At 43.1% G+C, this 57,671-nt stretch carries 45 protein-coding genes and 2 tRNA genes (2 of these 47 only partly in view); 26 read left to right on the forward strand and 21 right to left on the reverse strand.

Features of this window, described 5'->3' with window-relative positions; all coding sequences use genetic code 11:
- The 5 genes from mqnB to B9N78_RS05745 all read left to right on the forward strand — a co-directional run.
- Positions 1–74, forward strand: the 3' end of a protein-coding gene (gene mqnB / locus B9N78_RS05725; protein WP_085099713.1) for a futalosine hydrolase. Its footprint begins 634 nt before the window's first position; 74 of the gene's 708 nt are visible here — the last part of the coding sequence; its start codon lies off the left edge, out of view; it ends in the stop codon at positions 72–74.
- Between the two features lie 48 nt (positions 75–122).
- Complete coding sequence (locus tag B9N78_RS05730; RefSeq protein ID WP_085099716.1) at positions 123–1,091, forward strand: polyprenyl synthetase family protein; 969 nt, start codon at positions 123–125, stop codon at positions 1,089–1,091.
- A gap of 29 nt (positions 1,092–1,120) precedes the next feature.
- Positions 1,121–3,613, forward strand: coding sequence for a diguanylate cyclase (locus B9N78_RS05735; protein WP_085099719.1), 2,493 nt, complete (start codon positions 1,121–1,123; stop codon positions 3,611–3,613).
- A 47-nt stretch (positions 3,614–3,660) separates the two neighbouring features.
- On the forward strand, positions 3,661–6,639 hold the full coding sequence (locus B9N78_RS05740) for an AIR synthase-related protein (RefSeq protein ID WP_085099722.1): 2,979 nt from the start codon (positions 3,661–3,663) through the stop codon (positions 6,637–6,639).
- A gap of 194 nt (positions 6,640–6,833) precedes the next feature.
- Positions 6,834–9,266, forward strand: a complete 2,433-nt coding sequence (locus tag B9N78_RS05745) for a glycosyltransferase (protein WP_085099725.1) — start codon at positions 6,834–6,836, stop codon at positions 9,264–9,266.
- 83 nt (positions 9,267–9,349) lie between these two features.
- On the opposite strand, the gene groL is transcribed toward B9N78_RS05745, so the two are convergent.
- Both groL and B9N78_RS05755 read right to left on the reverse strand, forming a co-directional pair.
- Positions 9,350–10,936, reverse strand: a complete 1,587-nt coding sequence (groL, locus tag B9N78_RS05750) for a chaperonin GroEL (protein WP_085099728.1) — start codon at positions 10,934–10,936, stop codon at positions 9,350–9,352.
- Between the two features lie 60 nt (positions 10,937–10,996).
- The gene (locus tag B9N78_RS05755) at positions 10,997–11,269 is read right to left on the reverse strand and encodes a co-chaperone GroES (RefSeq protein ID WP_085099731.1); all 273 of its coding nucleotides are present in this window, start codon (positions 11,267–11,269) and stop codon (positions 10,997–10,999) included.
- 509 nt (positions 11,270–11,778) lie between these two features.
- On the opposite strand from B9N78_RS05755, the gene B9N78_RS05760 reads away from it, so the two are divergent.
- Positions 11,779–12,051, forward strand: coding sequence for an HU family DNA-binding protein (locus tag B9N78_RS05760; RefSeq protein WP_085099735.1), 273 nt, complete (start codon positions 11,779–11,781; stop codon positions 12,049–12,051).
- Positions 12,052–12,258: 207 nt separating this feature from the next.
- Complete coding sequence (locus B9N78_RS05765) at positions 12,259–13,629, forward strand: MATE family efflux transporter (RefSeq protein ID WP_085099738.1); 1,371 nt, start codon at positions 12,259–12,261, stop codon at positions 13,627–13,629.
- Positions 13,630–13,720: 91 nt separating this feature from the next.
- On the opposite strand, the gene cbiM is transcribed toward B9N78_RS05765, so the two are convergent.
- A complete protein-coding gene (gene cbiM, locus B9N78_RS05770) occupies positions 13,721–14,332 on the reverse strand; it encodes a cobalt transporter CbiM (RefSeq protein ID WP_085099741.1) in 612 nt (203 codons plus the stop codon).
- Between the two features lie 243 nt (positions 14,333–14,575).
- Here cbiM and B9N78_RS05775 point away from each other — a divergent pair, with 243 nt between their 5' ends.
- From B9N78_RS05775 to B9N78_RS05800, 7 genes are all read left to right on the forward strand, one after another.
- Positions 14,576–14,944 (forward strand): hypothetical protein, encoded by a 369-nt coding sequence (locus B9N78_RS05775; protein WP_085099744.1) that lies wholly within the window; start codon positions 14,576–14,578, stop codon positions 14,942–14,944.
- Between the two features lie 129 nt (positions 14,945–15,073).
- Positions 15,074–15,247 carry a hypothetical protein gene (locus B9N78_RS18130; protein WP_170921380.1) on the forward strand — a complete coding sequence of 58 codons (174 nt, stop codon included), beginning with the start codon at positions 15,074–15,076 and terminating at the stop codon, positions 15,245–15,247.
- 168 nt (positions 15,248–15,415) lie between these two features.
- Positions 15,416–15,601, forward strand: a complete 186-nt coding sequence (locus tag B9N78_RS05780) for a hypothetical protein (RefSeq protein ID WP_085099747.1) — start codon at positions 15,416–15,418, stop codon at positions 15,599–15,601.
- Between the two features lie 676 nt (positions 15,602–16,277).
- Positions 16,278–18,110, forward strand: coding sequence for a biotin/lipoyl-containing protein (locus tag B9N78_RS05785; protein WP_085099750.1), 1,833 nt, complete (start codon positions 16,278–16,280; stop codon positions 18,108–18,110).
- A gap of 30 nt (positions 18,111–18,140) precedes the next feature.
- Positions 18,141–18,407 carry an OadG family protein gene (locus tag B9N78_RS05790; protein WP_085099753.1) on the forward strand — a complete coding sequence of 89 codons (267 nt, stop codon included), beginning with the start codon at positions 18,141–18,143 and terminating at the stop codon, positions 18,405–18,407.
- A 9-nt stretch (positions 18,408–18,416) separates the two neighbouring features.
- Positions 18,417–19,544 carry a sodium ion-translocating decarboxylase subunit beta gene (locus B9N78_RS05795; protein ID WP_085099756.1) on the forward strand — a complete coding sequence of 376 codons (1,128 nt, stop codon included), beginning with the start codon at positions 18,417–18,419 and terminating at the stop codon, positions 19,542–19,544.
- 359 nt (positions 19,545–19,903) lie between these two features.
- Complete coding sequence (locus tag B9N78_RS05800; protein ID WP_085099758.1) at positions 19,904–21,640, forward strand: phosphoenolpyruvate carboxykinase (ATP); 1,737 nt, start codon at positions 19,904–19,906, stop codon at positions 21,638–21,640.
- A gap of 110 nt (positions 21,641–21,750) precedes the next feature.
- On the opposite strand, the gene B9N78_RS05805 is transcribed toward B9N78_RS05800, so the two are convergent.
- The 3 genes from B9N78_RS05805 to B9N78_RS05815 all read right to left on the reverse strand — a co-directional run bounded on the left by B9N78_RS05805 (position 21,751) and on the right by B9N78_RS05815 (position 25,389).
- Positions 21,751–23,697 (reverse strand): methyl-accepting chemotaxis protein, encoded by a 1,947-nt coding sequence (locus B9N78_RS05805; RefSeq protein WP_085099761.1) that lies wholly within the window; start codon positions 23,695–23,697, stop codon positions 21,751–21,753.
- Positions 23,698–23,924: 227 nt separating this feature from the next.
- Positions 23,925–24,920, reverse strand: a complete 996-nt coding sequence (locus B9N78_RS05810; RefSeq protein ID WP_245805479.1) for a glycosyltransferase family protein — start codon at positions 24,918–24,920, stop codon at positions 23,925–23,927.
- A 115-nt stretch (positions 24,921–25,035) separates the two neighbouring features.
- Positions 25,036–25,389, reverse strand: coding sequence for a PilZ domain-containing protein (locus tag B9N78_RS05815; protein ID WP_085099764.1), 354 nt, complete (start codon positions 25,387–25,389; stop codon positions 25,036–25,038).
- 207 nt (positions 25,390–25,596) lie between these two features.
- On the opposite strand from B9N78_RS05815, the gene B9N78_RS05820 reads away from it, so the two are divergent.
- Together B9N78_RS05820 and B9N78_RS05825 are read left to right on the forward strand one after the other, a co-directional pair.
- Positions 25,597–26,169 (forward strand): DUF4136 domain-containing protein, encoded by a 573-nt coding sequence (locus tag B9N78_RS05820; protein WP_085099767.1) that lies wholly within the window; start codon positions 25,597–25,599, stop codon positions 26,167–26,169.
- 358 nt (positions 26,170–26,527) lie between these two features.
- The gene (locus tag B9N78_RS05825; protein WP_085099770.1) at positions 26,528–27,406 is read left to right on the forward strand and encodes a methylenetetrahydrofolate reductase; all 879 of its coding nucleotides are present in this window, start codon (positions 26,528–26,530) and stop codon (positions 27,404–27,406) included.
- A gap of 54 nt (positions 27,407–27,460) precedes the next feature.
- Here the strand turns inward: B9N78_RS05825 and B9N78_RS05830 are convergent, their stop codons facing one another.
- Together B9N78_RS05830 and B9N78_RS05835 are read right to left on the reverse strand one after the other, a co-directional pair.
- The gene (locus B9N78_RS05830; RefSeq protein WP_085099773.1) at positions 27,461–28,129 is read right to left on the reverse strand and encodes a hypothetical protein; all 669 of its coding nucleotides are present in this window, start codon (positions 28,127–28,129) and stop codon (positions 27,461–27,463) included.
- A gap of 126 nt (positions 28,130–28,255) precedes the next feature.
- Positions 28,256–28,341, reverse strand: a tRNA-Leu gene (locus B9N78_RS05835).
- 203 nt (positions 28,342–28,544) lie between these two features.
- Here B9N78_RS05835 and B9N78_RS05840 point away from each other — a divergent pair.
- Both B9N78_RS05840 and B9N78_RS05845 read left to right on the forward strand, forming a co-directional pair.
- On the forward strand, positions 28,545–29,585 hold the full coding sequence (locus tag B9N78_RS05840; RefSeq protein ID WP_085099776.1) for a hypothetical protein: 1,041 nt from the start codon (positions 28,545–28,547) through the stop codon (positions 29,583–29,585).
- A 2-nt stretch (positions 29,586–29,587) separates the two neighbouring features.
- Positions 29,588–32,056 (forward strand): multiheme c-type cytochrome, encoded by a 2,469-nt coding sequence (locus tag B9N78_RS05845; protein WP_085099778.1) that lies wholly within the window; start codon positions 29,588–29,590, stop codon positions 32,054–32,056.
- Positions 32,057–32,143: 87 nt separating this feature from the next.
- Here B9N78_RS05845 and B9N78_RS05850 read toward each other — a convergent pair whose 3' ends face one another.
- The 3 genes from B9N78_RS05850 to B9N78_RS05860 form a co-directional block, all read right to left on the reverse strand.
- Positions 32,144–33,712, reverse strand: a complete 1,569-nt coding sequence (locus B9N78_RS05850) for a DEAD/DEAH box helicase (RefSeq protein ID WP_085099781.1) — start codon at positions 33,710–33,712, stop codon at positions 32,144–32,146.
- Positions 33,713–34,933: 1,221 nt separating this feature from the next.
- A complete protein-coding gene (locus tag B9N78_RS05855; RefSeq protein ID WP_085099784.1) occupies positions 34,934–35,728 on the reverse strand; it encodes a sulfotransferase family 2 domain-containing protein in 795 nt (264 codons plus the stop codon).
- A gap of 522 nt (positions 35,729–36,250) precedes the next feature.
- Positions 36,251–36,451 carry a hypothetical protein gene (locus tag B9N78_RS05860; protein ID WP_085099787.1) on the reverse strand — a complete coding sequence of 67 codons (201 nt, stop codon included), beginning with the start codon at positions 36,449–36,451 and terminating at the stop codon, positions 36,251–36,253.
- Positions 36,452–36,618: 167 nt separating this feature from the next.
- On the opposite strand from B9N78_RS05860, the gene B9N78_RS05865 reads away from it, so the two are divergent.
- The gene (locus B9N78_RS05865) at positions 36,619–38,034 is read left to right on the forward strand and encodes an MltF family protein (protein WP_085099790.1); all 1,416 of its coding nucleotides are present in this window, start codon (positions 36,619–36,621) and stop codon (positions 38,032–38,034) included.
- Between the two features lie 220 nt (positions 38,035–38,254).
- Here the strand turns inward: B9N78_RS05865 and B9N78_RS05870 are convergent, their stop codons facing one another.
- The 4 genes from B9N78_RS05870 to B9N78_RS05885 all read right to left on the reverse strand — a co-directional run bounded on the left by B9N78_RS05870 (position 38,255) and on the right by B9N78_RS05885 (position 42,462).
- The gene (locus B9N78_RS05870; protein WP_085099793.1) at positions 38,255–38,695 is read right to left on the reverse strand and encodes a hypothetical protein; all 441 of its coding nucleotides are present in this window, start codon (positions 38,693–38,695) and stop codon (positions 38,255–38,257) included.
- A gap of 141 nt (positions 38,696–38,836) precedes the next feature.
- Positions 38,837–40,708, reverse strand: coding sequence for an ATP-binding cassette domain-containing protein (locus tag B9N78_RS05875; RefSeq protein WP_085099796.1), 1,872 nt, complete (start codon positions 40,706–40,708; stop codon positions 38,837–38,839).
- The gene (locus B9N78_RS05880; RefSeq protein WP_085099799.1) at positions 40,671–41,462 is read right to left on the reverse strand and encodes an ABC transporter permease; all 792 of its coding nucleotides are present in this window, start codon (positions 41,460–41,462) and stop codon (positions 40,671–40,673) included. Before B9N78_RS05880 ends, B9N78_RS05875 begins: the two co-directional genes overlap by 38 nt.
- A gap of 13 nt (positions 41,463–41,475) precedes the next feature.
- Positions 41,476–42,462 carry an ABC transporter substrate-binding protein gene (locus B9N78_RS05885; RefSeq protein ID WP_085099802.1) on the reverse strand — a complete coding sequence of 329 codons (987 nt, stop codon included), beginning with the start codon at positions 42,460–42,462 and terminating at the stop codon, positions 41,476–41,478.
- 194 nt (positions 42,463–42,656) lie between these two features.
- Here B9N78_RS05885 and B9N78_RS05890 point away from each other — a divergent pair, with 194 nt between their 5' ends.
- Positions 42,657–43,997 carry an APC family permease gene (locus tag B9N78_RS05890; RefSeq protein ID WP_085099806.1) on the forward strand — a complete coding sequence of 447 codons (1,341 nt, stop codon included), beginning with the start codon at positions 42,657–42,659 and terminating at the stop codon, positions 43,995–43,997.
- Positions 43,998–44,010: 13 nt separating this feature from the next.
- Here the strand turns inward: B9N78_RS05890 and B9N78_RS05895 are convergent, their stop codons facing one another.
- The 4 genes from B9N78_RS05895 to B9N78_RS05915 form a co-directional block, all read right to left on the reverse strand.
- The gene (locus B9N78_RS05895) at positions 44,011–45,546 is read right to left on the reverse strand and encodes a carbon-nitrogen hydrolase family protein (RefSeq protein WP_085099809.1); all 1,536 of its coding nucleotides are present in this window, start codon (positions 45,544–45,546) and stop codon (positions 44,011–44,013) included.
- 184 nt (positions 45,547–45,730) lie between these two features.
- A tRNA-Leu gene (locus B9N78_RS05900) sits at positions 45,731–45,816 on the reverse strand.
- Positions 45,817–45,936: 120 nt separating this feature from the next.
- Positions 45,937–47,226, reverse strand: a complete 1,290-nt coding sequence (locus tag B9N78_RS05905; RefSeq protein WP_085099812.1) for a citrate synthase — start codon at positions 47,224–47,226, stop codon at positions 45,937–45,939.
- Between the two features lie 393 nt (positions 47,227–47,619).
- Positions 47,620–49,005, reverse strand: a complete 1,386-nt coding sequence (locus B9N78_RS05915; RefSeq protein WP_245805480.1) for a sigma-54 interaction domain-containing protein — start codon at positions 49,003–49,005, stop codon at positions 47,620–47,622.
- A 336-nt stretch (positions 49,006–49,341) separates the two neighbouring features.
- Between B9N78_RS05915 and B9N78_RS05920 the strand changes: the two genes are divergently transcribed.
- The 6 genes from B9N78_RS05920 (at position 49,342) to B9N78_RS05940 (ending at position 54,661) form a co-directional block, all read left to right on the forward strand.
- Complete coding sequence (locus B9N78_RS05920) at positions 49,342–50,340, forward strand: 4Fe-4S dicluster domain-containing protein (protein ID WP_085099818.1); 999 nt, start codon at positions 49,342–49,344, stop codon at positions 50,338–50,340.
- Between the two features lie 16 nt (positions 50,341–50,356).
- Positions 50,357–50,827: an iron-sulfur cluster-binding protein gene (locus B9N78_RS05925; RefSeq protein ID WP_085099821.1), complete on the forward strand. Its 471-nt coding sequence runs from the start codon at positions 50,357–50,359 to the stop codon at positions 50,825–50,827.
- A gap of 144 nt (positions 50,828–50,971) precedes the next feature.
- Positions 50,972–52,156 carry a CgeB family protein gene (locus B9N78_RS05930; protein WP_085099824.1) on the forward strand — a complete coding sequence of 395 codons (1,185 nt, stop codon included), beginning with the start codon at positions 50,972–50,974 and terminating at the stop codon, positions 52,154–52,156.
- Between the two features lie 65 nt (positions 52,157–52,221).
- Entirely contained in the window at positions 52,222–52,344 is a 123-nt protein-coding gene (locus B9N78_RS18430; RefSeq protein WP_281248167.1) for a hypothetical protein, read from the forward strand.
- A 29-nt stretch (positions 52,345–52,373) separates the two neighbouring features.
- Positions 52,374–54,002 (forward strand): tetrathionate reductase family octaheme c-type cytochrome, encoded by a 1,629-nt coding sequence (locus tag B9N78_RS05935; protein WP_085099827.1) that lies wholly within the window; start codon positions 52,374–52,376, stop codon positions 54,000–54,002.
- Positions 54,003–54,004: 2 nt separating this feature from the next.
- Positions 54,005–54,661, forward strand: coding sequence for a cytochrome b/b6 domain-containing protein (locus B9N78_RS05940; RefSeq protein WP_085099830.1), 657 nt, complete (start codon positions 54,005–54,007; stop codon positions 54,659–54,661).
- Positions 54,662–54,726: 65 nt separating this feature from the next.
- Here B9N78_RS05940 and B9N78_RS05945 read toward each other — a convergent pair whose 3' ends face one another.
- Together B9N78_RS05945 and B9N78_RS05950 are read right to left on the reverse strand one after the other, a co-directional pair.
- Positions 54,727–56,658, reverse strand: a complete 1,932-nt coding sequence (locus B9N78_RS05945; RefSeq protein ID WP_085099833.1) for a molybdopterin biosynthesis protein — start codon at positions 56,656–56,658, stop codon at positions 54,727–54,729.
- A gap of 25 nt (positions 56,659–56,683) precedes the next feature.
- On the reverse strand, positions 56,684–57,671 hold the 3' portion of the coding sequence (locus B9N78_RS05950) for a molybdopterin molybdotransferase MoeA (RefSeq protein WP_085099836.1). The gene runs 254 nt beyond the window's last position; 988 of the gene's 1,242 nt are visible here — the last part of the coding sequence; its start codon lies beyond the right edge, outside the window — the gene reads right to left on this strand; the stop codon is at positions 56,684–56,686.

Here is a 57,671-nt window from a genome sequence, read left to right on the forward strand (position 1 = left end):
AAGATTGGGATTTGAAGGGAGCATTGGCGGAACTTGGCCGAATCTGTTCTCCTCTGGTTAAGAAAACATCCTGATTTTTTGATCTGTTCTTCCCACTCACAACTGGGATAATTCATACGCGGATGACTGAGTTATTAGCCTATTTTAAGCAAGAGTTGCCTAAGATAAACGGTTTTTTGGATGAAGAAACCGATAAGCTTGAGGGATTGGTAAAAGGGGTTGCGAAGCATGTACTGCTTGCTCCCGGTAAACGGATACGTCCGATTCTCACCATACTTTCTGCACGTAGTCTGGGATATTCAAAAGAAGATATTTATCCTTTAGCCAGCGCGCTTGAGCTGCTGCATGCTGCAACTTTGCTTCACGACGACATACTTGATGATGCTGATTTAAGAAGAGGAGTTACTGCTTCACATCTTGTTTTCGGTACTACAGAAACAATCCTTGCCGGGGATGTACTTCTTGCTCTCGCCAATTTAATAGGGGCTGATTACGGTAAATCACGTATAAGTTCTATTCTGGCCTCAGCGATTATGTCTACTGCTGACGGAGAAATTCGCGAAATAGCACATATTTCAGAACCGAAAGTCGACCGCGCTGTATATATGGATATTATTATAGGAAAGACAGCAAGGCTTATTGAAGCTTCATGTCGGATTGGTGCCTCCGTTGCCTCTGACAGCGCGGAACTTGAAGATGCGCTGGGAAATTTCGGCCTCAACATGGGTATAGCCTTTCAGCTGGTTGACGATGCCCTTGATTATGAATCTCCAGTAGGAGATACCGGTAAGCCTGAAGGCGGCGATTTGAAAGAGGGAAAGATCACTTTACCTTTAATTTTTTATCTTGAGATGTTAGATGGTAAAGAGGCTGAATTGCTGCTCTCTGAAATTAAAAATAGAACCCTTACAGATGCAAAACGTGATGAGGTTCTTGAAAGTATTCGGGCGCAAGGTTTAGGCACAAAGACCAGGGAATCAGCAGCCGCTTACATTGAAAAGGCTAAAGATTGTCTGACTCCACTGTCTGACAGTGTTGAACGGCGCATTCTTAAACAGGCAGCAGATTTTGTACTGACCCGTAGCAAGTAGGTGTAGCTTAAATACAGGAGTTGCTGCTTATGAGTCTGGATGAGATTCTTGAATCACCACGATTGATGATGAAGTTGAGTTTTCCTCCGGTTATGCTTCAACTTATGGAGGAAGCCAGCAAGGCTGAACCTGATTTTTCTGTGCTCGGGAAAATCATCAGTATGGATCCTGCGCTTTCGGCTACTATTTTGAATCTTGTCAATTCTCCTTTCTATGGTTTGTCGCAGGAAATTTATGACCTTAAGCGTGCTGCGGTAGTTCTTGGAACCAAAGAACTGCTGAATCTTGCGGTTACTGTTTCTTTTCAGCAACATATTAAGACAAAACTTGAAAAGCAGAATTACAAGATCTACAGCGATTGGATGCTGACAGTGTGGGGAGCTGTTTCTGCTCAGCTTATTGCTTCAAGAATTTGTCCTGAATATGCCGATAAAATTTACCTTTGCAGCCTGCTTAAAGATATTTCGCTACTCTTTCTTAAGTTCGCAGCTCCTGATGAAATTCCGGAGATGCCGCGAAATGATGCAGTTATAATGTCATATCCAGGACAGGCGGAGGCGGAAAATAAAATTTGGGGCATGACCCACGGGGCACTTACTCAGCTTTTGTTTTCGCGCTGGAAACTTAAGGCGCTTGAATGTCCGTCTATTTTGCATCACCATTCGCTGGAAGAGCTGGATTCTTTTGACTTGCCTACTCAGGCATTAATTTTAGGCACTAAGTGGGCGGAAATGGAGCTTGGAAATAATTCTGCTCCGTTTAATGTCCTGCAGTTTGAGCTTAAACTGCAAAATTCGTTGGATTTGGATGAAGAATCAATTGAAGAATTCAGAAATATTTGCCGGACTAAATTTCAATCCATGCTCAGCACTTTGGGTATTGAGCAGAGTGACAGCAGGGATCATTTCTATAATCATTCAATAAAAACACTCCAATCCAGCTACCTTATGAGTTTAGAGCTGCTTACAGCAGAAGGCGGGGTGGATTCAATCCCACGGATAATAGCTCGCCATGTAAAGCTTAACTGGGATGTAAGTAAGTGGGAGATTGCTCTTAAGTCACCTGATTTTGATAAGTATTACCTGTACAAAGCGGATGAATCCGGGCTGGAAAGAATTGCCGCTCAGGTTGATAAAGAACTACTCAAATGGTCTGTTCGCATGGAAGGGATAGAAATTTCAAGTCATGATGTTTCTCTTGGTGAGTTCAGGTATGTTGGGTCGGGCCTTTCCAGAAGAGAGACAGAGGATTTAAAGTTATATTTCAGGTTTATCGGCCAGGCTTATGAGCATTACAGCCTCAGGTTACATTTGCTGGAAGGGCGCGCCTTAACTCTTGAAACTCTTCCTCTCGGTATTGCCCGTTTAGATATTCAAGGACAAGTCCTTGATATGAACGATGAAATGAGGAAAATATTGGGAGGAGCTGCGGTCTCCGGGACGAAGAATTTCAGAGAATTATTTGATATGCTGGTTGGCCCAGGCTTTGGCAAGGAATGGAGTAAATTTATTTCAGATGATTCCATAATTTCTTTTAATAAAATACTTTGCGCCAGACTCAGAACTGGTGGAGTTCCGCGCGATGCTTGTCTTTATATATCAGCATATAAGCAGAAAAGAGGTGAAGACTGGCTGATTTCCGCGATAATGGAAGATATTCGCGGAATATCTGAAACTCAAGTTCAAGCTCTGAAGCAAAAGGATTTTCTGGAAGGGATCATTGATTCCATGAGTGATGTTGTTTTTACCGTCGATGCCAGAGGCAACATCCACTACGTTTCATCACGTTATTCAAAAATTTTTTTAGGCCGTAATATCTTTGATATAGCTACTCCATCCGGTACTTTTACAGGGCTCTGGGGGCCGGAATTATTTGAACATCCTAAGTCGGTTGTGGAAGTTTTGATGAAAAGGACGGATTCGGCAGGTTTGCCGTTTGAACTTGTTATCAGTAAGCTTGAAGGCGCGGGTGAAAAATATCTTATTGTTGCCCGTGATATGACTGCGATCAGAAGACTTGAGGCTAAACTCAAAAAGCAGGCTATTTTTGATGGACTGACAGAGTTGTACAATCATACTCAGTTCAATACGATGCTTGCACGTGAAATAACACGCAGTAAGAGAACCGGAAGGCCCATCGGCATATTGTTTTTTGATCTGGACGGGTTCAAAAAAGTTAATGATACGGAAGGGCATCAGGCCGGAGATCAGGTATTAAAAAGTGTTGCTAAAATTTTAAAGGAAGAACTTCGTGCCGGAATGGATTTTCCATGCCGCTACGGCGGGGATGAATTCGGTATAATTATTACAGAAGTCAGACCTGAATCCCTTGAAATGATAGGGAATAGAATTCGGGTAAAAATAGAAACTAAATTTTCCGGGAGAGTTACCATCAGCGGCGGTATGACCGTTTATGAAGATGGCGATTCTCATGTCAGCATGCTGAAACGGGCTGACACAGCTGCATATGAAGCCAAGGATTTAGGCGGAAATTTGTTGAAGTGGTCGAAAAAAGAATCTTGAGCATTCAGCTTCAGACTTCATTATTTATATTAAACAAGGAGATAACCATGCTCTGGCGGGTTGAGGTTGGTCTTAAAAAGAATGTCCGGGATGTTCACGGGAATAAAGTTTCCCGTAAAATCCGGGAAGAGCTTGGCATAGAAGCCGGTGAAGTCCGGACCATTAAAGTATATACTGTTGAAGGTCTTGAAAAAGCCGATATTGAGAAGGTTTTGGAACTTGGAGTGTTGCACGATCCAGTGCTGCATACTCCGTCCCTTACACCGCTTGCAGCAGACTTTGCCTGGAATCTTGAAGTTGGATTCCGTCCCGGCGTAACTGATAACGAAGGACGGACTGCAAAAGAATCTTTGGTTTTGGTTCTAAAACCTGAAGATTCCGCAAAGGTGAAAGTTTACACCTCTACACAGTACATCTTCACAGAGAAGCTTCCGAAAGAGCAGATTGCATCAATAGCAAAAGATCTTTTAGCTAATGAACTCATTCAGCGTTATGAAATTCGTTCGGCTGAAGAATGGGAGAAATCTCCTGGTTTCGAAGCTAAAGCGGCACAGGTTACCGGTAAAGCCAGTGAAGAGGTTGCTGTAATTGATCTGCTTGCAATGAGTGATGATGAAATGATGGCGTTCAGCCGTGCAAATACGCTTGCTATGAGTATTGAAGAATTTCATTGCATCCGCGATTATTACTCTGATCCTGAAGTCATTGCAGAACGTGAAAAAATGGGAATCGGCGCGAATCCCACAGATGCAGAGCTTGAAGCCCTTGCACAGACATGGTCAGAGCACTGCAAACACAAAATTTTCAGTTCTAAAATTGAATATGAAAACAAAGAGACCGGAGTTTCTTCCACCGTAGACAGTCTCTATAAAACCTGCATTCAGAATACCACCAAGGAAATCCGTAAAGAAAAAGGCGACGACGATTTTTGTCTGTCTGTTTTCAAGGATAATGCCGGGGTTATCAAATTTAATGATAAGCTGAATGTTTGCGTTAAGATGGAAACTCATAACAGTCCTTCCGCTCTTGACCCTTACGGCGGAGCTCTTACCGGAATCGTCGGTGTTAACCGCGATCCTATGGGAACCGGACTGGGTGCAAACCTGCTTTGTAATACCGATGTTTTCTGTTTTGCTTCCCCTTTTCATGAAGGAGAGCTTCCTCCGCGTCTACTTCATCCTCGCAGAGTCCTTGAAGGCGTTCGCGAAGGTGTTGAGCACGGTGGTAATAAATCCGGTGTGCCTACTGTTAACGGCTCTATTGTTTTCGATGAAAGATATCTTGGTAAACCTCTTGTTTATTGCGGTACTGTCGGAACGATGCCTGTTAAAGTAGCCGGACGCTTGAGTCATGAAAAGAAAGCTCAGGTCGGCGATATTATCGTTATGACCGGTGGTCGTATCGGTAAAGACGGAATTCACGGCGCAACTTTCTCTTCCGAAGAATTGCACGAAGGTTCGCCTGCAACTGCCGTTCAGATCGGTGACCCTATCACTCAGCGTAAGATGTATGATTGTCTCATGCGCGCCCGTGATACCGGACTATACAACGCTATTACTGATAACGGAGCAGGCGGTCTGTCATCTTCCGTCGGTGAAATGGCCGAAGATACAGGCGGTTGCGATCTCGATCTCGCTAAGGCTCCGCTTAAATATGACGGTCTTAAACCTTGGGAAATTCTTGTTTCCGAAGCTCAGGAACGTATGACTTTGGCTGTTCCTCCTGAAAAGCTGGATGAGTTCATGGCTCTTGCAAAGGAAATGGATGTTGAAGCAACTGCGCTCGGAACATACACCGACAGCGGTATCTACAATATCAGATACGGCGATAAACATGTTGCCGCTTTGCGTATGGACTTCCTGCATGACGGTGTTCCTCAGATGAAGCTTAAAGCTGTCTGGGACCGCCCGGTTGTTGAATTCAAAGGTGAGCCTGAAGTCGCAGACCACACTGCCTTGCTTAAAGATATGCTCGGCAGACTCAATATATGCAGTAAAGAATATGTTATCCGCCAATATGATCATGAGGTTCAGGGACGCAGTGTCGTCAAACCTCTGGTTGGTGAGAAACAGGACGGTCCGGCTGATGCCGGTGTACTGAGACCTGATCTTGATTCTGACAAGGGACTTGTCGTCTCTCACGGAATCTGCCCTAAATTCAGCGACCTCGATACATATTGGATGATGGCTAACGCCATTGATGAAGCTATCAGAAATGCTGTAGCTGTCGGCGGAGATATTCATCACATGGCCGGAGTTGACAACTTCTGCTGGTGTGACCCCGTTCAGTCTGAAACAACACCTGACGGACATTACAAACTTGCTCAGCTGGTCAGAGCCAATCAGGCTCTTTCCCACTTCAGCCGTGCATTCGGAGTACCTTGTATCTCCGGTAAAGATTCAATGAAAAATGACTATAAAGGCGGAGGCGTGAAAATCTCTATTCCTCCGACGGTCCTTTTTTCAGCAATCGGAATTGTACCTGATGTGAATAAGTGCGTTACCTCAGATTTCAAGAATCCCGGTGACTTTGTATATGTTCTCGGTATGACCAGAAACGAACTCGGCGGCTCCGAAGTTTCATCACAGCTTGGATTTATTCATCCGTCTGTTCCGCATGTTGAAGCTCTTACCGCTCTTAAACGTTATGAAACAGTTCAGGAAGCTATGAATCAGGGACTTATTTCAGCCTGTCATGACCTCTCTGACGGCGGGCTCGGAGTTGCGCTGGCAGAGATGTCAATCGGCGGCAGAATCGGCTTAGAAGCTGACCTCTGTTCTGTTCCGCGCGAATACGGCATGAGCACTCTGGCTATTCTTTACAGTGAATCAGCAAGTAGATTTGTTGTAACTGTATCGCCTGATAAAGCTCAGAAGTTTGAAGCTTTGTTCGAAGGACAGATCTTTGCACGTATCGGTATGACAACCGGCCTCAATACCTTCGGCCTTGCAGAGGGAACAACCGGAATTGTCAGAAGCAAAATTGAACTTCTTGCTGATGCTTTTAAAGGCACACTCGACTGGTAGATTCTGCTTAATATTGCTTTTAAAAGTGCCGCATCGGTTAATTCCGGTGCGGCACTTTTTTGTTTTTCTGAAAAAACTTCAAATTGTAACTCAATTGTAGATCACTTAAATCGTCACCTCCATATATGAATACCCAGCAATAAACGAAAATAGCTAATTGATACAATTAAGCTGGGTATCAGGAGGATGCTGCTATGAGCGGTTCAAATGTCAGGATAGACCTGCATGTTCATTCTAAATATTCAACAAGACCGTCGCAATGGCTTTTGCAAAAGCTCGGGTGTCCTGAAAGTTTTACTGAGCCTCTTAAAATTTATGAAAGAGCCTTAGACCGATCCATGAATATGGTAACTATTACGGATCATAATACCATAAACGGGAGTCTTGAAATTGCTCATTTGGATAATGCTTTTATCAGTGAAGAAATTACGACATATTTTCCTGAAGATAGATGTAAGCTTCATGTTTTGGCTTACGACATTACAGAAACACATCATCTTGAATTTCAAAAAATTAGAGAAAATGTTTTTGATCTAGTCAAATATTTACGTGAGCAGAATATTGTTCATGTTCTTGCGCACCCTCTGTTTGCGGTAAACGAACGGCTAACTGTTGAGAACTTTGAAAAAGCTCTGTTGATGTTCAATGTGCTGGAGCTGAACGGAACCCGCGATGAATTACAAAACACTGCTCTGAAAACCATTACAGAAAATTTGACCCCGCAGAAGATTCTACAGCTTTCGGATAAATATTCAATTGAGCCTTATGGTGACAGGCCGTGGGTGAAACATTTAACCGGAGGATCTGATGATCATTCCGGACTGAATATTGCCAGAGTCTATACTGAAATTCTGGAAGCAGATAATCTGCAGGAGATGCTCAACGCTGTGTCTGAGGGACGCACTATTATTCAGGGTAATCCTGCAACTCCGCACACTATGGCCCATAATCTTTATGGAATAGCATACCAGTTTTATAAAAGTCAGTTTAATATTGATGACTTTAAACGGTCGGCAGATTGTTTTCAGTTTATAGATAATGCACTTGATCCGGGTGAAAAAGAAGACCCGACTCTTTTAAATAAACTTCAGAGTTTTATATATAGACGTAAGTCTCGCAAATACTTCGAAACATCTGATTCTGTGCAGGCCGCCTTGCTCAGGGAAGCAAATAAGATTGTAGCGAATGACCGCAGGGCACAAAAAGTTTGCAGCGGCTTGAAAACTAAACCTGAAGAGCTGGAAGAAGAATGGTTTCGTTTTGTAGGTAATGCAACGGATAAAGTTCTTTCCGGTCTTGGTGATAAGATAGTAAAAAGTGCACTCGGCGCAAACATATTTGATATTTTCCATACTGTAGGTGCTGCCGGATCACTTTATGCTCTGCTGTCACCGTACTTTCTGTCATATGGATTGTTTGCAAGAGAACAGGATTTTGCAAGGAAATGTCTGGTTGCATTTAAACAAAAAGATCCACTTGGGAGTGAAACAAAAATCGCCCACTTTACAGACACTTTCAGTGAAGTGAACGGGGTTGCCCTCACCTTGCAAAATCAGCTTGATGTCGCTCGCAAGCACCATAAAAAATTGACGGTTATATCATGTGGCTGTGCAGGTATAACAGATCAGGTCGCCAGTTTTGCCCCTGCCGGTCAATTTGACTTTCCAGAATATCCGGAACTGTCTTTCACTTATCCACCGTTTTTAAGAATGTTATCACATTGTCTGGAAAAGAATTATAACCTGCTCCATTTGGCCACACCCGGGCCTGTCGGGCTGGCGGGGCTGGCCATTGCCAAGCTCTTGAAACTTCCGGTTCATGGTACTTATCACACTTCTTTTCCGCAATATGTAAGGGCCTTCACAGATGACACCGGACTTGAAGATATGGCCTGGAAGTTTATGATCTGGTTTTATAATCAGCTTGATACTGTTTTTGTCCCTTCCGAAGCAACCGGAGATGAGTTGATCGAAAAGGGCGTCAGTGCGGATAAAATTAAGATATATCCGCGCGGAGTTGATATAGGGCGTTTTACTCCTGAGAAAAGAAACGGCTTTTTCAGTGGTAAGTTTAAAGTGAAGGAAGCTGTGAAACTTCTCTATGTGGGCAGAGTTTCGCTGGAAAAAAATCTTGATGTACTGACTGAAGCTTTTAAAACCATTTCTCCGATCCGTCCGGAACTTCATCTTGTTATAGTCGGTGACGGTCCATACCTTGCTGAAATGCGAAATGAGTTATCCGGTTGTCCTGTAACTTTTACAGGATATTTAGACGGGGATGACCTTGCACAGGCTTATGCCAGTTCTGATGTATTCGTATTTCCCTCTGCAACAGATACTTTCGGTAATGTTGTTCTGGAGGCTCAGGCTTCGGGGCTTCCTGTCATCGTGACTAATTTCGGTGGCCCCTGTGAAAATTTAATTGTGGATAAAACAGGACTTATCGTTGATGCCGGTAATCCTGACGCGCTTGCCAGAGCTATTTTGAGGCTGGCGGATCATCCTGAACTTTTACAGTACATGAAGCGCAGCGCGCGAACATATACCGAGAACAGATCGTTCGACAGTGAGTTCTTAAAAACGTGGACAATGTACGAGGAGCACTCAAAGGTTGAAGCTGTCCATTAGTTTTCAATTATATTTTAGGCAAAAAAAGCCCCGGAAGCAGATGCTTCCGGGGCTTTAATATTTATAACCGAAGTTAAAGACTCTTATTCTTCGTCTTCAACAGCGTCGGAGATGGAGCATTCAGTTGTCAGCAGAAGGCTGGAAACAGATGCTGCATTCTGGAGAGCAATACGGGTAACCTTTTTAGGATCGATTACACCGGCTTTGATGAGGTCTTCGTATACGCCGGTTGCTGCGTTGAAACCAAAGCCGTCTTTGCCTTCAGCAACTTTTTCAACAACGATAGAACCTTCATAGCCTGCGTTTTCAGCGATCATGCGAAGAGGCTGCTGAACTGCGCGACGGATTATACCGATACCTGCGTGTTCATCATCGTTACCGGATTTAAGGTCGTCGAGAACTTTAGCGCAACGAACAAGAGCGGTTCCGCCACCTGCTACGATGCCTTCTTCGACAGCTGCGCGGGTTGCGTTAAGAGCATCTTCAACGCGAGCTTTCTTTTCTTTCATTTCGATTTCAGTTGCTGCGCCGACTTTAATTACTGCAACACCGCCGACAAGTTTGGCGAGACGTTCCTGTAATTTTTCGCGATCGTAGTCAGAAGTAGAATCATTAGCCTGAGCTTCAATTCTGCGCACACGTGTTTTAATATCTTCAACAGAACCTGCACCGTCAACGATGGTGGTGGTTTCTTTGTCGATTTTAACGCGTTTAGCTGTTCCGAGTCCGTCGATAGTCATAGCGTCAAGGGACAAGCCTACGTCTGCAGAAACAACCTGAGCTCCGGTCAGAACTGCGATGTCCTGAAGCATTTCTTTGCGGCGATCACCAAAGCCTGGAGCTTTGATAGCACAAACCTGAAGGTTGGCGCGGAGTCTGTTAACTACGAGAGTTGCAAGAGCTTCACCGTCGATATCTTCTGCAATGATAAGCAGAGGACGGGACATTTTGAGAACCTGCTCAAGAATGGGCAGAAGATCTTTCATGCTTGATACTTTCTTTTCGCAAAGAAGGATCATAGGATCTTCAAATTCGCAGATCATTTTGTCTGTGTCGGTTGCGAAGTAAGGGGAAAGATATCCGCGGTCGAACTGCATGCCTTCTACAACTTCCAGTTCGGTCTTCATGGATTTAGCTTCTTCAACAGTGATAACGCCTTCTTTACCGACTCTGTCCATTGCTTCAGCAAGGATTTCACCGATAGAGGAATCGCTGTTAGCGGAAATTGTTCCGACCTGAGCGATTTCAGATTTATCACGAGTCGGTTTTGCAAGCTTGTTGAGTTCTTCAACAATAGCTGAAACCGCACTGTCAATTCCGCGTTTGATGGACATTGGGTTACGTCCGGCAGCAACGAGTTTTACACCTTCAGCAAAAATAGACTGAGCAAGAACTGTTGCTGTAGTTGTTCCGTCACCGGCGATGTCGTTGGTTTTAGAAGCAACTTCTTTAACCATCTGTGCGCCCATGTTCTGGAACTTATCTTCCAAGTCGATTGCTTTAGCAACTGTAACACCGTCTTTAGTGATGATCGGTGCGCCCCAAGACTGCTCAATTACAACATTACGACCACAAGGTCCGAGAGTTACTTTTACAGCGTCAGCGAGAGTATCTACGCCGATTTTGAGGTGTTCACGTGCTTTTACATTAAATTCAATAGCTTTAGCCATTTAAAGATCCTCCTGAGAGAAATTCGTTTTGATTATATATAGAGAGGCGTTAACTGAAAATTATTCAACAACTGCGAGAATTTCTTCTTCGCGCATAATGATGAAATCTTCACCATCAATAGAAAGTTCGTTGCCTGCATATTTAGCGAAGAGCACAACGTCACCTTCTTTAACGGACATAGGAGCTTTGTCTTTACCGGGACCGGCTGCAGCAACAACACCCTTCATAGGTTTTTCTTTGGCGGAATCGGGAATGATAATGCCACCGGCTGTTTTCTGTTCACTTTCCAGACGTTTAATGAGTACGCGATCCTGCAATGGTTTGAGAGTCATGTTTCCTCCTGAACTAAATAAAGTATTGGTTAATAATCAGTTAATAATCCGCGTGGTTGTGGCGGATCTTTCTTTAAATTTAAGTCTGACAGCCCATTAATGACGGCAGGTCAGACCACTTCGTGCTGGTGAAGTTGAACTAAATTAAGACAGCAGAAGAATAAGTCAACACCGTATAATGAAAAAAAACAGTATTATGGAATTTGATTTTGTTTTCCAGCCAAAGAAGTGATGAAATATGATCTATGAAGTGAAAAAGTATCGAAATTATACTGTTCCACTTGACAATAGGTGTCCATCCCCTGTAGTTCGCCACGTCCAGCCCAAGAGGTTTAAGAATGTTTTGTTTTTTATATAAAGCGTTGTCCTTATCATTCTGATAAAGGTAATACCTAATTAGCTGTAAATTGAAATGACCCTATGGCTTTTTGTCATTTAATGATGTAATGGCCCTTTTGGGGTACGGATAAATCGCCTTAGCGCGGTTCAAAAAAATGAAGGAGTTTACTATGAGTAAGACTGTTCTTGTTAAGAAGTTCCGGGATAAATTAGACATGAGTGCAAAAGACGCTTCTGCTGCAATCGACGGCGTTCTCGGCGCTATTGAAGAAGGCCTTAAAGAAGAAGGTAATGTAACTCTCACAGGATTCGGTACATTTAAGACCGTTGAGCGTTCAGCCCGTACAGGCCGCAATCCTCAGACTGGACAGGCCATTGAAATCCCCGCTTCACGCGGAGTAAAATTTGCTCCCGGAAAATTTCTTAAGGATGCAGTTAAATAAGATAGTTATATATTTACTGTTTAAGCCGCTTCCGGAAATTTCGGAAGCGGCTTTTTTTTTGAAACGGCGATTTATTTTCTTTTTCAAAATTTGATTATCTGTATTTGAGTTTTTATTAATATCTGGGGTGTTAAATTCTGGTTGCGGGAATTTTCGACAAGATCTAAGCGTATTCTTATTTAATTGTTATTTACGGAGTAATATAAAATGCTTTCTCGGTGGAATCAGCCTTTCGGCTACAAAGATGTTTTGAAAATCAGCTTGCCGCTTGCCGTAAGTATGGCCTCAACCACACTTATGCAGATAACTGACAGGATCTTCCTAGGCCGGTATTCTGTAGAAGCAATTGCCGCCGCGCTTCCAGCCGGGATTCTCGCATTTTTATTCATATCTTTTTTTATGGGTGTTGCCAGTTATATTAACGTTTTTATCGCCCAATATACCGGGGCCGCGCGACCTGATAAAGTAGCAACCAGCCTCTGGCAGGGGATATATTTTTCTTTAATCGCATGGTCAGTTCTAGTTGTCCTTGGACATTTTCTAACACCGTTACTTGTTCTCGGCGGTCATCCGCCAGACGTACTTGTGCTGGAAACGCAGTATTTTAGAATTTTGATGTTCGGAGCCGGCTTGCCGGTGCTTGATACCGCACTCTCCAGTTTTTACTCCGGTCGCGGTTTAACCAGAACTGTTATGCTCGTAAATATGTTTGGCGCACTGGTTAATATACCGCTGGATTATGCTCTGATCAATGGATTCTGGATATTCCCTGAAATGGGCATAAGGGGGGCCGCAATAGCAACCGTTGTATCATGGTGCGTAGTGATAGGACTTTATTGCCCACTGATTTTTAATAGTAAGAATGAAAAAAAATACGGGATTATAAGTAATTTTAAATTTGCTCCCGATCTTTTTCGCCGATTTATCAGGTTTGGAATATCAAACGGAATGCAATTTTTTCTGGATATATTTGCTGTAACCTTTTTTGTGTATATGGTCGGCAGACTTGGAACTATTATCCTCGCGGCCAGTAATATTGCATTATCAATTGATGGTATTTCATTTTTTCCTGCATATGGAATTTCCGTTGGAGTCAGCACTCTTGTCGGGCAGGCATTAGGACAGAATCGCCCGGATTATGCGAAAAGAGCTACAACTTGCGCTTTTCATATTACATGCGTCTGGATGGGGTTTATGGGACTTATTTATTTTTTGATGCCCGATACTCTTATCAGTTTGTTCCGTCCGCATGAAATAAGTGATGCCCAGTTTGCTGAAGTTCTGGTGCACGGTAGAGTTTTTCTGCTGTTTATGGTGGCATACATCTTATTTGACGGGCTTGTACTTGTTTACTCAGGGGCGCTCAAAGGAGCAGGAGACGTTGTCTTTGTCATGAAGGCTGTAGGTTTCTTCTGTGTAATGCTGATGGTTATACCTTGCTACCTCGGCGTTGAGGTCTTTAATGCCGGACCTAATTTTCTATGGACAATTTTTACTGCCTATGTGGTTGTGCTCAGCTTGGTATTTTATACCCGCTTCAAAGGCGGAAAGTGGCAACGCATGAGGGTTATAGAATAGTATAATTAAGTTTCAGGTGAAAATGCAAAAAAGGGCATAAGAGGAATTCCTCTTATGCCCTTTTTTTATGAAGGTATTGCGAGTGTATCTGCTAAGCCTGTTCCTGAGTGATCATCAGCATTTCAGGCCGTACTTTATATATGAAGCTGTAAGTAAACAGGCAGATAAATCCTTCGATAATCATAATCGGAATATGTGCATAGATTATAATCTGAGCCGCTCCGATGAAACTGTCATCAGTGAAGGATAATGCAAATGAAGTTAAGACAGCTGAAAGACCTATTGAAAGTGCTCCGCACATGAAAGAGCCGATGCCCATGCTTCTGCCGCCTCTAGTTAGCATTGAGCGGAACAGGTAGTGGCAGAGAACCGCAGGCAAGGCCATTGTCGCGGTATTTACTCCGATTACTGTAAGTCCGCCGTACTGAAAAAGGATCGCTTGCAATAGCAGTCCTATAAATATCGCAGGAAAAGCGGCCCACCCCAGAACCAGTCCGATGAGACCGTTTAAAATGAGATGTGCGCTTGAAGGTCCGATAGGAATATGAACGAGTGATGCAACAAAGAAAACAGAAGAAAGGAGAGCAACTGTAACTAATTTCTCTGAATCCATTTTTTTGAGCCCGATAACTAATCCCACGGCGGTCACCGCAGCACCTGTAGCAAGCACAGGAATCGAGAGGACTCCCTCTGAAATATGCATGATTCAAATCCTTATTTACTTCGTGTTTAATTAAACAGAAGCAGTGGTCCTGAAAATTAAATAACAACTCAGTATGTGTATACGTTTTTTAAAATTATGACACACGGTTTTTAGTGTCAAGTTGTTTTAAAATATAGAAGTTAATTATAGTCTAATTTTATTTAAATAACACCATAGAATCATTGAACGACTGTTCACTATTGACTAATTGCGGCATAGAAAAAAAATTCTAGAGGTGGAATTATGGGGCGGTTTAAATCAATCATACTTATTAGTTTGTGCTTACTTTCATGCTGGACAAGTAAGTTGTCAGCAAATGCAGATGATATACTTATTGCTGATTGTTCAACTAAGGTTTTGACAAATCAAAAAGATAATTCTCAAGTCGCATTCAAAGGTTCTGTGGATACAGATTTGGTTCCGGTTACTACGGATGGTAAAGAATTGTATGGTTCTTTAGGAGACACTACACTAGAAGTACTGAAATTTTATTACCCCCGGTCTTCAGGTCCGGGAGGGTGTGTTATGAACCCTACTGCAGGTTTCGGTATAGATTGGGCTCTGCTTGCCATTATAATTTTAATGGGATTTCTGCGGTCTCGCATGCGATGAGTTCTCATTCATATTCGAGTTTACGTTAAGCAGCCTGAGTTCTCAGGCTGCTTTCTTTTATGAAAAAACTTTATGCAAATTAATATCCAGTGGTTCGTAAGTTGCAATAAGATGCAGAGGAGGAAAAAAATGCGCAAAGTTAGATTGTCAGAAAAAACCATTCCTATTTTGTTTGATATTGTAGTCTATGGCGGCTTTGTGGCGTTTTTGCTCGCCAGTTACGTAACATTTCAAACTTTTTTAGAACGATTCTCAGGTCCTGCCCAGAAAATTATCGGTGTTTTGCACAAGTTTTTAGCTTGAGTAGCATTATTGATTATGAAAAAAAATCTCCTTTGTCTAAATGGCAAAGGAGATTTTTTTGTGAGTGGCCAGCTTACAATTTATACATTACACAAAGGTTGACTTAGACAGAATAAATACTAATTATAAAACAAATGAAATTGACTTTCTATATCGCTAGGAGCGCTTATGCAGGATGTAATAGTTTTTATTTTGATCGGTATTGCAGCGATTTATCTTGGTTATAAATGGTTGCGTAAAGGCACTTCAGGATGTGGTTGCGGTTGTAGCTGTGGCAGCACAAAGAAAAGTACAAGGGAAGATTGTGGGATTTCATGTGACTCTTCTCGCGCAGACTTCAAAAAAAATAAATAAATACCTTATGAAAGAGTGCTGTTTCGTGTATGGGATATTCTAAATAAAAGCTGTCCACTGTCGGATGGCTTTTTCTGTTAAAAATGCATTTTGCATTTTTATGATATTATAGAGAAATATAATATCTTTTCCCCTTCAAAACTGTCTGAATATTAATCAAAGCGTAATTGTTCATTATTTTGAATACAAATTTGTTAAAGTAAAATTTTATGGGCTCAATTTTCTTCTTTATTGATTGGTAATCCTGTGCTTAACCTTAAGCAGTCAATATGAAGTCCGTTTATGGTTGCGGAATGCGAAATTGTCTATTTTTTGTTGTTATAATCATGCTAATTTTTTTAAATTATAATTTTGATAATAAAAAAGGCATGTTGCAAGTCTAGACTTTTTTTAGATTATGTTTTTATGTTAACAAAAAAAAGACATATTTTCATTTTCCTTATCAAAACCGGCACTAAATTTTTTTTATGCTGCTGTTTCTTGCTGAATTTGTAACTGAATTATGCTACACCGTGTTCACTTTCAGCTTGTCATAATGTCATGTGATATTCCTACATGGCGAAAATGTTCTCGTAACTATTTGGTTTCTTTAAAAGAGATATGTTTAACAAGAATGTTTAAACGTAGGCTGTCGAGTCTGCGGTGAATAATTCATTCACGTACAACGGGAGGGGAAGTGGCCAAGAAGAAAATTAGGTTCATGTGTACTGCATTCCGTGACGGTTTTCAGTCCGTTTACGGTGCCAGAGTGAAGACCGATGATTTCCTGCCCGCAGTTGAAGCTGCAAGGGAAGCAGGGATAAACTGGTTTGAAGCTGGCGGTGGAGCACGGTTCCAGGCTCTTTATTTTTATTCAAATGAAGATGCTTTTGATATGATGGATCGATTCAGGGCAACTGCCGGACCTGACGCAGACTTACAAACTCTGGCTCGCGGAGTTAATGTTGTAGGTCTCGAGTCTCAATCCAGTGACGTTATCAAAGCGCATGCGGATCTTTTTGCTAAACATGGTATTACTACCATCCGAAATTTTGACGCTCTTAATGACGTTAACAATCTGATTTACAGCGGTCAGTGTATTGCAAATGCCGGCTTGAAACATCAGGTTGTTGTTTCAATGATGGAACTTCCTCCGGGATGTTCCGGCGCGCATGATGCCGCATTCTATGAAAAAACTCTCCGGCAGATTCTGGACGCAGATATTCCTTATGATTCCGTCTGTTTTAAAGATGCTTCCGGAACTTCTACCCCCTCAAAAGTTTTTGAGACAGTCAAGCTTGCACGCAAAATGCTGCCTGCTGATGTGATGCTCAATTTCCATACGCATGAAACAGCCGGAATAGGTGGACTTTGTTATAAAGCTGCCATTGATGCCGGAGCTGACGCAATTGATTTATCTATGGCTCCTGCCTCCGGCGGAACCTGCCAGACCGATATTATCACTATGTGGCACATTCTGCGCGGTACAGATTATACTCTTGATATCGATATAGATAAAATTATTGTTGCTGAAGATGTTTTCCGTGACTGCATGAAGGATTACTTCCTGCCGCCTGAAGCAACACAGGTTGATGCTATGATTCCTTTCAGCCCTATGCCTGGCGGCGCGCTGACTGCGAATACTCAGATGCTCCGTGATAATGGTCTCATGGACCGCTATCCAGAAATAATCCGCGCCATGAGCGAAGTCGTGCGCAAAGGCGGTTTCGGTACTTCCGTTACACCTGTTTCCCAGTTTTATTTCCAGCAGGCATTCAATAATGTTATGTTCGGTCCTTGGGAAAAATTTGCGGATGGCTACGGTAAAATGGTTCTGGGATACTTTGGTAAAACTCCAGTTGCTCCGGATGCTGAAATTGTTAAGCGTGCTTCCGAACAACTCGGACTTGAACCTACAACTAAAAGTCCTATTGAACTTAATGATGCAGACCCTTCAAAGGGACTCGCTCCTGCTCGTAAGCGTCTTGAAGAAGAAGGTCTTCCTGTTACTGACGAAAATGTTTTCATTGTTGCGACTTGTAAGGAAAAAGGAATCACTTACCTTAAAGGTGATGCCCGTATAGGAATCCGTTACAAGAAAGACGTTGAAGCTGAACAGGTCGCCAAGCTGACAGGAGCTGCTTCCAATTCCAGTTCTTCCGGCTCTGGTACCGTCAATGTATCTGTAAACGGTTTATCGTATGCAGTTACTGTCAACGGCGATACCGCTACGCTTAATGGGAAAACTTTCAACATCGGTTCCGGAGATGCTGTTCCTGCCGCTGCAACTGCAGGCGCACCTGCCGGCGGAGCCAATGAACCTATTGTGGCTCCTATGCCCGGACTTATTGTCCGTTTGGTTGTCAGCCCGGGAACTGTCGTTCAGGAAGGTCAGACTCTGTTGACTATGGAAGCTATGAAGATGGAAATTGAAGTTAAGGCTCATAAGCCCGGAACACTGACCTCTTTTTCGGTTACACCCGGAGATCAGGTTCAGCAGGGGCACGCTTTAGCTCAGATGATCATCTAAGCCGACGCTTAAACGCAAAAGGAGATCCTAATGCAGGAAGTGATATTCAGTTGGCAGCACGTAGTCAATGGTAACGGTGTTGCTCTTTCCGTAACCGGTATGAGTATCGTGTTTGTGGCTTTGATGCTGGTGAGTCTTTACATAGCTATGCTTCCGAAGCTGGCTAGTTTATTTGATAAGATTATCCCGCCTGCAGTTCATCACTGCGGGGAGCAGGCTCCGCCGGCTTCGTCGGGACCGGTTGAGGCTGAAATAGTCGCAGCTGCAGTGGCATATCTGCAAAAAAATAAGAGCTAGACGGACGACATGGATATACTTCTTGATTTTCTAAGTACAACGGGCTTTTTTCAAATGACGATGGGCAATTTCATAATGATTGTCATCGGTATTTTTTTTATCGCCCTTGCAATTATAAAGGACTATGAGCCGCTTTTGCTTCTTCCCATCGGGTTCGGCGCAATTATAGGTAACATCCCTTCAATCGCGGGGATGCCTCTTAGCGTTTATGATGAAGGAAGCGTGCTCTCTTATTTATACTTCGGGGTCAGCAAAGGTATTTTCCCTCCGCTGATATTTCTTGGAATCGGAGCAATGACCGACTTTTCGTGCATGCTCTCCAACCCTAAGTTAATCCTTCTGGGTGCTGCGGCGCAGATGGGGATATTTGCAACCCTCATCGGGGCCTTGTATCTGGGATTCAGCCCGGCAGAAGCCGGCGCAATCGGGATTATCGGCGGGGCTGACGGTCCTACTGCCATATTCCTTGCTTCAAAGCTTGCACCGCACCTGCTGGGAGCTATCGCCATAGCCGCATACTCGTATATGGCTCTTGTTCCTGTTATTCAGCCTCCGATTATGAATCTGCTGACAACCAAGAAAGAACGTTTGATCCGTATGGCTCCGCCAAGACAGGTTACTGTTCGCGAGAAAATTCTTTTTCCCGTCGGAGCACTGATCATCACAACGTTAATCGCACCGGGTGCACTTGTTCTGGTGGGGATGCTTTTCTTAGGCAACCTTCTTAAGGAATCCGGTGTAACTGAGCGTTTGGCGGAAACTGCGCGTACTTCGCTTATTGATTCCGTTACTATATTGCTCGGAGTCTCAGTCGGAGCGTCAACTCAGGCTCAAACCTTTTTGACCCCCGGCAGTTTGCTGATCTTCGGTCTTGGCGCGGCGTCTTTTTGCGTCGCAACAGCAAGCGGAGTGCTCTTTGCAAAGCTTATGAACCTTTTCCTTAAAGAAAAGATCAATCCTCTTATCGGGGCTGCCGGTGTTTCAGCTGTGCCGGACTCTGCCAGAGTTGTGCAGATGGTTGCACGCAAAGAGGATCCTCATAACTTCCTGCTTATGCACGCGATGGCTCCGAATATCGCCGGTGTACTCGGTTCTGCTGTCGCAGCCGGTGTCCTCTGGTCTGTATTGGGGTTATAAATGAATACGATGGTAGTACTCAGAATTCGAGCGCGAATGAAAAAGCTCAGGCGAGCTATAATCATCAAAAAGCTTGGTCAGATGACTACCATGTCTATAGAAAAAACTAGCTTTGTTCGTTAACGAAAAAAAAGCGCATTCTCGAAATGAGAATGCGCCTTTTTTTTTCATAATAAATCAGATTTAAACATTTAATTTCAGGATTTGGGTGGCAGATTTTCAGTATTGATATTAAGTTTATTCAGCCTTTAGCCAGATCATGACGTAGGGCTGTCAAGTGGAGTGGATTTTTGTAAATAATAGTATTAGGCGGTTCATAACATTTAGTCATTCTTATATTTTTTTTGAAGGAGTAACTTGTGGCAAGTCAATCAACATATGAGTTTTATAAAGAAGACCTTTCTAAAATACCCCCTTTGCGGGCAATAGCAGAAACTCTTGTTAATGATAAAAGAGTAAGAAAAGTAAATGCTGCGGAAGCATACCTGCTAGCTAAAACGCAGTGGGATGTAATGGATACTGATCAGGAGATTTATCCTGAGGCTGCCAAACGCTTAGGTTTGCCTAAGGGCGCAACTGTTTTGAACAATTGCCAAGGCAAGATAGTCGGTCGCACAGGACAGGCTCGCAGGTTTTACAGTAAGCTTAATGGGCCTGATCAGCGTAAAGTGCTAGGCGACCTCAGGGAAGCTATCTCTGACATGCAGAAGCGTCCCTTGATCAAGGCTGAAGCCATAATAGGTCTAGATAAAGACCTCATGATCAGAGCGACCATTGTAGGCGGAGAGGACGATGCAGCTAATATTTTCAATTGGCTGGTAAACTTTACCCCTTACGAGGAGCTTGCCGCAGAATACGAAAAAAGTGCTAAGCTTCCTATTCAGGATATTATTATCATCGGGGATAATGTGTGGCGCAATGACGATCCTTTTTATCACAATCAGGGTTTTCCGCAGCTCGCACTTGTCGATGAAGAGTGTAACGTTATCTATAATTTCGGCATGCGTTATTTCGGTGAACGTAAGAAAGGAACTTTAACCCTTGCATGGACTTCCGGTATCCGTGTCGGTATGGCGGCTTGTCATGGCGGAATCAAGGAACTTGATTTTTCCAAGTGCGCGGATGAGAATGCAAAGAAGATAGGACAACGCTCTATTGCTTTCTTCGGACTTTCCGGTACAGGAAAATCTTCTCATACCAATTCGCATGATAACGGCGGAACACTTCCTGAAGGATTTGCAAAAAAAGTTCTTCACGATGATGCCTTTCAGATTGACATTAAGAATCGTGTCTGCCGTGCATGGGAACCGACACTGTTTGATAAGACAGATTCAAGACCACTCGGTCATCCTGATTGGAAATACATGGTTTCAGTTATGAACCATGCAACGATAAATGTTGACGGGAAAATTCTGCCTCTCGGACAGGATCTGCGTAATCCAAACGGAAGAGCCTTAATTGACCGAGATGTTTTGGGAAATTACGTCAACCGTTGTAAGTTTCCTGAAGTTTTATGCTGGCTCATGAAAGATACCTGTCTGCCGCCGATTATACGCTTTACTGATACATATCTGGCTGTAGCAATGGGCGCAGCCTTGATGACAAAGCGCAATCTTGCTGAAAATGTTTCAGAAGAAGAGCTTAAGAAGCTGGTTTTCGTCCCTTATGCCAACCCGTTCCGAGTTTATGAGCTCTGGAAAGATGTTGAAGCATTTGCAAATGTTTTTGAAAATGGCGCAACAGGATACAGTTTTAACTCAGTCGGTTTCTGGAAATCTTCTGATGTGAATCTGCATGCTATTCCGCTAAAGACATCACTGACTTTACAGTCTTTGATCCTGCTTGATAAGCTGGAATGGGAAGACTGGTCCCTTCTTCCGGGTGCGCAGTTGCCTAAACGTAATTGTATTGAAAAAATACTTCCCGGATTTTACGATACATACAATCCGCAGAACACAGATAATCAGAGTGAGTATATTCAGACTCTTAAAGATAGATTTGCCCAGCGCAGACATTTTCTTGAGGAGACCGAGGACCTTAATTGCAAGCCTGAAATATTGGCAAAGCTTACTAAGGTTCTTAGAATCAAAGAATAAGATTCAGTTTAAAAGATTAAGCAGAATAATTACAGAAAAAAGTCCCGATAAAGAATTTCTTTATCGGGACTTTTTTTTGTCTGGTTTAGCCGTAAATTTCTGTTATCGGTTTAAAACCGCTGAAAGTCTGAATCAGAATCCAGTTCAGTTTCCATGTCTAAAGAAAGACCTGATGGTGCTGATTTAATCGGTCTAATAATTTTTCTCGCGGGGGTTGATGGCTTTCTTCCAGAAGCTCCCGGCTTCGGGCGGGTATAAGCAGATCTTTGGTCATTCCCTGAAAGGTGAAAGAAGCTGATTGCATTTGTTAAATTTTCAGCTTGAATTTGAAGTTCTTCAGATGAAGCACTGACTTCCTCAGAAGTTGAAGCGCTATTTTGAACAGCTATATCGAACTGTTGAAGAGCGCTGTTGATTTGTTCCGCACCGGAATTCTGCTCCGCGCTGGAAGCAGTAATTTCTTGTACCAGCTCAGCTGTTTTTTGAATGTCCGGCACGATAGCTTTAAGCATGTTACCTGCTGTTTCTGCAATCTCGACACTTGTGCTGGAGAGTTCACTGATTTCTGCCGCTGCAACTCCGCTTCTCTCTGCCAGTTTGCGAACTTCCGCAGCAACAACAGCAAACCCTTTACCATGCTCTCCGGCACGTGCAGCTTCGATTGCTGCATTAAGTGCTAATAGGTTTGTTTGGCGTGCAATTTCTTCAACTACGGAAATTCTGGCTGCAATTTTATGCATGGCTTCAACGGTCTGAATAACAGCTGTTCCGCTTCTTTCCGCTTCAAGTGCGGCTTTACGGGACATGTTGTCAGTCTCTTGTGCATTTTCTGCATTATGAGCAATTCCGGCCACCATTTCTTCCATTGATGCAGAAATTTCTTCCATTGAAGAGGCTTGTTCTGCAGCACCCTGAGACATGATTTGTGATGTAGAGCTTAATTCATTACTACCGGATTCGACGAATGATGAGGCTTGCTGCACTTCACGTACAACGTCTGAAATACGGCTTACCATTTCGTTAGTAGCTGAAGAAAGTTCAGCTATTTCATCTTGTCCTTTCACTTCAGCGTGCACAGAAAGATCACCTCTGGCAATTTTTCTAAAAAGCTCCAGAATTGTAGTAATAGGGGATATAATAATTTTCCCAGTCAATAAAATAATGATTACGGATAGTACTACTACTGAACCAAGGCCCAGCCACAAAAGTGTCCATGCCATGCGTGTGCTTTCTTTGAAAATATCATTATGAGTGACTGTTGATACGACATACCAGCCGGTTTTAGGATCTGTCTGCCAACTCATGCGTTTCTTTATTCCCTCGTAGACGTAATCAATTGATCCTACTGGGGTCGCCATAATCTTTCTACCCCAGTCGAAATCTTTAAGATTGGCTTTTAATAGCATATCCTTATTAGGGTGGCTGATTAAAAGACCTTCAGTGTCAGCCATGAATAAATATCCCTCTTCACCTATTCTGGAATTTTTAAGGTACTTATTGTTATAATCAGAAATCTTAGGAGTTATGCCGAGAATACCGATCAGTTTTCCAGATTGCATGATGGGAAAAGTCTGCAGATAAATTGCATTTCCATTTTCATCTTCATAGGCTTTGCCCATATATTTTTGATTTTGTGCTGCTTTTTCTATATTAACGCGTCCACCGGAAGTTGACGATATATTAGAACCTACGGCTGTACCTTGTTTTCCGCCTGCTTTAATTGTTCCGTCAGGAGTCATGAGGAAGACATTTTCGTAAGTTGGTGAGTCTTTTAAATATTTGCTGAGAGTAAGCTCTACTTCATCATAGTTGTCCGTAGTTAAAGCTTCATTAATTTCCGGAAAAGCCGGTAAAATTTCCCCATCTCTCATTACCGCAGTATACCAGAAGTCTAAAGAGGAGACAGCCTTTTCACGCGTGTTGATCATTGCAGCTGTAAGTTCTTTTTCAAGACTTCCTGCCCCTGAAGAGTAAGCAACCCATGAGAGTATTCCGATTGTAAGTGCTACCAGCGGGATAATTGAGAAAATAAACTTTACCTTTAAATTAAATCGCATACTCTAGCTTCCTTATGGATGATGGGGTTGAAAAAAGTATAAAAGTCAGCAGCACGAAATCCTTAAGGTGCGCGCACTAGGTATTAGCCTAAATTACATATATTGAGTTAATATATAATGTTTGCACCTGAGAAACAAATTAATTTTAAGTTATTTGCTGTATTATTGTGTTATAACGACTTTAAGTATTCATTAATATTAAGTAAGTTTAAAATTACCGTATAAATTCAGTTTTTGGAAGACTCAAGATATTTTTGCTTAAGAGTCGGATCTTGGACAGCTTCGGCCCAAAGCAGGTAGATGCTTCTCATAAAATTTTTGCGAATTAAGGGTGCTGCTTCTATTCGAGCCGATACTGATTTCTCTACATCCATGCTTAATATTGTATTTTTAAGAGTTTGAGCTCTGTGAATTATCCGGTGCGATGATTCAATAAGTTTATTTCCTTGTGCCGCAATTTTGTCGCGCAACTCTTTGCTGGCAAGCAGCATCTCAAGTTTTCCTGCAAGGTCTGCAACATTGTTAGCTTCGTATGTAGTAAGATGCACGCCGTCTGTAAAAATATCAGATAATCCATGCTTGATATACGGAGTCAGTAGACATGAACCGCATGCCAATGCTTCAAATACTCGGAAATTTAAATCTCCGCGCTCCGCAATATTAAGGACTACTCTGGCTTTAGGAAATAGTTTTCGATATTCACCTTGAGTAACGTGAAGACCGGGAACATGTTTCGCCACTTCATCAAGAAAAATCATCCGCTCAGGAGTCAGGTCCGGGTCTACTTTACCGACAAAAAGAAGATCCCATTCTTTTTCCATGGCAAGAGGTACATCGTTATCCATAACAACCGGTGGAAACCATAAAAGTCTGGAGTTAGGAAGGCGGGGAGTAAATCTATCTAGATGATCTTTTAAGCTGACAAGACAGATGTCAAAACCTTGCGCATAAAGTGGATACCAGCTGTGAATGTGTGTATCTATGCAGTAGAAAACTGTCAGACATGGAAACGTTTCCACTCCTGCCAATGGCGGGGCTATGCTTCGATCAGCGTAAACCACCATATCAGGAATGCATTCTGATTTTTCGACAATATCAGCCCATGTAAAAACTTGTTGTCCGCGAATTGGAATATGGATTGTTTCATATCCAAGCTGATCCATTCCTGTGCGGAAAAAGGTATTGCCGATCCATGCGATTTTTTTGATGTTTGTTTTCTTCACAGATATGAAGATACCAAATTATTTGAATGTGATAAAGTATGTATTTAAACATTTGATAGCTGAACTGAAATCGCATATATATTGTGCACTGGTTTTGTGCTGACTGTTGTTTAAGCTAATTGCTGAGCATTTGGCGGATTGTAGCATTGTCAAAATCAAGTTCCGGAGTAAAGCGCAGTCCTACAAAAGAGTTTTCTTTCCAAACGGCAATCGCCTTTTGGCTGCTCAGAAATCCTATGAGGTCGTTAAATATGCATCCACGGATAAAGACTTCAGAATTAAGTTTCAGGTTGCTGAAGTCTCCTTCTGAGTTGAGTTTTACTTTCATCCCGTGAGAAGAAATATTTAAAATGGTGATGTCCAGATCTGAGTCACATGACGATACGGAAATATCGCATTGCTTAAAAAAATCGTCAATTTTTTCAAGACCTATTCTAATTGAATCTCGTCTTTCATAAGTTTTGTTCATTTTTTATCTTCCTCGATCAAAATTTGATATAATTTCTACTTGAAGTGTATTATTTTAAAATTTAGCAGGGTCGAGCTATTTCAATCCTTGGCTAAAGACGATAAAGCAGTTAAGTAATTGCAATGTAGCTAAAATCGTATGCGTTTATAAAGTAGCTAAGCCTCGATTGCAAGGTTACCTAAATTTTATTTCTTCCAGGAGTTCGGGGTGCAGAAGTTATTAACGGTTTTTATTTTGATCGGTTTGATGCTTTCAGGTTGTGTCTATGTCGACATGAATGTCGTTAATAAGACTGAACCTGGCTTAGATATGAGTTCAGTTCATACTTTTGCCTATAAAAAATCTAATGATTCAAGAAGTGATCTTGAGACTGTTTTGCTTCAAACTGCACGGGCAGAGCTTGAAGCAAAAGGGTTTGTTTACGATGCAGTGTCGCCGGATTTTCTTATGATCGTTAACTTCGGTTCCAAAACAGTGGTTGAACGAGGTGTTTCATATAAACGTGATTCGTATAATTACAATTACCTGAGCAAGTCATACAGTGACGTAGGTGTTGTTAAAACGGGTGATGCTGATAAAAATGATAACACCGTGAGAATTTATATGGTTACACCGGAAAATGAAGGTATGAGAACCTTTCTGTGGCGGGGAAGTGCTACCAGCCAGAATCAGGAAGGGGTGGCTGTCTTCGGTAAATGTCTTGTAAAAGGGGTACTGCTTAAATTCCCAGCCCCGAATGTTTCCTTTCGCGAAAAGCTTCGTTTCGGAACATGTGAATAAAATTTATTTTCTTTTATAGTCGGTTCTAATCCCTTCAAAAGTATCGCTTTTGAAGGGATTTTTTTTAGGTGGTTTAATTCGCCTTTACAAACAAAATTAAAATCAGGCTTGACTTAAATTAAAAGTCTGGGCATTTTTAATTCTCTATATGTCAATATGTTTATATAGTGAATTATTGATATTTATTCCGCAGAAAACGGAAGGCGGTGAAAACTGCAGGTGGAAGAGGTTGAGCAACATCTTAAAAATATGGCTAAGGCAGATAAATTTACGTCTAAAAATCCTATAAAGTTAAACCTCCGCCAATTAGGATATTAACTGTCAGGTTCGGGGAGGAATTATATAAGGGGATAATATAATGAATGTGGCAAGCAGTATAAAAGAAGTCGGACAATTTTTTTCTTTTGAGTTTTTTCCGCCTAAAGAAAAACAGGCATGGGATAACTTTATGGAGAAGGCGGAGAGACTGGCTGATTTAAGACCTTTATTCGCCTCTGTCACTTATGGAGCAGGCGGCTCAAGTCATGAAAATTCTCTTGATGTCTGCGAAACGCTTAAAAAGGAAATGGGGATTGATATTCTTGCTCATCTGACATGTGTGGGAGCAAGTGAGCACTCTATTGATGATTTTGTAAGCAGATTAAAGGACGCAGGCGTTTCAGATATTTTAGCACTTGGCGGAGACGGGCGGTGCGAAGAAGGGAATAATGAGAGTAGATTTTTACGTGCCGCAGATCTTGTTGACTATGTTGAGAGTAAATTTTCAGATGTGGGAATAGCCGTTGCCGGATATCCGTCCGGTCATCCTGATTCTCCTACTATCGCGCAGGACATTAATTATCATTGTGACAAGTTGTCTAAAGGTGCTGAGTTTACAATTACGCAGCTTTTTTTTGATAACAGGCAGTATTTTGATTACGTGGACAGGGTTGGAGATATGGGATTTGATCAGCCGGTAATTCCCGGAGTTCTACCGATTCAATCATTAGGCTCACTGCGAAGGATTATGTCACTGTGCGGCGCATCAATTCCCGGTGATTTATATTGCGGAGTGGAAAAAGCATTTAAAAACGGCGGTGACGAGGCCGTAATGGAGTTTGGTTTTAATTTTGCGCAAAATCAAATTGCGGGGCTTCTTAAAGGCGGAGTTCCGGGAGTTCATATATACACTCTTAACCGCGCCGCAATGTGTGAAAGGTTAATCGGAAGTTTGAAATCTGACGGTTATTTTGCTTAAGTTTTTCTTAACGTCCCCGCTCACTATGATTAAGAAAACGGGGACGTTTTTATTTTAGATAAAACCTTTAAAAGCTTCGGCTAACTTCGCAGCAGTCTTGATTTGTTCAGGACCGTTTTCCAGAATGAACGGTAAAATGTCATCAGAGTAGTCGCTGAGATTTGAAAGCAGTGAGCCTCCTAAGCTTTTAGAAGAAGGAGCTGCAACAAACTTTTTTATTTCCGAATAAAGAGTTTTGGCTTCTGCAACAGATTTATTGCCTGTCGTATAAGAGTTTGTTGCATCGGTATAGATCGATTTTGCTTTATCAAGACTTGTAGAATCAGTAAGAATTTGGCTGAGTTTATTTGTCAGGTTCATGCCGTTCATTTCAGATTTCATGCTCTGGGAAAAAGACGTCATTTGCATCAGTTTATCAAGGCCGGTTGCAGAATTATATGATCCGAGCTGTTTAACATAACCTGCATTCTTGGTCGGATTGATAAGGTCCATGGTGGCAGTCTGGGCACTGATGAGACTTTTAGTCGAGTCTGAAAAACTTGAATAAACATTCTTAGCGCGGTTTAGCAGAGTAGCTCCTTCAGTGGCGGATTTAGCTGATTCTGCCGTGGATGAAAGATCGCTAATACTGAAAGCGTCAGCTGCCGACTGGTGAGCCAGTAAGAATGATAAAGCTATAAATGACAAAAATAAAGTTTTTGTGAATAAGGTATGAATTTTCATAAAGGTTTCTCCGTTTGTTAAAGTATATTTAATATATACTTAAAAGAGATTTTTTTTGCTATTAGAAAGAGAATTAAATGCCAACAAAAAAGCCGCAACATTTGTTGCGGCTTTCTTATTCTCGATTGGTGCCGAAGAGAAGATTCGAACTTCCACGGAGTAACTCCACTAGACCCTGAACCTAGCGTGTCTACCAATTCCACCACTTCGGCACTCGGAAGCATTGTCTATATTGATTTAAAGGGTCTTTGGCAAGCTTTTTTTATGGATATATGGCGGTAGTAAACAAATATATCAATTGAAGTAAAATGTTTGGCCCATATGATATTACGAATTCAATTAATTTTCTAATTGTTTGTACTGACTAGACTTGGTATACCTTCATAAATCAGTAAAATATTCAGGGGGAATATCTATGATCCCATCTTCACTTATTCCGGCTATACACAATATTGCAGTTGCTCCGATCTGGCTGGAAACTTTTTTGATAATTACCTTTGCGATACATCTTGTGCTTATGAACATAGCTGTCGGCGGGACTGTTATTGTCGCGTGGCACAGTTTCAGCGGGGGGAGTAAAGTTTCACGAGAGCTCTCCGGTAAGCTGCCGACAATACTTGCGTTAGTCATTAATGCCGGAGTTCCTCCACTTCTATTTGTAAAAGCAATTTATGCTCAGTTTAATTATACCTCATCGGTGCTTATGGCTGTTTACTGGCTTGCGGCTATAGTTGCTTTGCTTGTGGGGTACTACGGGCTGTACTGGCATTATTACCGCTATGAAAGTTTGAAAGACGTTGGCCGGAAAGGTCTTATCTTAACGGTGCTGTGCACACTCTTATATGTAGGGTTCATGCTTTCTAATAATATGACTTTGATGCTCAGACCTGATCACTGGGCAGAGTATTTTGATAATCCGCATGGATTTATACTCAATTTAAATGACGCAGCACTCTTGCCGCGCTACTTGCATTTTATGGTTGCATCGCTTGCTGTGGGCGGACTTTTTGTGGCTGTTCTGGGTAAAATGAAATCTGATCAGGATTATATTGAAACCGGTTTTAAGTGGTTTGTGCGGGCAACTGTTTTGAATACTGCTGTCGGGCTGGCGTTTATGATGTCGCTTCCCAGAGATTTAATGCTGATGTTTATGGGAAAGGATATGCTTGCAACCTCATTGTTTGGAGTAGGAATAGTGGGCGCAGCAGCTCTGATTTATGCCGGAATGAAGCGGAAAGTGGTGACGGCATCAATTATTACCGTTGTTATGGTCTATGTGATGGTAATTATGCGGCACATGCTAAGACAGGCATACCTTGAACCATACTTCAAACCTGAGGATTTGATAGTCACAAACCAGTATTCTTCCTTATATTTATTTCTCATTTCACTCGTTATAGGAATTATTGCGATAACCTACATGCTTAAGCTTATGTGTAAGTCGGGGAGGAGTTAATCATGGAATATCCAATTTGGCACCTCACTACTTTCGGTGGCGGTTTCTGGATTGCTTTTATCGCTACCATCCATGTTTTTGTGGCTCAGTTTGCTGTAGGCGGCGGACTGTTTCTGGTTATAAGCGAACAGATGGCTTATCGCACCGGGTCTGAGGAACTGCTCGGTTACGTTAAGAAGCATTCAAAATTTTTCCTGCTCCTGACGATGGTTTTCGGAGGAGTCAGCGGTGTTGCCCTCTGGTTTAGTATGGCATTGCTCAGCCCGCAGGGAGCACTTGTCCTTGTAACCGAATTTGTATTTGCATGGGCAACAGAGTGGGTCTGGTTTGTCGGTGAAATTGTAGCCTTGCTGATTTATTTTTATTCATGGCACAAAATGACACGCTCTGATCACGTTAAAATAGGCTGGTTCTATTTTATTTTCGCGTGGCTGTCACTTTTCACCATCAACGGTGTGGTCGGCTTTATGCTTACACCCGGAGAATGGGTACAAACACATAATTTCTGGGATGGTATTTTTAATCCTACATTCTGGCCGCAATTGGCGTTCCGCTCGTTTATATCCGTTATGCTGGCAGGTATTTTCGGTTTTGTAACTGCTTCCTGGCTCAAAGATCCGGCAGTGCGGTGCAAGATGATTCGCCTTTGCAGCATCTGGACTCTGCTCGGACTTATTCTCGTTTTGCCGTGCGGGTATTGGTATCTGATGGCTTTGCCGCCTGAGCAGGCTTCTATGATCATAGAAAAATCCCACCGCGTTGCATATTTTATGAAGATGTTCGAAATCACCGCCCCGATTGTTTTGATCGGAGGCTTGATTATGGCTATTTGTATGCCGCGGAAGGTAAAGTTCCCGTCAGCGTTAATTTTACTTTTAATTGCACTTGTCTTTTACGGCTCATTTGAGTTTATCCGTGAAGCAGGCAGAAAACCTTATGTTTTGTGGGGTGTTGTTTATTCCAACTCGGTCATGGTTGATAAAGCCGCCGCAATGGAAGGCAAATCACTTTTACAGAATGCCAAATGGGTTCCGGATGATTTGCGAAAGATCACAAGTGAAAATAAACTGAAGGCCGGAGAATGGTTGTATCAGATGGAATGTATTTCATGCCATGCCATTAACGGGCCTATGAATGATATTGTGCCGAGAACCGCTAAGTACAACGCTGCAGGTCTGGATGCATTTCTATCAGGAATGGGTAAACTCAGTAAGTATATGTCGCCTTTCTTAGGTGATGAGACTGAGCGCATGGCTCTTGCTGAATATATAGACAGCCTCAGCCCTCAGGCTAAGGTTGTACTTCCAGAAATTAAAGAATCTGACGCTAAACCTGCTCCTTTTGCGACTGATCAAAAATACACTTTACTGGCGTGGCCTGTTGAAGGATTACGTTTAGTTGTTGAGAATAAAGGACGGGTGATCCTTTCCGACGGCGGCAGTAAAGTGCGCGCTCAGTTGATTTTGCGTGGCGACTCTCCTGAAATTGTGACTGATGATGTAAAGATAGTTTGTGAACTAAAAACGATCAATCAGCCTTATGAAATGAAAGTTAAGGATGGATTTTTTGAGTCTCCGCCTATAAATGCGTTGCCGTATTCAAATGACGGATATCAGCCGTTGCCGCTGGTGGAAGTAGACGCTGTGAACAGTGCAGGCGAGATTTTCGCGACAACTACAATTGTTCTCCCTGTTTCAACCAGAGCTACCTGCAACAATTGTCATGGCGGAGATTGGGCCGTTAAGGATCAGGGCGGACTTGCCACGCAGACCGCGGATGATTTCTTGAAGATTCATGACCGCGACAACCATACTGATTTTATGGCGCGGGTTAAGTCTGTAAACGGAGATACAATCGATTGCGTAAGTTGTCATGACGGCGACACTCAGCTTGATTTATCTGCCGCGTTACATGGTTTTCACGCAGTATATCTGTCCGGTAAAGGAAACGACGCTTGTTCCATGTGTCACCCTCCTGAAAGTTTACGCGGTCACCATCTAAATGTCGGTATGGAATGCGTGAATTGTCATGGAGTGATGGAGAACCATGCACTGGCTCTGCTTAAAGGTGAAGGCGCTCAGCCTGCCGCAAAAGGGCTGATAGCTTTGCTGACTCCGGTTGATATGGATAAGGAAGAGATTAATCCCCGTAAACCGTGGGTGCAGGAACCGGATTGTCTGACCTGCCATGCTGATTTCGCAGCGCCGGATACGGATTCTGCTTTCAACGTCTGGAATGAAAAGAAGTCAGATCTGTTCCGCAATCGCAAAGATGAAATGAGCGCAGTTATGTGCGCCGCTTGTCATAACGCACCTCATGCAATCTTCCCTGCCGAGGATGAACGGGATAATTTGCGCGCACTTCAATATATGGGCGAAGCCAAGCCTATAGGTTCCGGCGGAACTTGCACCGTTTGCCACGAAAGTGATATGGAATACGCAGCGCACCATCCAGGTATGGGGCTGGAGTAGACAGTAGATAACGGATTTAAAAATCAGGCAAAAAAAAGCCCGTCCAAGTAACCTTGGACGGGCTTTTTAAATATCTTAATCTATCAACTAAGCGCGTTTAAGAAGCGGCTTGCCGTTGTTGGAAGATTTGTTAACTGTACGCATTACTTTGTCAGAGTCATCACCGGGAACGGAGAAGGTTGACTGCTGACCGCTGATCTTAACATTCTGAATGCGGACAGGGCTGATTTTGGATCTTACACAGATCATATCAACGAGCTTGCGAGGTGTCATGCCGTGTGCGCGACCTACGCAAGCAGTGAATCTGACTCTGCCGCGAGTTGTGTCGGAGCTGCGTGCGCCTTCATCGATCTTGCGGTAGCTCTTTTTGTCAAGAACGCTGCCCTGTGAATGCTGGAGAAGAGCTGCAATAATTTCAACAGGGTCACTGTTTTCGAGCAGTTCATTTGCAAGAGGAAGGTATGACAAATGCTTGCCGTTGGTAACGATTTCGTTGAGCTCAGCACCCATGTGCTCTTTTTTGGCATCAATGACTTCGTCAATGGTCGGCAGAGGCTTTTTGTTGATTTTCGCGCCGGTGATTTTGGCGATATATCTGAGTTTACCGAATTCATGAGGGTTGATCAAAGTAACAGCGATACCGCTTTTACCTGCACGCCCGGTACGACCGATACGATGAACATAACTCTGCGGGTCCTGAGGAAGAGCAAAGTTGACAACATGAGTAAGGTCAGGAACGTCAATGCCTCGTGCTGCAACGTCGGTGGCAACAAGAATTTTGCATTTACGGTTTCTGAACTTGCGGAGAATTTCTTCACGGCGGGACTGTGAAAGATCACCATGAATCGGCTCTGCAGGGTATTTTCTTTCGGTAAGAGCAGCCGCTACGCGGTCAGCATCTGCACGGGTTCTACAGAAAATAAGTCCGAAAAAGTCGTTCTGTGAATCGATAACACGGCAAAGAGCTTCCAGACGGTCGCGTTCAGGCATTTCATGATAAATCTGTTCGGTGAGAGGAATCTCATTTTTTTCAGGTTTAACAGAAACTACATCATAATCGCCCATGAATTTACGGGCAATACGCATAACAGCCTGAGGCATGGTTGCGGAGAAAAGCAGTGTGCGATGATTGTCTCCGGCACTTTCCATGATTTCGCTTACGTCTTCAAGGAAGCCCATGTTACACATTTCATCTGCTTCATCCAGAACAAAGAATGAAATTTGGTCAAGTTTCAAAGTTTTACGTTTGAGGTGGTCAAGAACACGTCCGGGAGTACCGACAACGATGTCTGCACCGGCTTTGAGTGCCTTAAGCTGAGGAAGCATAGCCTGTCCGCCGTAGACGGTAGCAATGCGGATTTTTCTGTTGCCGCGGAAGGAGCTGAGTTCGTCAGCAACCTGCATAGCAAGTTCGCGTGTAGGAGCTAGGATGATAGCCTGAACATGGCCTGCGCCTTCGCGGACATTTTCAAGGATTGGAAGACCGAACGCAGCGGTTTTACCTGTTCCGGTCTGAGCCTGACCAACGATATCTTTTTCACCGGAGAGGAGCATCGGAATTGTCTGTGCTTGAATAGGTGTAGGTTCGGTGAAACCTTTTTTTGCAAGTGCTTCGATAATAGATTCTGAAAGGCCGAGATTTCTAAATTTTTCCATATTGTTTACTTTCTTTTATGTGTTGAATAGGTTGAATTATATAAGTTGAATAATGAAAACAGGGCAATAAACATCACAAAGGGGCCATTTACGAATGGTCCCGTGTTTAATTCCCGTTATTCAGCTAATCCGGATTTATTATAAACCATCAGTCGGTTATCTAAAACTTTTGCGCTTAGCAAAAATAATAAAGGCGCGATCAACTCTTCGTGATCGAAGGTTCCGGGTCGGCGGAAATTGCGGGGTGCAAACAAAAGAAAAGCCCACCCCAAAAAAAGGGGAAGTCTTTCTACCGTAATTAATGTCCGGTATCTGAGGGGACCGTCCGGTTATCGCGATCTACAAACAGCAAGCGTTAGCAAGCCAGTCAAAGGCAGATCGTACTTATCCTTAGAACAGCCAAGCGGGGTGCTTAGCGTAACTGGTCCCTGTAATTTAAAAGGAGTTCTAAGGTCTATCGTCTATTAGGTAGGACGGAGTACGAAACAGGTACACTGCCCTTGCAATGATTCGATTCTGTAAAAAACAGAATCAACACAACCGGATTTGGACGGACGATGACCTTCTAAGCACTAAAAGTGAAGCGGGTCAAGTGTTTTCTTTGATGGGAGAATTGTAATAATCATTCAATAATAAAGCAGAATTAGTTTTTAATTTTTTAATTTAAATTAAGGGGCTATATAAGATAACTAATCTATAATATTCTTAGTGAACTGTTTCAATATATTAAGTCGTTTTGGCAGATAGTAGTTGCAAAACAGCACTCACATTTCTTAAAAAATAGAGGAAAATCTTTGGCTGGGATATCATCAAATTTTCTATGTAACGTTTGGCTTGTTTCCAAAAGATCTTAATTCCATTACCCATTAATATGTATATACTTTCCCGTCCTGTTTAAGAAGTTCAAAAACGGGAATTTTATCTGCTACATTACGAGCTCTCTTGTCATTTAGACTGCCACTAAAATGACTTTCATCTATTTCTAATTAACCAGAAAGTAATTCTTTATTCTTTGACTTTCGGTGATGATTTCTTCGAGTCGATGAAATAGTAAACGGCTATTTTTAATATTTGTACCAACATGATCAGTTGCATAATGGGTTGTGGCGCCAATTACAAAAAGCTATAGTAACTATAGTTGCTTTTCTTTTGTTGTCACAGCCTCTTTAGGACTTTTACTGGAGCTAAGTCAGGATCTTTAAGCCCAAATCTATTCTTACTTTAGCTGGCTGTATTTTTTGATTTTTCAAATTCTTCGAGATTCTTTGAAATAAAGTTTTTGTAGAAGTCTTTTGTAATGTTTCTTGCATAACTGTATAATTCAACGTCGTATTTGTTATATGAGATAATTTGATTGAACAATTCATCTCCAAGTTCTTTTCTGTAGTTTCTATATGATTTAGGTTTTGAAATTACATTTAGTTTTTCATAAAAAATATCATCAAAGTTGCATAGCTTAGACAATATGAATGTCGACTCATTGTATTTTTCTAGAAAACCAATGAAATCAAAATAGTAATGCATGTTAGTGATTGCATTGGTATAGTTGTTCTGGTTTATAAAATTTATATCTTTTCCTAGATTGTTCGTGAACGATCTAACATAAACATTAGTAGCTTGTTTGAAATAAGCTAATGTTGCTGTTTTTTTATATTTTGATTGTATTGGAACATCAAAAAAGAATTCTTCTAAAGTTAGCGGAGATGTGAAATGGTTTGATTTTTTGAGATAATAAAACCATGATACGGCTCTAGATACAGGCTCGCGTAAGAAGGTAAATCTAAAAAAAGAGTTGGGAATTATGGGCAGTATGTTTGATCTATAGTGCCCCATAAAGCAATTCTTTTGGGGGAACAGGTCTAAATTGTTTTCATATAAAAGGTCTGATCCTGCGTTAGGGCCTCTACTGTTAGCACAGCTATCATATATTTGGTTTTCGCCATAATTTTTTAGGAGTAAGTTCCTGAGAGAAGTTCCAGCAGTTTTGGTAATATGGAAAAAAAATATTTTCTTCATTTTTGATGTCCTATTTATACTATTCAAGTGAAAATATTGGGGGCAGTACCAGATAATTGCCCATATGTTTCTTAACCTACTTATTAATAGTTAAAATGCCATTCATTGCCATTTAAAAATAGATGAAAATGTTTTTGGATACCATTAAATTTTCTTATTTGACGTTTGGACTGTTTTCCAAATGTTTTTAATTCTATTAATATACTTGTAACTGTCAGAAACAATTTTGAGTAGTTGATTCTGAAGAGCTTGAACTCAGAAATATCTAAAATATTATATCTGCGTAAATAGTTAGAGTAGACAATGGTGTTTGGCTTAAGCTTTTCTTAAATAATTCGCTACAAAGTTTTGTACATGGCGTAATAATTCATCTGTATGTATACTTTTTAGGCTAGTTTAAGAATTCAAAAGCAAGTTTCATTCCTATCTCAAACATTACGTTAGAATTTTTACTGCTTACATCATACAACAATTTCATTGTTATATATGTTGGTTACGATTCTTTGATGGATGATTCCGATTTCATCTTTCATCAGCGTCGCTTACGAGTCTACTCTCAAATCCAGACATGGTAATAGAACTTTTAAGAATGGTTTGCTCATTTTTCCAGTGGTGCTGAGGGCAGTCTGGCATCCCAGAGATGGGCATTATCAGTCCGCATATTGGTTTATTGCTAGACTTGTCATCCGAGGGGGCTTTGTCATTTTTTTTGTTTTGAGTCATATTTAATATCCAGACTTATTTATAAATTTAAAATATTCTCAATTATATAATATATAGTCAAGGGGTAGTATGTTATTATCTAATTATCAGTTCAGACAAATCCTACCCTCTAAAAAATATTGATCTACTCCATTTCTATAGATAATAAACTCTATTAGGAGTGAATTATGAAAAATCTTCTTTCTTGCCTTTTCATCAGCTTATGTCTCATTTTCCTGACTTCAGCCTGCAATTCCACTCCCGAAAGTTCTACCAGAACTTCTAAAAAGTGGAAACTGGACCTGCCTGATATTTTAAAAGACAAACTCCCGATACGTGTTCTGGTCTGTTATAACCGCACAAATTTTTTCACAGTTAAAGGGGCAACAAAGGGTCTTGAACATGATCTTATGCTGGCTTACAAGAAATACTTGTCTAAAGAATCAAAAGACGAACAAGTGCGTATGGTCTTTATTGCCTTGCCGTTTGAGGAACTTATCCCTGCACTTCTTGAAGGCAGAGGGGATATTATAGCCGCAGGGCTGACGGTTACGTCTAATCGTGAAAAGAAAGTCGCTTTTGCCTCTTCATATATGGAAGGGATATCTGACATAGTTGTCGGATCGCGAAAAGCTGATCCTATTTCAAAGTTGACTGATCTTGCAGGTAAAACTGTTTATGTGATGGCGGGGAGCAGCTACAAAGCTCGTCTTGAAGCTTTAAATTCCGGTTTTAAAAAGAAAGGGCTTAAGACCGTAAATATAGTTCAAGCAGATAAACATCTTGTCACAGAAGATCTGCTGGAAATGGCCGAACGCAGTATGATTGAATATACTGTCGCTGAAAGCCATATTGCTGAACTTTGGAAAACCGCTTTGCCGGATATTAGACTTTATAAAGACGCCCCTTTGCACATCGGCGGCGAGGTCGCATGGGCTGTTCGGCCTTCCAGCAAAGAATTGCAGAAAAGTTTGAGCGAATTTGCAGCAACAGTCCGGCAGGGAACGCTTATGGGGAACATGGTTTTTAAGCGTTACTTTGTAAATACAAGCTGGGTTCTTAGTCCATCTATGGTTATAGGGTGGAAGGAAATGCAGCCTCTGACTGAAGTTTTTAAGAAGTACGGGGAGAAATATAATTTTGATTGGCTGAAGCTTTTGGCGGTTGCGTATCAGGAATCAGGTCTTGATATGAATAAATCAAGCCATAGAGGAGCTGTCGGCATTATGCAGATTAAGCCTTCGACCGCGGCGGATAAAAACGTTGATGTTAAAAATATTAATACGCTTGATGGCAATGTACATGCGGGGGCTAAGTATCTTAGATTTTTGCGTGACAGATATTTTAAAGACGTAGCAAAAGATGCGCAGGCTGATTTTGCTCTTGCCGCTTATAATGCCGGGCCTAACCGTATCATTAAACTTAGAAAGCAAGCTGAAGATATGGGGCTTGATCCTGATCAATGGTTCGGAAACGTGGAATACGCCGCTTACAAGGAAATAGGGGCTGAAACTCCTACATATGTCGCCAATATTCAAATGAACTATGCTTTTTATAAATCAGCGGCCAATGTTCTTGTTAAGCGGATTGAAGTGAAAAAGTGAGAAGTCAGCTACCAATACATAATTAATGGAAGGTGCGGCCTTAAGTCATATATTTTTTGCTGTGTGTGCTCATCAAATTCAAGTTCAAGCAAATATTCTTTGCCTTTGGTAATTGCAAAATTATGTAGTTTTGAAGCACAAATTGCTGCTGGCGATAAATTTTCTGAGTCTGGCGTTATCAGCCGTACACTGGTTAGCTCATTAATACCTGCAGGATGTTCTAACGGCTTTCGGCCGGGGGTTCATCAGGGTGTTTAGAAAACGATAAATAAAACCACATCGGTTCAGCGAGATTTATAGGGGCTACGTCAATATTTAGCGACGTAGGTAAATAGCGCGGTTTATAATCCCGGCAAGGGAATGGAGCTGCGGACTCGTCTTGACTCGTTGGTCTGAAGCAAATTCCGAATGGAGCGATATCAAGGGAATTTGAAGTAAGCCGTTCAAAAAGATGTAATTGGTTTGTGGTTTCATTCTGACACTCATCAATCTTTTCGACAAACAGCAGCTCAAGACAAAAATTCTTAAAAAAGAACCTTCGGTTTGCTGTTCCTTGCCCTGCATGTTGATTAGAAGATCCTTTATTTAAACCTATCTTTTTAAGAAGTTCAGCCTCAGGCGCATTGTGCTTGGCTTTTATGAATATATGGTCAGTTTCCATTATATATTATCATAACAATATTAATATATTAGGACATAATTGATGCCATATTGTAGCTAACTCAAGATGCACTTGAAGCATTGAATGAGCTTTCAAAAGCAGCACTTCCTCCGCTTCCCGATCCGGCACGCAATAAAGAAGTTATACTCTGATCAGTGATTCAACTTGTTTAGGACCTAATTCCATACGGTAAAACAGACGGTAGAACTCTCTGGTTTCGCGTACAATGTCCCAGTTGAACCACTCTGGGTAGAGCAGATTTGTAAGCCAGATTAATCCCATAAGTCTATTGATGGATGGAGGGCGATCGAACCAGTTGTACATGGCCCCCGGTGGTTCGTAGATATTATCGCTTCGGGTAGCTTTAAGCTGGGACCAGAATGGATCGGTTTTAACCCGGTTGTATAGCCGCTGTTGTGATTTACCTTCATCTGAAAGCATGATGATAAAGTCCGGATTCCAGCGTGCCAAGTCCACAGCGCATACTGGAGTGCGTCCGCATCCGCGCTGTTCGTGAACTTCGGCAATATTTATTCCTCCGGCGTATTCTATAATTTCGCCATGCCGTGATTTTCGCGGCTCTGTGAGCAGTCCAGTCGGGGACTGGGCATAATAGACGGTGCGGCGAGCTCTTAGTGGAATTTGTGCAATGGTTTTCTGAATTTTGAAAAATTTATCCTCGAAATACTCGGCTAGTATGTTGCCTCTGTCATTTGCGCCAACTATTGATCCGACCCTCCTCAGAACTTCTGCGGTGCATTCGAGTCCTCCGTCGTAGATCAGCACCGGAATCCCTAATTCCTGCTGAAGCTGTTCTGCCTCGTTTACTTCAATTTCGTCTATGGCGAAAAGTGATAAGGAGAGTATCAAATCTACCTTATTTTGCTGTACGGCTTCCTTGTTGAAGGTGTTTTTGCCTCCCCCGAAGTTTCCACCAATGACACCTAGAACAGGTAATGAAAGGTAATCTTGATCTGCCAGCATGCGTTCGGGCGGCATAGGCGGCATGCCTAGTCCTGCTATTTTTTCAGGAGCCAAGGCGAAGAGCAGTGATGTGACCATGGGATTATATCCAAAAACTTTGTTGATCTGAATTTTGACTGAGACATTACGTCCGGCCATGTCTTTGGCTAATCTTGTTTCAGGCATGTTTACGGGTTTGAATTCCACCATGTTAACCTCTTTTATTTTATGCTGTAAGTTCATTTTTGTATCCGGTGTGTCGTAGTTTTTTTTATTGTTTCCAAATGCCGATCCGACTGTATTGTCAGACAGTAGTTCGGTCACAGTCTTATGAATGAAGTCTGTTGTCCTGTTTGAAGAAGAATGTGAAATTTGTTTTTCGTATACAATACGGCCCGGCGACGGGGCGAGAATCACGATGCGGTGACTTATCCGCACGGCTTCAAACAGATCGTGGGTCACGAATACCGCTGAAAGCCCGCGCTCAATAATAAGTTCAAGGACAAGGTCTTGGAGTTCGCGCCGCAGACCGATATCAAGTGCGCTGAACGGTTCATCCAGTAGCAATAAATCCGGTTCAACAGCCAGAGCCCTTGCAAGGGAAACACGTTGCTGCATACCGCCGCTTAATTCATGCGGATATTTAGTCATATCACATGGGCGCAGCCCTATACGTTCAGCCAGCTCTCCCGCTTTTGCCAACCTGCTTGCGCTGCTTTTACCCATGGCTTTAAGGCCGAAAGCAATATTATCCAGAGAGTTACGCCAAGGCAGAAGGCGAGGGTCTTGAAATACGCAGGCCGTGTGTGAAAATGAGTTTATGACTTGCCCGTCTGTAGGAACCAGCAAACCAGCGGCCATGTTCAGAAGTGATGTTTTACCGCAGCCGGAACGCCCTGTCAGTGCCAGAATTTCTCCTGGATTTACTTGCAGGTTTATTCCGGCAAGCACCGGATTTGCTCCGTAGTCGTGAGAGATGTTTTTCCAAGTCAGCATGGCATGTGTATAGTCTTCATGATGTTTGCGAAATTTTTCTGCGCCAAGGTTCAAGACGGTGCTTTAAAGGTTCAAGGAGTAAAAATTCAACAGCTAGAAGAAGGGCAACAACAGCGGTGACCCAGGCTAATGCCTCTGCTGTATCCATATTAACTCTTGCAATCGCCATGTTGGCTCCTATGCCGTCTGTTGAGCCCAGCAGTTCTGCCATGACCGTAACTTTCCATGCCAAGCCCAGTGCGGTTATCCAGCCGGGGAAAAGATAAGACAGAATATGCGGCAGATATACATCCCACAGCAACATGGCACGAGGTGTTTTGAAGGAACGGGCCATGTTCTCCAGCTCTTCATCTCTGGTGCGGGCTCCTTCAACAGCCACTGCGAAAGTGATGGGAAGGGTGGTAACTATCACGGTGAAAACGGGAGTAAATCCGGTTGTGCCGAACCAGAGTAAGGCTAGAACTATCCATGCAATCGGTGGTATGCCCAGCAGAATGGCGGCTATCGGTTTGAGTGTTTGTGCAAGTTTCGGTCGAAGACCAGCGAAAATACCTACGCTGCTGCCGATGATGCTTGCAATGAGAAATCCTCCCAAAGCTCGTTCAGTGGTAATCCACATGGCTTTGAGAGCTTTTCCCTCAAGAATGAGCTGCCATAGGGCCTTACATGTTTCCAATGGAGAGGGGAGGATAAATGAACCGTAACTCGCGCTCCCCATCCACCACAGGATAATGAAAAGAGCCACTCCCAGCGACGGGTACCATATGCTGTTTAGCTTTTGCCAAGCCGTTTTTGCCGGGTGTAACATTTTAACCTGCTCTCTAACCTAGGTAGAAAGCTTTATCCGGCAGCTTACCGCCGATCAGTTTTGGCGACATTCCCATGAGAGTAGTGTAATAGAATTCAAGGTCCTTTTGGGCGGCCTTAGCCGGAAGCTGGCTTATGGGGAATGTTTCAAGGGATTTTTGCAACACCTGAGCTTTGAGCCCGAAGAAGCCTGCAAACTCCTGCGCGGCTTCTGCCGGATGTTGATTTATCCATTCTACGCTCTGCCTGATGCCTATTTGTAATTCTTTTATGATTTTCGGATGTTCCTGCGCCAAAGCCCCCTGACATATTGTTCCGCCGAGAGGCAGCGGCAACTTGCTGCCTGTAACTTGTTCCCAGACGTCCTGAAGGACGATACGCGTAAGTTCTATGCCCTTAGATTTTGCCTTCATTATTGCTGCGGTAGCTGCCGGCTCCGGCAGTAAAACGGTGTCTGCCCGCGCGGACAGCAGCATTTGCAACGCTTCGAAGGGCGAATCAACATAGGATGGACTCATATCTGTATCAGGATTTATTCCCTGTTTTGTGGCAAGGTAGCGCACAATCATATCCGGCGTATCACCCCGGAAAAACAAAACAATTTTTTTACCTTTAATATCCGTGAATTTTTTTATCGCCGGGTTACTGGTGAGAATGCTTAAGATGCCGCCATTGTTTACATCCAGCAGACGTACAGGTAATCCTTTATTGTAGAGGATGGCTGCTGCGTTGGAAGGAGCCGCCGAAACTTGAACTTCATCGGAAATCATCCATGCCCGCATGATGTCGGGGTTGCGCCACTGTTTCATTTCCATGCTCGGTAAGGACTTAGATAGATCTGTTCTTTTTGCCAGACGGGCCAGAGGAAGACTCAGCGGTGCCGGCGGCCCTGCAAGCACTAATTTTGACAGGCTTTCAGCATTAGCACTGGTGGCAAGCAGGAAAGGAAGCAAGGTCAAGGACTTCGCGCTCATTGAGAGAAAATTTCTACGTGTGATCATTTGGTATACTTCCTTGCGATGGAGTGTCAGGTGTAGGGCCGTTGTGAAATATAGTTTGATAATAAATTAAATTATGTAGTTGCGGGAATTGGATATTGCAACGGCGTCACGCAAACAGGAATATTCGTGACATATAAGCAGGTAATTGCTTTTGTGCTCGGTCGTGAGTACAAAAAACTATGGGGGATTAAAGTGTGAGTGATGATAAAAAAGGATCAATAGGGCTTTACGGAGCTATAGCCATAGGAATCGGCGGTATGGTCGGCGGGGGGATTTTTGCCGTGCTCGGTCTTGCTGTGTCAATGGCCCACGGTGCAACTCCTATTGCCTTTGCCATTGCCGGAGCTATTGCGATGTTGACGGCATTTTCTTATGCGAAGCTGTCGGTAGCTTTTCCCAGCCAAGGCGGAACGGTTGTCTTTCTTGACCGCGCATTCGGGCATGACAGCATTGTGGGCGGGCTCAACTTTGTATTATGGCTCAGTTATCTTGTTACGCTGTCACTCTACGCCACTGCTTTTGAATCATATGCCAAGACATTTTTCCCTGTCGGTTTACAAACAGCATGGCTGCATCACGGGCTTATCAGCATTGCGATTATTATTCCCGTTGTTATCAATCTTCTTGGCGCAGAACTTATCAGTAAATCAGAAACATTTATCGTTGTGCTTAAGCTTATCCTGCTCGGCATAGTGGTTTCATCCGGTGCAATGTTTATTGAACCGGCTCGTTTAGCCGTATCAAGCTGGGCTCCTATGTCAGCGGTCATTCCTGCCGGAATGGTTATATTCGTAGCATATGAAGGCTTTGAATTGATATCCAATGCGGCTGAAGATGTCCGCAATCCCTCTGTTACATTGCCGCGAGCATATTACAGCTCGGTAGGTATCGTTGTCGTTTTGTATATTTTAGTGGCAATTTTAACTGTCGGAGTGGTTCCGGAGAATCTTATTGCAACATCGAAAGATTATGTGCTTGCCGAAGCGGCCCGTCCTGCCCTAGGTCAATTCGGTTTTTACCTTGTCGGCGTGGCTGCAATGCTTGCTACCATTTCAGCCATTAACGCGACTATTTACGGGAATGCCAGATTGGGATTCATTCTTGCCAAGGACAAAGAATTGCCTGAGTTCATGGAGCGGAAAGTATGGGATCAACCGTTCGGGGTGCTGGTAGTCGGCGCAATTACGTTGTGCATGGCTAACCTGCTTGATATCGAATCCATATCTGTGATTGCCAGTGCCGGTTTTCTGCTGATTTTTGCAGCAGTGAATCTGGCAGGAGCAAAGCTGGCCCCGACTATTCATGCACGAAGATACCCTATGCTGATCGGATCAATAGTCTGCTTCGCTGTGTTGTGTATTTTGCTATGGCAGTCCGCAACGGATAATCCGAAGGCCTGCGCAGCTTTTTTTGCTGTGCTTGTCTGCGCCTTTTTATTCGAGTTTTTTCTGGCGAAGTTTTATAAACCTTCGAAGCGCGCTTGGCATAGTTTCAGAAAGAGTGCTCCTAAGAGTGCGTCATCATCAGACTCGTAAGTGCTAAAGTCTTTTACTTTCCACCCTTCCAGCGCAGTTCATATAGATCTGTTCTACGGCTGGAGATGTTGCGCACGCTGCCTTGAGAACGGAGTTCTTTGAGCAGGTCCAGATCCACATCGGTTATGAGTGTGGTTTCAATGCCCGGTGTTACTTCCGAAGCAATGGCATCATGCGGGAAGGCAAAATCTGACGGGGTAAAGATGGCGGACTGGGAATACTGAATGCCCATGGTTTCAACTTTAGGGATGTTGCCCACGCTTCCTGATATCGCTACGAAGCATTCGTTTTCAATTGCTCTGGCCTGAGCGCAGCGGCGTACTCGGAGGTAACCGTTTTTGGTGTCCGTCCAGAAAGGGACGAGCAATATTTTCATTCCCTCCATAGTTTGCAGCCGCGCTAATTCAGGAAATTCTATATCGTAACAGATGAGGATTCCCACTTTACCTACATCGGTATCGAATACTTTAAGGTCATGCCCACCGCTAAACCCCCAATGAGTATCTTCCTCAGGAGTAATGTGCAGTTTGGTTTGGCTGTCCCAAGTACCATCGCGCCTGCATAGAAAACTGACGTTGTGCAGAGTTCCGTCTTCCTGAAGTTGCGGAACGCTTCCGGTGACAATATTAATGTTATAGCTGAGTGCCATTTCCAGCATAGCCTGACGCATGTCTTCGGTGTGCTCGGATAGCAGGCGCATTGCATCGGCGGGGCGTTTGTCTGCATACATGCTGATGAGTGGAGCATTTAGCAGCTCTGGGAACAGGATAATGTCCGCTTTGTATGCGCTGACGGTATCCACGAAAAATTCCACCTGCTGCATGAACTCGTCAAAGGAATTGAAACGGCGCATTTCCCATTGGACTACGCCCAGTCGCGCAATGGATTTTGTCCGGCCTACTAAGCGTGTTTTTTTCTGGTAGTAAATATTAATCCACTCCAGAAGAACGGCGTTTCCTTTTGAAGGGTTGTCATCCGGCCAATAGTCGTCAAGCAGGTTGCGGACATGAAAGTCGTTGGAAAGTTGAAAGGTGAGTACTGAATCGTATATTTCGCGATTTTTGACCTTGAGGATATATTCTTGGGGACTCATATCCTTTGACACGGTGTGATAACCGGGAATGCGTCCACCGAGAAGGATTCCTTTAAGGTTGAGGTTTTCCGAAATTTCTTTACGGGCATCATATAATCTCCGTCCAAGTCTCATTCCATGGAATACCGGGTCCACGAAGACTTCAATGCCGTATAAATAGTCTCCTTCAGGGTCATGAGATTTGAATGTTCCGTTGCTTATGATCTGATCATAGGTGTGATGATCACCGAATAGGCTGAAATCGATTATTATGGACAGGGCGATTGCAATCGGAACACCGTTATCTTCAATGCAGACCTGCCCTTCAGGGAAGATGGTGGTCAGCAGAGCTATTTGTTCCTTGGTCCATGGAGAGTCTAATCCCTTGTATACACGCTTGTATATAGTACGCAGTGTCTCATAGTCATCCATGCGAAGGTGTCTGGTTTGCAGTTTGTGTTCTATTTCTTCGGTCATGTTTAAAATATCCTTATACACTTGTTTTTAATGCTGGAAGTGCTTCGCAGCAGGTGACTAAAGGGTTATTTCTGTAGTTTTATATCCCGTCAGGCAAAAGGCAAGGGGAATTTTTTTATAATTGAGTTCAAGATAAGAAAAAAGGGTTGCAACTATTAAGCTGCAACCCTTTTTTCTTGAAAGATGGTGCCGAAGAGAAGATTCGAACTTCCACGGAGTAACTCCACTAGACCCTGAACCTAGCGTGTCTACCAATTCCACCACTTCGGCATGGAGAGAGGATATAGATTGAACTCTCTGTGAAAGCAAGTGTTTTCTGGTCGGTTTCACTTAATGAAATAACCAAGGCTGCATTCTGTAACAGGTGCAGCCTTGGTTTATCTTATTAAATTATTTTCTGAAATTGATAGGAATGTAGTTTCTTTGGGTCTGTCCGGTGTAAATCTGTCTCGGACGGTTGATTCTGGTGGTCGGATTTTCGAAATCTTCATACCAGTGAGCAATCCATCCGGGCAGTCTTCCGATGGCGAACATTACTGTGAACATTACAACCGGAATACCGAGAGCGCGTAAGATGATTCCCGAGTAGAAGTCCACATTGGGGTAAAGACTGCGTTCGGTAAAGTAATCATCGTTGATTGCCTTTTCTTCAAGTTCCAGAGCAATATCCAAAAGCTGATCGTCAAATCCGTTTGCAAGCAGATTATGAGCGGCTTTTTTAAGGATGCGTGCACGCGGGTCAAAACTTTTATAGATGCGATGACCGAATCCCATGAGTCTGACTTCTTTCCGTTTAACCCTTTCTATGTAGTCATCAATAGTGATGTTTCCTGCTTTAATATCTTCAAGCATTTCGATAACAGCCGCGTTTGCTCCTCCGTGCAGCTTGCCCCACAGAGCGCAGATTCCGGCTGATACAGACGCAAAAATGTTTGCCTGAGTAGATCCGACCATGCGTACTGTTGAAGTAGAACAGTTCTGTTCATGATCGGCATGGAGCATAAATACTAATGAAAGAGCCTTAACTGCTTCAATCGGCGGATCATAATGTTTGTTCGGAATGGAGAACATCATGTGCAGAAAGTTATGGCAGTAGCTGAGGTCCGGGTTGGGGTACATAAAAGGTCTGCCGATGGATTTTCTGTATGAAAATGCGGCGATAGTTCTGACCTTGGAGATCATTTTACCCACAGCAAGGAAAAATTCAGACTTATTGTGGATGTCGTAAAGATCAGTATGATAGCTGCCAAGTGCATTGATTACCGCAGAAAGAATCGCCATAGGCTGACTCTTGTGCGAAGGGAAGCCGTTGAAGTGATGGAGCAGATCTTCGTGAATCAGTTCTTCGGCGCAAAGCAGTGCTCTGAATCTGGCAAGGTCTTCCTTAAGAGGCAGTTCTCCGAAAATCAGCAGCCATGCGGTTTCAATAAAATTGCCGTGTTCGGCAAGCTCTTCAATCGGATAGCCTCTGTAACGCAGAATTCCATTTTCACCGTCAACAAATGTTATGTCACTTTTGCAGGCTCCGGTATTTCCGAATCCGGGATCAAAAGTGATTAATCCGCTTTGCGCTCGCAGATTGGAAATATCCAGACCGACTTCGCCTTCAGATCCGGTTATGATCGGCAATTCATATATTTTGCCTTTGTAGTTCAGGGTAGCTTTTTCTTCATTGCTCATTGGTGGAGTCTCCTCTGAAGGTTTAATCCCATGTGCGTTGCCTTTTCCGGTCTTGATGGCAAGCTTTTAAGTTTAGTTGTTCTTTGCTCATATCGTATAGAAAGAACTGAAATTTACTTGATGCCGGGGTATTGCGATTTCCGGTTTCAGAGGGGGCCCCTTAAATCCGGAAGCTATGCGGGCAATCTTGTTGCTTTGGCACTGGGATCAAGCCAGTGTATAAGATGTACGGCTGAAAAAGCGGGGTTGAAGGCTGGAGCTTCCTCCCCTGATGTTCAAAGATGACTACTTAATTTGTTGGAAAATGTCTAGTATTAACAATTATCGTTTTCTCTTCTGAAAAGTGGTTGTTCGCCTGAATAATTATGACAAATACGGAAGATTAAATCTAAATTATTCGTAAATGCGGTACTCAATGCGATGCTTTCGAATCCTGTTGTGAACTGTTCCGCGGCTGACATTTAAGATACGAGCAGTTTCACTTTTGTTGCCAGATGTTTTTTTTAATGCGGAGATAAGTTCTTCTTTTTCTGTCAGCTCGCGAGTCTGTGCTTCCTGTGAGCGAACTGTCGCAATATTGCAGTATTCACCTGAAAAATAATTAATTTGCGGAGGTAGATGGTGCGGCAGCATCGGCCCTGATTCTTTTACCACAGCGGCATATTCCAGAGCACTCTTGAGTTCACGTACATTTCCCGGCCAGTCATACTCAATGAGTTTTCTCATCGTCTCCGGCGTTGGGCTTTCGCTTTTGTCAAGATTAGGATTGATGCTGATGAAATGTTCAACCAGTCTATGCAGGTCTTCCTTGCGTTCGCGCAACGGCGGTAAATGCACGGGTATTACATTGATGCGGAAAAAGAAATCTTCGCGGAATTTTTTGTCCCGCACCAGTTCCTGCAGATTCTGATTAGTGGCAGTAATGAGTCTTGCCTTCATTGAAAGAGTGAGGCTGTCGCCGACGCGTTCAAATGATTTAGTTTCAAGTACACGCAGCAGTTTAACCTGAATCTGTAGGGGAACATCACCTATCTCATCCAGAAAAATATCTCCGCTTCCGGCTTCTTCAAATCGTCCGGCCCTATGCCTGTATGCTCCGGTGAAAGAACCTTTTACATGTCCGAACAGTTCGCTTTCAAGCAATGCGTCGTTAAGAGCTGCGCAGTTGAGTTGTACAAAAGGTTTGTCCTTTCGCGGGCTGAGCTGATGGATGGCCTGTGCTGCCAATTCTTTTCCTGTTCCTGACTCTCCGAAGATAATGACAGGTGCATCTGATTGAGCGGCTTTAGTAATAAGCGCATACACTTTCTGCATGGCCGGGGAATTACCTATAAATCCGCAAAATTGATTGTCATCACGGTGCAGCTGAAATGATAACTCTTGTATTTTAAGTTCCTTACGATCAAGCTCAGATATATCTGTAAGCGTTTCAACCGCACCGATAATTTCCCCGTTATCATTTTCAAGGATGGAAGCTTTTTTGAGCACGTGCAGGTAAGAACCGTTTTTGCTGATTATATAGCAGTTCTTGCTACCTTCTGTGCGGGTATTGAATAATCTGCACCAATGCTGTTTACCAAGTTCTCTTGACCGTTCACAGGCATCACAGCCGAACACTGAGCAGGGCTTGCCAAGCAGCTCTTCCTGTTTGAATCCTGTCATTTTGAGCAGGGCATCGTTAACCATCATGATGGTTCCGTCCGGGCGAATAAGGAAAAGACCTTCGTTCATGGTATCAATTACTTCACGCATATATAAATTGATTTCCTGATCTTTCACTTCTTGTCTTCTTCCTTTTTATTGAAATATGTCGGTTTCGTTTTGCTGATTAAAAAAGTGTTCAAAGGTGTTCAATTTAAATTTTGCTATGTCCAAAATTGAACATATGTTTAAACATATGTCCAGATTCTTCTGTTCTTTCAAAGTATGATTCTGAATAAAAAATAATCAAAAGTTGGCGTTAATCGTAGATTTTGTGGTACTTATATATAAAATAAACTGTTCGGGCACGGATTCTGCTTTGATACGAAAGTACAAATTGAAAATAGCAATCGAAAATTCAATGATTTATCAATTAAGTCTGAGTTTAAATTTTAATGTGGAGCCAGAAAATATATGACAGGAAAAATGAAAGGGATATCGAGGCGAAATTTTTTAAAAGGGCTCGGGGCAGGAAGTGCCGCTATGCTTTTGCCTTCAGCTTCTCCAGCAGCAGCCGCTTCTTCAGCAACAGAAGAACTGGCTACTTTGCTTGATATTTCAAAATGTATCGGCTGCGGAGAGTGTGTAAATGGATGCTCTGAAGTTAACGGGTCGAAATATCCTGAACCTAAGAAACCTTTTCCGGTAATGTATCCGACATCGCGTGTTAAGGTTGAAGATTGGTCGGATAAGCGGGATGTGGATGACAGACTTACGCCGTATAACTGGCTTTTCATTCAAAGTGCGGAAGTAGAGTATAAGGGTGAAAGTTACGAAATAAATATTCCGCGTCGCTGTCTGCATTGTCAAAATCCTCCGTGTGCAGATCTTTGCCCGTGGGGCGCGGCGGCAAAGCAGAAAAACGGTATTGTGCGTATCCAGCCAAATGTCTGCCTTGGCGGAGCAAAGTGCAGGACTGTCTGTCCTTGGCATATACCGCAGCGGCAGACAGGAGTGGGGCTATACATGCGCCTTCTTCCCAAGTTTGCAGGTAACGGAGTTATGTATAAATGCGATCGTTGTTACAATCGCATTAACGAAGGCAAACTCCCTGCCTGCATAGAAGTTTGTCCTGAACATGTTCAGACCATAGGCCCACGTAGCGAAATTTTAGCCAAAGCTCATGAATTGGCAGATAAAAACGGTTGGTTCATTTACGGCGAAGAAGAAAACGGCGGAACCAATACTATTTATGTCTCACCTGTACCGTTTGATCTTTTGAATAAAGCAATAGAGAAAGGTGCTGGAAAACCGGGGCTACAGCCAGTTGCAGATTCAATGGCGGATGAAGAAAATCTTGCCAGTGCAATAGCTATTGCACCGCTTGCAGGTATCGCCGCCGGAATTATCAAAGCAGGAAACTATCTGTCCTCTGCTGCAGATAATAAGAACAATGATAAGAGTGATGGTTAGAACAAGGATAAGAACAATGAATAAAAAAATATTTGTCTGGATATTTAAAATCACGGTCTTTTTTATGGCCCTTACCGGAGTGGCTCAGATGCCTATCTTCAAAAGATATTACATCGCAAGTATCCCCGGTTTAAGCTGGCTTTCCAATTTCTATCTCACCAATAAACTTCATTATATGCTGGGAGCATTGCTGATCTTTCTGGTCATGTATCTGGCGACGGATTTTATTATGAGTAAGCGCGGGAATATGCGTTTATCTCGTTGCGGGAAGGTTCGCGCATTTCTTTTCGCAGCCGTAATATTCACCGGTGTTTTTCGCGTAATAAAGAATCTTCCGTATGTAACCATGGACCCGTTTACGGTAATGATGATAGACTGGACTCATCTGGGCTTTGCGATCCTTCTTGGAATCGCTGCACTTATTGCCTTGATTCGAGGACGTTCATCATATTTTGAAAGTGGCCGAGTTGGAACTAATGCTCGTTAGTGGGAGGTTTTTTTATAGCCTTATAGAGCGTAAAGAAGATTAAGGAATTAGGGCATAAATTTTTCTTAGTGATACGTATCTGTGGAATATTCAGTGTGTAATCTATGGTAGACTTTGTTTGTTTCGAAAGATAATTATTAATAGATGATTAATATTCCACATATAAAAGGGCAGCGTCCTCGGGTTCTGCTTATCACTCAAGATTATTTTATTGTTCCTGAGCTTGCCAGAGGTTTAAGGTCTCTTGGAATTTCCTTTGTCTCAGTCGAATTTCAACAGACCCCTTCTTTTCTTAAGGAGTTATTTGATAAAGTCGCGTTTTTAAAACCTCACTTTATTTTATCCGTCAATCATGCCGGACTGGATGGAGATGGGCAGGTTCTGGGACTGTTAAAACGTTGCGGGGTTCCGTTTGCAAGCTGGTTTGTAGATCGTCAGGAAACGTTCTTGAGATCAGCTGTTGAGTCAAATTCCCTACTTGCTGTTTTCAGTTGGGACCCAGAGGCCATTTCTTCTTTGAATAAGCGAAATGTACCTTATGCTCAGTATCTTCCGCTTGGAACTGATACTTCTATTTTTCATCCAGTGAGGGGAGATCATGAATACTTATATCCTGTTTCTTTCGTCGGTTCTTCGTGGACATCAAAAATAGTTGAGGTGCTGCGTGCCGGAGGTTTTTCCGCTGCTTTGCTGCGCAAGTATAAGATTCTTGGCGGATTGTTGGAGGAAGATTTCTCAATTAATATAAATGAATTGCTTGACCTTGCAGGGGATGACGCTTCCGAAACGTATATGAGTTTACCTTCAGGTAAACAGGAAATGTTTTTTCGTCTTATACAGCTTCAGGCTACAAGGTTAAGGCGTATCAAGGTTGTGTCTGGATTATTGGAGTTTAACCCTGCGATTGTGGGGGATGTTTATTGGGCTAGGGCTTTGTCTAAGAAGAGGATGGATTTTACATGGTGGAATCATCTTAAATATGAGGATGAATTACCTGCTTTTTATAGGCAGTCTATGCTGAACTTTAATACAGTAAGTCTTCAGTCTGCCGCTTCCTTAAATCAACGTATTTTCGATGTGCCTGCTTGCGGTTCTTTTTTGCTGACTGAGTATAACTCAGCACTTGAAAATCTTTTTGAACCAGGCAGAGAGGTCGCATGCTATGACGAACCTGATAATATCCCGGAAGTTATATCGAAATGGCTTTCAGATGAGAAAGGACGGAAAAAAATAATCCGTGCCGGTATGAAAAGAATTTTTGCTGAGCACACTTATCAGCACAGAATTGTAGAAATTATTTCAAAGATGAATCTGGTTTTTTATAAGTAAGTATCAATACCCTGATCATGGATTGACTAAAAATATAATATGTAACTGTGGACCCGTTTACGGTAATGATGATAGTCTGGACTCATCTGGGCTTTGCGATCCTTCTTGGAATCGTCGCGCTTGTAGCCTTGATTCGGGGACGTTCATCATATTTTGAAAGTGGTAAGGGGCTTTATGGAGGCAGTTAGAATAAGCTTTTAACGAGTGGAGGGCGGTAATGAGGTTCATACTGAGATCAGTTTTAGCACTGGTAACAGTTGCTTTCCTGTGCGTGCCTGTGTTCGGAGCTGGTGATGATGCTCCGGGCATAGAAATGGCCCGTCAGGCGACAAAGGGCAAAGAACTTTGGATCACAGCGGATCATTCCAAGTTTGATGTCCTTAAACAGCCGTTTACCAGCGGCCCGGAAGTTACAAAAGCTTGTCTGACCTGCCATACCGAGGCCGGACATCAGTTTCACAAAACCATTCACTGGACATGGCTTGACCCCAAAGCTGAAAAAGAAATGGGAATAGGCAAGGGCGGTCTGGTGATGAATAACTTCTGTATCAACATTCAATCCAATGAACCTCGTTGTACTTCCTGCCATGCCGGATATGGGTGGAAAGATAAGAATTTTGATTTCGAGTCTCAAGAAAAAATAGATTGTCTGGTTTGTCATGAGCAGACAGGAACCTATAAGAAGTTTCCTACCGGAGCGGGGAATCCTGCTCCTGCCCCGGGAATGGAGTTCAAGGGGAACGGAAAATATTATAAGTCTCCTGACTGGAATAAGGTTGCACAGTCTGTCAGCCGTCCAACGCGTGCGAATTGCGGAACCTGCCATTTCTACGGTGGCGGCGGTGACGGTGTAAAACATGGTGATCTTGATTCTTCCATGCGCATGCCGAGTAAGAATCTTGATGTTCATATGAGCATGGAAGGGCAGAAATTTGAATGTACCCGTTGCCATACAACTGTGAAACATCAGGTTGCTGGCCGTATTTATTCAAATCCTGCGGCCACCAATCGTAAGTCTCTGCTCGAAGATGATTTAGGGGCGAAGATTATGTGTGAATCCTGCCATAGTTCAACTCCGCATAAGTCGGAAATCGGTATGAAGCTTAATGATCATACTGATAAAGTTGCCTGTCAGAGCTGTCATATACCAACCTTTGCACGTGAACTTCCAACCAAAATGTGGTGGGACTGGTCACAGGCAGGCAGAAAGAAAGACGGCAAACCTTATGAGGTCAAGGGTGAGTGGGGCAAGCCTACTTATATGACCATGAAAGGGGACATGCGCTGGGAAAAGGATGTTGTGCCTGAGTACTACTGGTTTAACGGAACAATCGAATCTATCACAGCCAAGACTGTTATTGACCCGGGCTTTCCCGTACAGGTCAGCAGACCTTTAGGAAGCAGTAAGGACAGCAACTCGCGTATTATGCCTTTTAAGGTACATCGCGGAAAGACTCCTTATGACGTGGTTAACAAGAATATGATAATTCCTCACTTGTTCGGCAAGGATGATGCTGCATACTGGAAGGGATACGATTGGACAAAGGCATCCGCTGCCGGAATGGCATATGCGGGTCTTCCATTCAGCGGAGAGGTAGGTTTTGTTGAAACTGAATATGTTTATCCTATTACGCATATGGTCGCACCCAAGGATAATGTCCTTGCCTGTGAGGCGTGTCATAGCAGACAGAGCCGCCTAAGCAATCTGAATTCGTTCTATATGCCTAGACGAGACGCAAACCGCGTTGTTGATGCCGGCGGCTGGTTTATAGTTATAGCTTCAGCTGTAGGAGTGATACTGCATGCACTCGGACGAATCTTCATAAAGGGACGTAAGGAGGAGTAGTCATGGCTGTAACACCGCATCATATGAAAAAAATATATCTGTACTCACGCTTCGAGCGTTTCTGGCACTGGACACAGTCGGTGCTGATTATCATGCTTATGGTCACAGGGCTTGAGGTTCACGGGCTCTTTAATTTGTTCGGTTTTAAAAGAGCGGTAGATCTGCATAACACCTTGGGACTTAGCTGGCTGGTATTGTTTGTATTCATCATCTTTTGGCTGCTCACAACAGGTGAGTGGAAGCAGTATATACCGACAACCAAAAAGCTGTTTGCGGTGGCGAGATATTACGCCGTAGGAATATTCAAAGGGGAAGATCATCCAGTTCACAAAAGTGCTGGAGCCAAGCATAATCCGTTGCAGCGGCTTGTTTATCTGGGCTTATCTGCAATTCTGCTGCCTTTGCAAATGGTAACGGGACTGTTGTACTGGACTTATAATGACTGGACCGCTTACGGTATTAATTTTGTAAGTCTGGAAACAGTTGCTAATGTGCACATGGGCTGCGCTTATGCATTGCTTGCCTTCCTTATAGTGCATGTCTATATGACCACAACAGGGCATTCCATAACCGGTCATATTGCCGCTATGTTCAGCGGATGGGAAGAAGTTCCTGAGGATTACAAAGCCGAAGAGTGGGAAGTTCATAAGAAAAGTTAAAAGCTTTAAGCTTTATAAAATAAAACCCCGCCGGATTATAATTCAGCGGGGTTTTTTGATTGAAATCAGCCGAGGCCCATACCGGGTTTCATAATTTTTCCTGTCATGGGGACTTCGTAACCACCAAGGATTTTGATAGCTTTTTTAATTTCATCTGATTTCAGCAGATCGATAAGTGCTATAATTCTTTTATCCTGTATATATTTGTCCGGTATTATAAGGTCATATCTTTCATGAGCCAAAGGCACAAAGTCCAGACCTAAAGCTTTTGCCGCAGCATATATTCCAAGTCCGCAATCTGCAGTTCCTGTCAGCACATTCGCTGCAACAGCCATGTGAGTGAATTCTTCCCTATCATATCCTGTTACTGACTCAGGATCTATTTTTGCTTTTTCCAGATGATAGTCGAACAGAATTCTTGTTCCTGCTCCTCTCTGCCTGTTGATAAAGTTCACCTTGCCGTCACTGAGGCTTTCAATTCCGGTTATCTTCTGCGGGTTGCCCTTAGGGACAATAAATCCCTGATGGCGGATAGCCAGATTGATCACCGTCACATCCAAGTTGGGAAGGTATCTATCAATGAATGGAAAGTTGAAATCTCCGCTTTCAGGATCGAAAAGATGGGCTCCGGCGAACAGAGCTACATCGTTTTTAAGGGCTGTGAGCCCGCCCATTGAACCTGCATGAGTCGAGACAAGGCGTATGGGAGTGTTTGCACCCATAAGGATGTCTCCCAGCAGATCAATAGTGTTGTCATGACTTCCAACGTGCATGAGTATGTTTTCTAAAGTCTGCTTACCGGAGAAAAGCTCAACTTCAACTGACTCATTAAGCTCGATTCCTTCGCTTCCGGCCGGAACTCTGGTAAACCCTTGAGCTTTGGTAAGAGTTGTGATCATTCCGGCTCCTCTGGCAAGCGGCACGCCTGTATATCCGGTACCGACTTTACCGACCGCAAGCCTGATAATTTCTTCCATACCGGGTTTCGAAGGAGTGCGTCTGGCAAGCCTTACCTGAACTTTTTCCCTTTCCGGAGGATTTTTGCCTGAAAGCCATGAAATTACCGGCGTAAGTATATCTTCAAAACAGACTACAGCACTTACCGGATACCCGGGGGCTCCGACGAGCAGTTTGTTCTTAGCGACACCGAGCACCGTCGGCTTACCCGGCATTATGGCTATGCCATGAACCAGCAGGGTTCCTATTTGTTTAATGACTTTGCTTGTAAAATCTTTACTTCCTGCTGAGGAACCTGCGCCGATGACTACTATGTGAGAATTATTTAAAGCCGTTTCAACAGACTTAACCAGAAGATCTTCGCGGTCGCGTACTGGAGAAGTTGCGGTGAATTCGATGCCCAGACCAAGAGCGAGCGCACGGAAAACTTGTGAATTAGATTCAATAACTTCCCCCGCAGAAGGCGTAGGACGGTCTGCAAATGGAAGAATCTCATCCCCTGTTGGAATGAAAGTCATGCGTATTTTTTCATGTACTTTGATGTCGTATATACCGGCGGAAAGGAGTGCTCCGATGTCAAAAGCGGAAATGGTGTGGTTACGCGGCAGAAGCATTTCAGTTGCGACAATATCTTCACCTATTCTGCGGACATGTTGCCATGGAAAAGCAGGAGCTTCAATGCTGATGGTGTCACCGTTGTCGACGATATTTTCTATCATTATAACAGCATCCATACCATCCGGAAGCGCATTGCCGGTATTGACAGAGATGCAGGTCTTATTTTTGATCAGCTCAAGAGGAAGTCCCTCACGGGCGGAGAAAGTTGTATCGCTTTTAACAGCATATCCGTCCATTGCGGCTGAGTGATACGTGGGGGAGGAACAGCGGGCACGGACAGCTTCGGAAGTAACGCGGTTAAGAGCTTCATGAACAGGTATATTTTCAGGTTTAACGAGAGTTGCACGGTCAAGAGCCGCAATAGCAATGGCTACGGCTTCAAGAACTGGAATCGTTTTCAGATAAATATTGCGATCAGACATAGTTATTCTCCGTATGTGAAATATACTAAATCAACCAAACCTGAATTTGTTCCCCGGCATATGAACCTTCCATATCTGCGGGGATGATCATAAGTCCGTCGGCTTTAATCATAGTTCTAAGAAGGCCGGATTTGCCGTAAACCGGCTCTGCAAGGGGGATTTTACCTTTTCTCTGTTTAAGTATAACCCGGACATAGTCTTCACGTCCTTGCCTGGATGGAGTGTTGCGTTCAAGTTCAGCCAGTAATATTGGTCTGTCCAGACAGGCAAAGCTGTCTTTTTGTCCCATAAGGTGTCTTATAAACGGCATTACTATAGAAAGCATAACTACCTGAACAGACGTTACCTGACCTGGAAGACCAAGTACAGGTTTACTACCTACTTTACCTAAAATTGTCGGTTTTCCGGGGCTTATTGCCACGCCGTGAGCGAGAATTTCAGAGTCCTCCATAGACTCGATGGCTCTGACGGTTAAATCTCGCATTCCGACAGAGCTTCCTCCAGAGAGGAGAACCAGATCATTTTCCGCAATGGCTTTAGCAAGCGTTGTCTTGAGTTTATTCAGGTCATCACGGACTATTCCGTAATTTGCGGGAATCCCCCCGGCCTTGGATACAAGACAGCGCAATGTGTGTGAATTTACGTCACGAATAGTTCCGGCGCGGGGCGGAACTTCAATTTCAACAAGTTCATCTCCGGTGGATATTATGCCTACGCGCGGTTTAATGTGTGCTTTAACACTGCCTATGCCGAGTGCTGCAAGTAAGCCTACATCTTGAAAGCGGACTGTATGTCCGGCTTTATATATATTTTCACCCTTTGCAGCATCCTCACCTTTAAGCATGGTGTGCTCACCGGGAGTGGAGGACTTGCGCACTTCAATAGTGCCGGACCCCAGTTCCTGAGTATGTTCAACCATTACAACTGCGTCTGCTCCATCAGGAAGAGTTCCTCCTGTCGGAATTGCTGCACAGTCGCCATGTTTTAAAGTAAAGTCCGGAGCTTCATCAACT

Origin of the sequence: Desulfovibrio gilichinskyi (assembly GCF_900177375.1) — a bacterium.
GTDB lineage: Bacteria > Desulfobacterota > Desulfovibrionia > Desulfovibrionales > Desulfovibrionaceae > Maridesulfovibrio > Maridesulfovibrio gilichinskyi.

Coding starts and splice junctions, on each gene's coding strand:
- B9N78_RS05790 (WP_085099753.1), top strand. CDS start 18,141: ATGCAGGAAGTGATATTCAGTTGGCAGCACGTAGTCAATGGTAACGGT.
- B9N78_RS05930 (WP_085099824.1), top strand. CDS start 50,972: ATGATTAATATTCCACATATAAAAGGGCAGCGTCCTCGGGTTCTGCTT.
- B9N78_RS05730 (WP_085099716.1), top strand. CDS start 123: ATGACTGAGTTATTAGCCTATTTTAAGCAAGAGTTGCCTAAGATAAAC.
- B9N78_RS05885 (WP_085099802.1), bottom strand. CDS start 42,462: ATGATCACACGTAGAAATTTTCTCTCAATGAGCGCGAAGTCCTTGACC.
- B9N78_RS05745 (WP_085099725.1), top strand. CDS start 6,834: ATGAGCGGTTCAAATGTCAGGATAGACCTGCATGTTCATTCTAAATAT.
- B9N78_RS05850 (WP_085099781.1), bottom strand. CDS start 33,712: ATGGAAAAATTTAGAAATCTCGGCCTTTCAGAATCTATTATCGAAGCA.
- B9N78_RS05760 (WP_085099735.1), top strand. CDS start 11,779: ATGAGTAAGACTGTTCTTGTTAAGAAGTTCCGGGATAAATTAGACATG.
- B9N78_RS05775 (WP_085099744.1), top strand. CDS start 14,576: ATGGGGCGGTTTAAATCAATCATACTTATTAGTTTGTGCTTACTTTCA.
- B9N78_RS05840 (WP_085099776.1), top strand. CDS start 28,545: ATGATCCCATCTTCACTTATTCCGGCTATACACAATATTGCAGTTGCT.
- B9N78_RS05935 (WP_085099827.1), top strand. CDS start 52,374: ATGAGGTTCATACTGAGATCAGTTTTAGCACTGGTAACAGTTGCTTTC.
- B9N78_RS05805 (WP_085099761.1), bottom strand. CDS start 23,697: ATGCGATTTAATTTAAAGGTAAAGTTTATTTTCTCAATTATCCCGCTG.
- B9N78_RS05780 (WP_085099747.1), top strand. CDS start 15,416: ATGCAGGATGTAATAGTTTTTATTTTGATCGGTATTGCAGCGATTTAT.
- B9N78_RS05795 (WP_085099756.1), top strand. CDS start 18,417: ATGGATATACTTCTTGATTTTCTAAGTACAACGGGCTTTTTTCAAATG.
- B9N78_RS05740 (WP_085099722.1), top strand. CDS start 3,661: ATGCTCTGGCGGGTTGAGGTTGGTCTTAAAAAGAATGTCCGGGATGTT.
- B9N78_RS05855 (WP_085099784.1), bottom strand. CDS start 35,728: ATGAAGAAAATATTTTTTTTCCATATTACCAAAACTGCTGGAACTTCT.
- B9N78_RS05880 (WP_085099799.1), bottom strand. CDS start 41,462: ATGTTACACCCGGCAAAAACGGCTTGGCAAAAGCTAAACAGCATATGG.
- B9N78_RS05920 (WP_085099818.1), top strand. CDS start 49,342: ATGACAGGAAAAATGAAAGGGATATCGAGGCGAAATTTTTTAAAAGGG.
- B9N78_RS05765 (WP_085099738.1), top strand. CDS start 12,259: ATGCTTTCTCGGTGGAATCAGCCTTTCGGCTACAAAGATGTTTTGAAA.
- B9N78_RS05845 (WP_085099778.1), top strand. CDS start 29,588: ATGGAATATCCAATTTGGCACCTCACTACTTTCGGTGGCGGTTTCTGG.
- B9N78_RS18430 (WP_281248167.1), top strand. CDS start 52,222: ATGATGATAGTCTGGACTCATCTGGGCTTTGCGATCCTTCTTGGAATC.
- B9N78_RS05945 (WP_085099833.1), bottom strand. CDS start 56,658: ATGTCTGATCGCAATATTTATCTGAAAACGATTCCAGTTCTTGAAGCC.
- groL (WP_085099728.1), bottom strand. CDS start 10,936: ATGGCTAAAGCTATTGAATTTAATGTAAAAGCACGTGAACACCTCAAA.
- B9N78_RS05830 (WP_085099773.1), bottom strand. CDS start 28,129: ATGAAAATTCATACCTTATTCACAAAAACTTTATTTTTGTCATTTATA.
- B9N78_RS05755 (WP_085099731.1), bottom strand. CDS start 11,269: ATGACTCTCAAACCATTGCAGGATCGCGTACTCATTAAACGTCTGGAA.
- B9N78_RS05865 (WP_085099790.1), top strand. CDS start 36,619: ATGAAAAATCTTCTTTCTTGCCTTTTCATCAGCTTATGTCTCATTTTC.
- B9N78_RS05905 (WP_085099812.1), bottom strand. CDS start 47,226: ATGAGCAATGAAGAAAAAGCTACCCTGAACTACAAAGGCAAAATATAT.
- B9N78_RS05870 (WP_085099793.1), bottom strand. CDS start 38,695: ATGGAAACTGACCATATATTCATAAAAGCCAAGCACAATGCGCCTGAG.
- cbiM (WP_085099741.1), bottom strand. CDS start 14,332: ATGCATATTTCAGAGGGAGTCCTCTCGATTCCTGTGCTTGCTACAGGT.
- B9N78_RS18130 (WP_170921380.1), top strand. CDS start 15,074: ATGCGCAAAGTTAGATTGTCAGAAAAAACCATTCCTATTTTGTTTGAT.
- B9N78_RS05815 (WP_085099764.1), bottom strand. CDS start 25,389: ATGAACAAAACTTATGAAAGACGAGATTCAATTAGAATAGGTCTTGAA.
- B9N78_RS05940 (WP_085099830.1), top strand. CDS start 54,005: ATGGCTGTAACACCGCATCATATGAAAAAAATATATCTGTACTCACGC.
- B9N78_RS05825 (WP_085099770.1), top strand. CDS start 26,528: ATGAATGTGGCAAGCAGTATAAAAGAAGTCGGACAATTTTTTTCTTTT.
- B9N78_RS05895 (WP_085099809.1), bottom strand. CDS start 45,546: ATGACCGAAGAAATAGAACACAAACTGCAAACCAGACACCTTCGCATG.
- B9N78_RS05860 (WP_085099787.1), bottom strand. CDS start 36,451: ATGACTCAAAACAAAAAAAATGACAAAGCCCCCTCGGATGACAAGTCT.
- B9N78_RS05925 (WP_085099821.1), top strand. CDS start 50,357: ATGAATAAAAAAATATTTGTCTGGATATTTAAAATCACGGTCTTTTTT.
- B9N78_RS05735 (WP_085099719.1), top strand. CDS start 1,121: ATGAGTCTGGATGAGATTCTTGAATCACCACGATTGATGATGAAGTTG.